Here is a 57,671-nt window from a genome sequence, read left to right as displayed (position 1 = left end):
GGCTTGAAAGCGGACGCAGTGCTAGTCGATCACACGACCACTTCTGCAGACCTAGCGGTTGAGCTGGCTGAAGCGTGTGTTAAGTACGGTAATCACTTTATTGATGCGCCAGTTTCTGGTGGTCAAGCGGGCGCAGAAAATGGTGTTCTAACCATCATGTGTGGTGGTGAACAAAGCATTTTTGACCGTGTGTCTCCGGCGATGGATGTGTACGCGAAGCAGATGACGCTACTGGGTGAAAACGGTCAGGGTCAACGCTGTAAGATGGTAAACCAAATCTGTATTGGAGGCGTTTTACAAGGTCTGAGTGAAGCTTTGTTGCTAGCACAAAAATCAGGCTTGGACATTGCTCAAGTTGTAGAAACACTTAAGCATGGCGCTGCAGGTTCTTGGCAGATGGAAAACCGCGCAAATACGATGGCTGAAGACAAGTTCGATTTTGGCTTCGCTATTGATTGGATGCGCAAAGACTTAGGTTTCTGTCTGCAAGAAGCTGAGCGAGTGGGTCTAGAACTTCCACTGACTAAGAAGGTGGATGAGCAATACGCAGACCTTCAACGTGATGGTTTAGGTCGCATGGATACATCAGTACTGATCAAAGCGGTAGCTAAAAATCAGTAGTTGATGAATCAGTAATAGATAAACAGTTCTTTGGTATCAAAGAGCTTAAAGAAATCTAAGTTAATCATAATGAATCACCTTGAGCATGTTTTGTGACTTGTGATTAAGGATTAGTGATTTGAAATCAGGAGGTGCTGTAGAGCACCTCCTTTTTTTCGTCTTTAAATCACACAGTGTAATGATTGCAGCGTTCGCTTACTTGTTTAAGCCTAGTGCAATTTCAAGACCTTTGCCGTACGCTTCGTCCGCTTGGTATGCGTGTTGAACGTGGCGCTGTTGGATGAACTCTGGCACACCGTCCATTGCGCGAGCTGTGTTGTCGAACAGAGTTTGACGTTGCTCTTCACTCATCAGACGGAATAGGTCACCCGCTTGGCTGAAGTAGTCTTCGTCTACACGGTGATCGTAGTGATCAGCGTTGCCGTTGATGCGTAGAGGTGGCTCAGAGTAATCTGGTTGCTCTGCCCATTCTTGTTTGTAGTTTGGCTCGTAACCTAGTGTTGAACCAAAGTTGCCATCAACGCGCATTGCGCCATCGCGGTGGTAGCTGTGAACAGGGCAACGAGGTGCGTTCACTGGTATTTGATGGTGGTTCACACCTAGACGGTAACGCTGAGCATCGCCGTAAGCGAACAGACGACCTTGTAGCATTTTATCTGGAGAGAAGCCGATACCAGGTACGACTGCTGCTGGGTTGAACGCTGATTGCTCAACTTCTGCGTAGAAGTTTTCTGGATTACGGTTCAGTTCGAACTCACCAACTGGGATCAGTGGGTAATCTTTTTGAGACCATACACGTGTTAGGTCGAATGGGTTGAAGTTGACTTCATCCGCTTCTAGCTCAGGCATGATCTGTACGTACATCTTCCATTTAGGGAAGTCTTGACGCTCAATCGCTTCGTAAAGGTCACGGTGATGGCTTTCGCGGTCTTTACCTACGATCGCTTCTGCTTCTTGGTCAGTTAGGTTTTTGATGCCTTGCTGAGTTTTGAAGTGGAATTTTACCCAGTAACGCTCGTTTTCTGCGTTGATGAAGCTGAATGTGTGGCTACCAAAACCATGCATATGACGGTAAGAAGCAGGGATACCACGGTCACTCATTACGATAGTCACTTGGTGGAATGCTTCAGGTAATGACGTCCAGAAATCCCAGTTGTTGGTAGAGCTACGCATGTTAGTGCGAGGGTCGCGTTTTACTGCGTGGTTTAGGTCTGGGAATTTTAGTGGGTCACGTAGGAAGAATACTGGTGTGTTGTTACCAACCAAGTCCCAGTTACCTTCTTCAGTGTAGAATTTTAGTGCGAAACCACGGATGTCACGTTCTGCGTCTGCTGCACCGCGCTCACCAGCTACAGTAGTGAAGCGAGCGAATAGTTCTGTTTTTTTTCCGATGTCAGAGAAGATTTTAGCGCGAGTGTATTTTGTGATGTCGTGCGTTACTGTGAACGTACCGTAAGCACCAGAACCTTTTGCGTGCATACGACGCTCAGGGATCACTTCGCGGTCAAAGTGTGCCAATTTTTCAAGGAACCAAACGTCTTGTAATAGTTGAGGGCCACGAGGACCTGCAGTCATAACGTTTTGGTTATGTGCGACAGGGCAACCTGCTGCTGTAGTCAATTTCTTGTTTGTCATTTTTCTTCCCCCTCCAGGGCTCAATACCTTAGAAACTGTAGAGGAGGTTATTACGGAAAAGCTGGAGGAGAAAACTGATATTGCTTATCAATTCAATAGATGGTGACTATGGTCGAAACTATATTAGAATCAGAAATTTACTACATTAGCTTGATTGACATAACAATCGACGTTCTCGAAAGCGATTGACTGGGGGGGGGAGCGCTATCCAGTTAGCGTGCCTGCGATGCTAGTAATATCGCCCCTTAAATGAAGTTTTACGTGTCATCAAAGGGGCGAAAGGGGGGAAGTAATTAAGAGTACTTCACTTCAAGTTGTTCAGCTTTTGCAAATGCTGGGTGTGTCGCGAGCTGTTTCCCATAACGTTCAATATTAGGGAAGTGATTAACTAAACCAAACTTTTGAACCAATTCGACAATGAAAGACATCATGATGTCTGCGCCAGTCAGCCGCTCTTCTACTAGGTAAGTTTTGCCTTCTAAGGATTGCTCGAAGTAGCCTAGTACATTCATTGCTTCCTTGTCGGCATAGCCTGATAAAAACTGAGTTTCATTTGGCTCTTTGCTTACGAAGATTTTTAGCAGCATAGGTAAAATTGCAGAGCTTTCTGCAAAGTGCATCCATTGCAAATATTCTGTGTGTGCTTTTGTACCACGCTCAGGAGCAAAGGCTCCGTCACTGTATTTCTCAATCAAATATTCGGTCATTGCACCTGACTCAATGATAATCTCGCCGTTATCTTCAAGAACAGGTGACTTTCCTAATGGGTGAACACTTTTTAGTTCTGGCGGTGCCATGAAGGTCACGGAATCACGGACATAGGGTACAATCTCGTAATTTACATCTAGCTCTTCAAGTAACCAAATGATGCGCTTTGAACGAGACTGATTGAGGTGGTGAAGTTTAATCATTTACATATCCCTTTTTATAATGGGTCGTTAATCTGTACTACAAGCTTGCCGAAATTCTTACCTTCCAACAGACCGATGAATGCTTCTGGCGCATTATCCAGTCCTTGTACTAGATGTTCGCGGTATTGGATCTTTCCTTCTGCCAACCATTGATTAATATCTTGCGCAAATTCACCGTAACGATGTCCGTAATCATCAAAAATGATGAAGCCTTGCACCTTGATTCGTTTGGTCAGGAGCTTACCCATTAGTAATGGAAGATGGTCGGTACCTTCAGGCAGCTCTGTCGCGTTGTACTGAGAAATCAAACCACAAAGTGGGATACGCGCATTTGTATTCAGAAGTGGCATTACAGCCTCGAATACTTTGCCACCTACGTTTTCGAAGTAAACATCGATACCTTTGTCACAGGCATTTTTCAGTTGTTCTGCAAAGTCTTCAGCTCTGTGATCAATACACTCATCGAAACCAAGCACCTCTTTAGCGTAACGGCATTTTTCTTCTCCGCCTGCTATACCAACAACTCGGCAACCTTTGATTTTACCAATTTGACCAACTGTTGCGCCTACAGGCCCCGTAGCAGCTGCTACCACGATGGTTTCCCCTGGTTTTGGCTGACCAATGTCGAGTAAACCCATGTACGCGGTAAATCCTGGCATACCTGCAACGCCTAACGCGTAAGAAGGGTTTTGCGGTTCTTTACCAAGTTTAATGACCATCTCACCAGTTGAGATAGCGTAGTCTTGCCAGCCAACAGTGTAGGCAAGAACCCATTCACCTGCTTCGTAATCTGGGTGGTTTGATGCTTCTACCTGACAAACTGTACCACCGACCATTACGTCATCAATTGCAACAGGGTCAGCGTATGATTCGGCATCACTCATGCGACCACGCATGTATGGATCTAGAGATAAATAAACCGTTCTCAATAGCATTTCACCCTCTTTCGGAGTCGGTTTCGTTACCTCTTCTAAACGAAAGTTTTCTTGTGTCGGTGCACCATGGGGACGTGACGCGAGTACTATTCTGCGATTTGTTGCGTTAGTCATATCTATCTCACTTGTTGATTAGACCGGTCGTCTAGTATTTATTTCAAAATATCCCGCTTATGTAAAGCGGGAAGGTTTACTGTGTTAACACTGACGCTTTTTCTGACAGTGAAACGTGTGTAGGGTGTTCATTCTGCTTCCACGCCGCCCGTTATGGGCAAGTGCGCGTATTCTGCAGTAAGTGTTGAGTATAGGTCAGACTTTGCGTCAATGCTGCCTGATCTTGATAAAGTTTGTTCAGCAAGCTAGCGCCATTCCAAAGGTAGTATATCTGCCTTGCTAATAACGCACTGTCACCATTGGGGATTGAGCCATCTTGAATGCCGATGTCAATGCAATCCGCTATCGCTTGAATGGTTTTGTCTGCTCCTTGGCGTAATGCCAAGCGCATTGACTCAGAGAGATCGGAGACTTCTGCACTTAACTTAACCAATAAACATTTGTTCGCATTACACACGTCGTCTTCTACTTTGACCATTTCTTCGAAATAGCTCATTAGGCGTTGGTAGCCACTCAGTTCAGTATTGGTAAAGCGTGCGTTTAAACGCTCAAAATACTTAGTAAAGTAGTCTTGAATCATCGCTTCACCAAATTGTTCTTTGGATTTGAAGTAATGATAAAACGAGCCTTTTGGCACTGCGGCCTTTTTTAATAGCTCTGAAAGACCAACACTCGTGAACCCTCGGTTTACGATCAACTCGTATCCGACGTCGAGAATATGTTGGCGTGTGTCATTCGTCTTTGCGTTCATGAAGTGTACTATAGAATGAATTAGACCAGTCGTCTAGTATTTGTTGTGGGTTATTTAATCAGCTCATACTCAATAACAAAGAGCGTGTCGGTATTTGGGTAGATTTCTCGAATTAACTGCTTGAGTTTTGGTAGTTCGATGGCTTCTTGTTCTGCATGAAACTCATTAATATCTTCAAAGTGAAGTGGTTCTACAGAACGTATCTTGATATCGCAGACTTTACGATCCGTTTCTAAGGTAAAAACTTCGACTTCTGTATTGGGTACGTAATGGCTTTCTGATTCATCTCGAATCGTTATCGTCTTTTTGCCTGACGTGATCAACGGGGTTAAGAATTCAAAAAAAGTAATCTTGGTTGGATGAGATGGCATGATGTACTCGTTAGTCTGGTTGTTTGGCGTAATTATATACCCAAATACCCCAGAGATTCCTGTCTTACTAGAACGATCGAGCGCGGATGAGGCGAATTAACTTGGCACTAAAGTAACCTGAGATAACGCCTATCCAGTTGGTGCTGAGATCATCAAAACTAAATGATCGATTTGGAATAAAAAGTTGGCTTATTTCTTCCATTGAAACGATAGCCAACAGCAGTAGCAAAAGACGAATCCCAAAAATGTCGGTTTTATTCGAGCTCACCAGAGAAGGGAACGTGAAAACCGATAAAAAGCCGATCAATAAACTGAAAGTAAAGTGAAGCGTACTCGATCCGCCTAAGTAGGTTTCCATTTGCAGGTAAGCGGTATGGTGTAGGTCAGAGCTTTTCCACAAAGAAAGTGAAGCGGTTAACATCAGGACTAAAACAAAACTCGTGCGTGCCAGTATTAAAGCCATAATTAACCTATTGGAAAGAAGCCTAAGTAACGTTTTACAAAGTACAGTGCAGCTAAATTCTGGATAGCCATGCCAATTGCCATTGCCCACGCTGCACCAATCACCCCAAACATTTGGCAAAGCGTAACAAGTAGGCAGATGGACACCGTACCGGAGGAAATTGTAATGTATTTCATGGTTCTCTCATGACCACTCATTAATAATAAAAAACCTACTGAACCAGTCGCAACATTGACTAACTGCCCCAGAGAAAGGACGACTAATAGTGGCGCCGCGGCGAGAAACTCCTCACCAAAAAACTGCATTACAAACTCGGGGAAGAGGGTGCAAATAATTACGGGTACAATCGCTAAACCAACATTGGCTCGGCACGCCAAGCGGCTCAGGTTCTGCAGTTTACGCATTTGACGCTCTTTGTAGAGAGAGGCAAACATCGGGGCGACCACAAAGTTAATGGTAATCAGCACGAAGCCAATCAGTAGTGATGTACGTTGGGCTGCGGCTAACAAACCGAGTTCCGCTGTTGAGATAAAAAAGCCCGTAATAACAAGGCTTCCCCATTGAAGAACATTCGTGAAGATACTGCCAACCCAGACTTGCTTGGCAGAAGAGACCATTTTTTTGTTTGGTACGAAAGCCGATGTTTGATATTGATCTGAGCCAAGCCAATTGGCACTAGATATGACCGCGACACCTATGCTCGCTAAAAGCAGTGCGGTCATTAGATTGTTGATATTTTGCTGACCGATATAGTCTAGGGCAAAGACAAAAATGACCATCAACATGCTTACCCCAAGCTGCAACGCAAACAGAGATGATACGACTTTTCTACATGCTTGAAGCACCCGACTGTTGGTTTGCGCAAGCACCAAGAAAGGTATGCAAAGCAAGCATAAAGTAATCGCATACATTGGTGATTGAGTCTGGTTTAGCTGTTCTGGAAACAGATTAAACCCTGCTAACAAAACGCCTATGGCGAGCAAGCAAAATGCCATACTTCGATAAAGTGCGGTTTTATAGTTTTGGCTTTGTTCAAGCTTCTCTTTGTTATTAAAAGCGATCGCATTGTAACGAACTAACGAGACATCAAAACCTAGCTGAGAAACGATAGCGAGTAGCGAGACTAGGTTGAATAAAAGAAAAATTGACCGGCCGTCGAAGCGTCACTGGTCTTCGATACAATCAGAGTCAGTAAAAAAGCAAATAGCGCACTCAACACACGCGTGATTGCGGTTTTTAATCCAGTAGATAACAAGCTTTTTTTACCGCTGGGCATCAACAGTAATTTTTGTTGAACAGTGTGAAACATAGGGGCATTTAACCGTAAAGTTTATTGAGTGCGAGGCGCTGTTTTTCTTCACTGAAGGCATCGTTTAATTCTGCTGTATATTGGCGAAAATCAATCTCTTCATAATGATTGACACAATGCGCGATCTGCTTGGCCATTTCTTCAGGTGTGAGCGCTAAAAACGGGTAGTTGAGATCTTTGGTTGCGCCGATGGTCCGAATAACCATAGGAAGATGTAACTTGGATGCTTCTAGAATGGTTAACGGCATCCCTTCCCATGCTGCAGTATGTAGATAAAGGTCTGAACCCTTGAGCTTTTCAACTACCTCATCGCGAGGCAGCATGCCCGTTACATCCACATTTTCAGTGCGTAATTTCTGTTCGAGTACGTGGTCACCGCCACCTATCCATGTGATCTCTATCGGGCGGTTAAGCGCATACCGATTAAGGAACTGCAATGTGCTGATAAGAAACTGAGGATCTTTTTGAGGCGCGACACGACCAAGTACAACGAGCTTCAGCGCTTCTTGCTTGTTTCGCTCTATACGATCTTCACTTTGATAAGACACGTAGTTGTTGAGCAGTTCGGCACGTTTCGCACCAATGCTAATGGCTAGGTCACATTCTCGTTGGCTACAGCCTGCAACCACATCAATTTTGCTCAGTTTTACTTTCTCTAGTGCTTTATAGATCTGGCGTGCAAGCTCTGAGATATCTTCACGTTCGAAGGCATAACAGTGCGGTGTGTAAACCAAGCGTGCCTTGCCAAGCTTTAGAAATCGGCCGAGAAATCCTGCTTTACTCGAGTGCAAATGAACGACGTCGGGACCAAGTGATGCAATCATGTGGTTTGCATCGCGAATAAATTGAAGCAAGCCGCCTTCTACCCACTTTGTCTGTACGAAAATGTGGTGGTTGTTCTCATTGGTCAAGTCGTTTTCTCGGGCTCTGGCTAGCAAGAAATGCTGATAAGGCTCGTCTCTGGATGAGTGAACATAACTATAGAGGGCGGTTTGAACGCCACCTCCAAATGCTTCTGTAACATGGAGCACTTTCTTCATGATGATTTTGTCCCTGGTGTTTGCATCCATTTGTGTTTAAAAGCATCACGCTCTTGCTCTGAATAAACGTGGCGATACAAGGGAAGATCGTACATATAGAACAGTTTTGAGAAGTCGTAGTGATTCTTAAAGTGTTGGTGGATATTGGAGTACCACTTGTTTTTCGCTTCGTTGCTGTTTTTCAGCACGAAGTCTTGCAACTCAAGAAACTCACCGATTTCTTTATCAAGAGAACTGAGCTGTTCGCATTTGATTAGCATGACGTTGGCCTGAGCGTTCTGGAATGTGAAGAAAGGTTGAGTGTTGTCCAGCTCTTGGCGCATCACATCGATATTGAAATTACGCTTTAACTCGTTGTCGAACCAGTCCGCAAAATAGTTGAGATTGATATAGTTATCAAAGCAATGCTCGAGGTGCTGATACGTGACTTCCATATCTCGGTGAATTGCATCGTTCTTTTTGCCTTCGATAAATTGCAAATGGAGATCTTGAAAGAAGCGAGAAAAGACAGTTGCGATTGGATCGCGGACCAGCGTAACGATTTTAATCTGCTCGCGTTTTTGTAAGATACGTTTTCGCTGCTTGAGCACTAAGCGATAGAGTGCGCGGTTTCGGAAGTCGAAGAATTTACTCACGTCTTTTTTATTGTGATACATGTGAAATTCTTCGTGATCATCAAAGGTGTGGATGTGATAGCTCGGGATATTTTTCTCCCCTAGCGTGTGCTCAATTGATGAGGAGCCAACTTTGCCCATTTGGTAAACTAAAACAAAATTATCAGCTTGGAGTTCTCGGTTCTTTTCAAATTGTCGAGAGATTGAATACTTCATCTATCCTATCCTTGATTATTCATATTCGTGGTGATGGTTTACCGGAAAAGTATGAGCAATGGCCCTTGAGTCGTTGCTCATGCTGATCATGACGGGTAATAAGAGTATTAAAATTATGGTGGTGTTTACCGCAACGAAAAACACCATGATGAGGGCGTATATCGCAAGTAATAGGCTTTTTCTGTTTTCATTAAGACTACGGAAGCAAAAGCGAATAAAAAGAAAATAACCACCAAACAGCAGACCGATACCAAGTAATCCGTATTCAATTGCGGTATCTAACACAAAGTTGTGGGTGTAGATCGCCAGCTCATCATAGTTAAAGTAACTGATCATAAAGTTGGGTAACATTTTCGCGCCGACACCTAACACTGGGTGTTGAAGTAAAATATCTAGCCCATTGGCAAGTAAAAGTTTTCTATGAAGATTCGATACCCAGCGGGCTTCACTTTGGTTGGCAAATAAGACGTCTTCTTGGGTTATTTCCAATGTGTCTGCTAGCGTTTCAAACCCAACGTAGAGTGTGGTTGTGACGGCAGTAAACACAATAAAGCTTAAGGCTAATAAAATCGTCCACGTGTACGTTTCGCTGAGCGATTTTCTCATTAAGTTTTTTACGAGCAGTTGGTCAAAGAAGAAAAGCAGACAAAAACCAAGTAGCGCTTTTCTTTCTTGTGACAACACCAGTAATACTAAAGCTACGAGCATCAAAAGGTGGAAAGCGCGAATTTTATCTCGATAAAGGTACAGTAGTGAGCACAGTACACCGAACCCGTATTTACTTACCCCGAGTAACTTAAACCCACTTTGATAGCCCTGAGCAAAGTGCCATAAGGCAACGAGCGTACAGATGAAAAACAACAGATACGTGAAATATACCATTACCCGTTCGTCATCAAACACGCCATAGGCGTACATTAGGCTCAGTAGGCACAAAATCGCTAACCATTGCACAGTTTCTATAACTAGCGGCATTAAAGGGACGCGATTTAGCAGACCATTTATGAACACATACCCAGTGAACAATACGAGGAACCCCATACAGGGATGCATGAGTTTTTCAGCTTTTCCTTCCAATACCACTAATGCAGTAAAACCAATAGACAAAAGGCTTGCGATGTCAGATGGGGCTAGCGCTATTCCTCCAGCACGAAACTTCATTGGAATAAAGAACAATACTAATAGGCATGCTGCAAGCAATGAGGCGCGATGGCTCGATGGCGCGGAACTATTTGTTGGCGCAAAGCTGCTGGTAGATTCCATAGTAACCTTCACGAAATTTATCGATGGTGTAGAGAGAGGCCCTATTGACTGAGTATTGACTTGCAGCGTCGTACCGCTCAACACTTTCACACAGCTGGAGGACTTTTTGGCTCAGTTCAGTGGCGTTACCAACTTGAAATAAATATTCGGCACGTCCGGTGACGTCATCCAAACCAGGTACGTCCGATGATAATACGGGTAAGCCTGCTGCCATGGCCTCAACCGCCGCCAAGCCAAAGCCTTCGACGTGCGACGATTGCACGTAAATATCCATGTCGTTCAAAAAGGCTGGAACGTCAGAAACTACGCCATGAAAGTGAACACGTTGCGCGACGTTGATTTTTGTTGCCAATTCTTGCAGTGACGATTTTTTTTCTCCATCTCCCGCAAGGTGGAGTTCGTATCGTCTTGGTAAATGGATAAGTGCTTGGATAAGCGTTTCATGATCCTTATGTTGGTGAAGTCGGCCCACCATTCCAATCTTGATAACTGGTTTGTCGATTAGGTGGCTGGCGCATCTTGGCGTCATAGAAAACCTTTTTAAATCAACGCCATTGTGCACCACGTGATATTTGTGTTGGTAGCGAGGCATGAACTTCACCAGTTCATCTTGTACTTTTTCACTAATACTGACTGTCAAGTCGTGGCCCCAATATAAGACGTATTCCATGAACTTAAACAGCGGATAGTCACGTCGACGGTTATAAGAACAGTGCTCAGTCTGGATTCGTTTTTTACCTACCGCCAATAGCGCTAGGTAAATGGAAGGGTAGAGGTGCCCGTGAACGACATCCGGCCAACGCAGCAAAGAGAATTTCTCACTCAATGGCAATGTGCGCCAGTTAAAACACTCTATGCCTTGGGCGGATAGCATTGGTAAGTAATCATTTTCATCACACAAGACCAAAATTTTGATTTCGTATTCAGGCTTATGTTCTAAAACAAGGTCGACTAAGAACTTCTGAGCACCGCCGTTCTGAGAAAGATCATTGATAATATGTAGAATCTTGGTTTTCATGATTAATTGGTCAGATATTGCTGTTTAAGGTCGGTGATTTCTGCATTTGAGAAAAAGTGCTTCGTCAATTTAGAATTCAGCATTTCTTCAACGTACTCGGGTGTAGGTTGAAATTGCGTTTTGAATTCTTTCATTAGTGGCGAGTACCATTTGTTGTCTGATTGATTTTCATAAACAACATCCACGGGGTAACCTAAAAAGTCTTCAACTGCGGAGTTAGCCTTTGTTAGCTTGTCACTTCGAATGACCAACAGCGAGAAGTTATTGTTATGGTATGTTTGATAGCCTACTTCGTGATTAAAAGACTCGTTAAACACATCAATCCCTGTTAGTTGTTTGATCTCGTTGTCAAACCACTGCAGCGCATATTGATGATTCATGTGCTTATCAAATGCTTCTTGGAGTAATTGCGGTCGTTCGGTACGTATTGCGCTGTCATCCTTTAGATATTTGTCCGCCATCCAAAAAGGAAGTGCTTGAAAGAACATTGAGACATTTCGTCCGATCGGTTCACGCACCAGCGAGATAATTCGAACTTTTTTCTTGCGCTTTAACATATGGCTCATCGTTATACGCTTTAGTCGTCGCTTTAACGCATTGATCTGAGGCTTATGCAATTGCGCTCTAACGGGGGATATTTGTTTTTGCGCATCGACGGTCATAAGGTCGTGCAAGTGAATCGAGTTAGGAATGGAATGCTCTAATGCACTCGAACCTACTTTGCCCATTTGATAGATCAATACCGGCTGTTCTTGGCTTTTCAACGTTTGGTACCAAGATAGGTTTACGTTAGTAGGCGTATTTCTGGACATAAAGCGTCTCTCCTTCCTTGGCCTTGGCTTGTGTGATTAAGACGCCAAGAGATGGAACTGAGTGTTGTATTTGTTTAGATAACGCAAGGTTAACCAGTGATGATTTTGTTGATTCTGAGCGAATGACGGTGATCAGACCATTGGCATACTGACCAAGAATAAGTGCGTCACTCACTGACAGTAGGGGTGGTGTATCGATAATGATCCGGTCATACTTATTTTGAAAATGTTCGAGCAACTTTTTAAAGCGATCAGAAGCCAGTAATTCCTGTGGGTTTGGCGGAATTAGGCCGGCCGGTAATACATCTAAGTTGGCTTCTTTTATATGTGTAACACAATCTTTGATTGGCGTATCCATCGTCAGGATATGCGTTAAGCCAGGGCTTGATTCAGCAATACCGAATCGCTTTGCGATGGAAGGTCGACGTAAATCGCAGTCGATGATCAACACCTTTTCCATTTTTGAAAACGACACCGCCATATTGATACTGGTCGATGTTTTTCCTTCTTCTGGAATAGCAGAGGTAAAGGGCAATATCTTTTGCTTCGTGTTGGTTAATCTGAGCAGAAGCGAGGTTCTGACGGAGCGGCAAGCTTCACTAAATAGCTTTTCTTCATCATCTAAATACGCGGTATAACTGACGCCGTTTTTACGCAAATTGCGTTTTTTGACCATAGGAATCACACCTAAACACGTAACACCAAGTTTTTCCTGCACATCGGTTGTGCTTCGGATAACTTCTCGCATCGTTTCTAAGATGATGACCAGAGCGCAAGCAATGGCAAAGCCAAAAAAGGTGGCAATCAGTACCAGTTTGATTCGTTGTGGTGCCACCGGGAATAGAGGAATGATGGCTTTATCAGTAAAGCGAGCCGTGACATTCTTGTAGTCGCTGGTGGCGTTGGTCTCTTTCTCACGATTTAAGAACGCTTCATAGAGTGCCTTATTGGATTCAACCTCGCGTTTTAACTGTTCGTAACGCGCTTTTTGTGACCCTAACGATTGGAAGTCTGACTTTTTGTTATCGAGTTCTGCTCGAAGCATGTCCTCTTGCGCTTTTGCAGCAAGAAGGTCTTGTTGCTTACTGAAGGAAATGTCCCGGATGAGTTGCTGGGTTCTTGATTGAATTTCAGCAAGCTGTGCTTTCGCCTGAATCATTCGATCATGCTTAGGTCCGTAGCGCTGTGCCAGTTCAGAGAGATTTTTGGCTGCCTGTGCTTCCGACAATTTTAGATCGCGGATTTGCGCTTGATTAGCGAATTCATCAATTGACAACAAGCTGTCTAAACTTTGCGAAGATTTACGTCGTAACAGTTGGATTAACGTCTGCGCTTCAATACGCTTATTAACAGCGATATTCAGCTTGCGAGTGAGTTCTTCTAGCTCATTTGCGTAAATTTCATCAATACCGTTTATATCGATCAACCCTTCTTTTAACAAGAATTCTTGCAGCGCTTGCTCCGAGTTACGTAATCGCTCCTCCAATTTTTGAGAGTTATTTGTCAACCAAGTAGCCGCATTTTGTGTAACGACCAATTTGGCTTCAAAATTTGCGTCAATGTAGGCTTGGCCGACCGCGTTGGCGATTGTCGTCGCAAGCTTAGGATCGATAGAACGAAAGCGAATTCTGACTAATTGGGTGTTACGTACTGGCTCAATATCGAGTTTACTTCTGAAAGCTTGAAGTGCCTGATAATAGGACTCTGAAAACTGGGCGGTTTCTTTTGGGCTTGGTGCCACATTCAGTAGGTCTTGAACAAAAGGAATCGACTTTATTTGGTCGATTTTTTTATTTAACCCCCCTGAGCTTGTGAATTCAGGTAATTGGGTAAGGTTCAGCTCTCTAATGACCTTATCTGCAATATGATTCGATTTTAAAATGGCGATTTGCGTTTGAAAGTACTCTTTTTTTGTCGTGTCGACGCCATATACTTCCTCGATTGAAAGGGCGCTTTTTTGCTCCTCTTGGATGAGTAGCGTAGCTGTAGCTTGGTATATCGATGCTTTGGAGTAGATATACCAAGTACAAGTTAATGAGAACAGAAGCGTGAATGCTGCGATGCTTAGCCAATTCTTTTTAATCGCTTTGAAGTGATGGCCAAAACGAATCAGTTCTACTTTGTTCATCTGGAGATTATTTGGATGAGTCCCGTTCATTTGATTCCCTGTCACTTAAAAGAAGCTCTGGTCAATAAATACAATGTCACCAGGTTCAACGTTGCGGTGCATACTGACCCCTTCCATCGTTTGACCTGTTTTATGCTTGGTGAGGTTAATGCCTTTGCGTGAGGCTCTGTCGGTCAAGCCACCTGCTAGAGCGATGGCCTTCTCTATGGTTAACCCTGGACGGTACTCAAATCCACCAGGTTTCCTGACTTCGCCATTAACGTAAAACAGACGAAAGTTATTGATGGTGACCATCACTTTTGGATTGATGAGATAATCGCCTTTTAAGCCCGTTTCTATTTCGTACTTGAGTTGTTTTGGTGTTTTTTTGATTGCTTTGATTCGGCCAAGGTAGGGGTAATCAAAATAGCCATCTGACGTTATTAGAATATTTTTAATCGTAAGATCTTCTTCACCATAGACCTGCACGGAAATGGTATCGCCAGTATCGAGTAAGTAATCTTCCTCGTTTGAGTCAGCGTTGACCAAAGTGCTAAATAGCAACAACGCTACACTCATGAATTTGATGAATGCCTTCATTAATAATCCTTTTTACAGAGAAAACTGTGCGCTTAAAGTCCAAATGTTTTGTTCGAAGCTATAACCCGATCGGCTAGAGTTTTTATCTTGGTATTGCCAATCGGCTTGCAGCTGTATCCAACGTTTGATCTGATAATCGATACCAAAAGATAGAGTGTACCGATCGTCGTTTCTGGAGATTCCCGTGTAATCATCTTGTTGATAAACAGCACCTAAGCGAGTTGCAAGGTAACTATTCCAATCGTGCTTGAGGTTCAGTCGGTAACGAGTTTGTAGGTTGTAATCGCCATCTTGATCGGGGTTAACCGCCGCTTGAGTGGTTTTCACGCTGACTAGAGTTTGTTCTTGAGGCAACCATTCAAAGCCGATATCCCAACTAAAGCCTTTAAATGTCTCTCGTTGAGCGCTGTCAAAATCTTTGATTTGATAACCGAGTCGAGCGATGCCTTTGGTTTTTCCTGTGACTTCCCATTCGGCACCGGTGTAATAGAAACTGGTGTTGTTATCTTTCGATGGCTGCGCAGAATTTCGGTGCTGATACTCGGTTACGATTTGGTTTGTTCCGACTAACCAATAGGTTCTTGGCGTCGCTCTTAAATAGAACTCCAAATGTGCATTGGGAGCTCGAAAATCGTTGTATTTAGTTTTAGCGTTTGGGCGACCAGGCAAGCCGTCACGATAGTTTTGATAGGTTTTATCACTATAGCCTAAACCGAATTCGAGTCTGCCTTTGGCACCGTTAGATCCAAAGACATAATTGGTTTTTACATCGTTACGGTTGAACTCTATTGGTGAGTCGATTGCGCTACCATTACCTTCGGTAATATCTTCTCCTCGAACTTCATGCTGGGCGCGAAAACGGTAATCAACCACTAAACGATGACGATGATTAAATTCGAAAAAGTTGGAAAACTGAAAAGTGTGGTCGTCGAAGTCGTTGCGATCGTCAGATGAAAAGCCAGCTTTTAACTTATATAAAATATCTGCGCGATAGCGATTCCGTTCTATACGTGCTAGTAAGCTTGGTTCTATACCCCAAATATTGACCGATTCTACATTGCCGGATTTTTCCGCTTTATTGATGTTGTCATCTCCCTCGTAGAAAGTTTTTACGAGGGGAATCAACTCTATACCAGACTCGGTTTGGTAAGCCATCGGTTCTGCGAGCAAGTCAGTAGAAAACAGACTTAATGCTATTGCCATTGTCAGTTTCTTCATAATCTTAACCTTAGTAAGCGTTAGCACCAGTGAAGCCTTTGAAAACGGTCATAAAGATGATTTTGATGTCCATCCAAACCGACCAATGGTGGATGTAATCCAAATCAAACTCGACCCTCTTTTCCATTTTTTCTAAGGTGTCGGTTTCGCCGCGATAACCATTAATCTGCGCCCAGCCAGTAATGCCTGGTTTTACTTTGTGACGTAGCATGTAGCGATCCACGATCTGACGGTATTCTTCATTGTGTGCCACGGCATGAGGGCGTGGGCCGACAATAGACATAGTCCCTTGCAGTACATTGATAAATTGAGGCAGTTCGTCCAAAGAGGTGCGACGCAGAAATCCGCCAAAAGGCGTAATACGAGGATCGTTCTTTGTCGCCTGTTTCACGTTGGAACCTTGATCCATGGTTGTCATTGAACGGAACTTCCAGACTTCAATCTTGCGTCCATCAAGACCGTACCGATGTTGTTTAAAGATGACAGGGCCTTTAGAAGTTGCCTTAATGCCGATCGCAATGACGAATAGAATAGGGGCGATTAAGACCAAAATAATGCTCGAAAACAAGATGTCTTCAAACCGTTTTACCCAAGAAGAAATTCCAGCAAAAGGTGTATCAAAGACACTTAGTGTTTGAACTTGGCCGATCTGCGCCCAACGAGAATGTAAAAGGTTATAAGTGAAGAAGTCGGGAATCAGATACGTATTTGCGGTGGTATCTGAGAATTGGTTAAGAAGTGACGCAATGCGTTCTTTTGCGTGCATTGGCATCGCGATATAGACGTAATCTACTTCCCCTTTTTTAGCTCGCTCAAGGGCGTGGTCAACAGCTCCTTTAATAGGATAATCAGAATTTGGCAATCTGTCGGAAGATCGTTCGTCGTAAAAGCCATCAAAAAGAACACCGTGTTCTGTGTGGTTTTGAATTTCGTTAGCTAGGGTAATGCCGTGAGGAGTTTGGCCGATGATGATCGCAGTGCGAGTGTTGAATCCTTTTTTTCTCAAATAGGCTAATCCGGTACGGAATGTTACTCGCCATGCTAAGAGCAGAGCGGGCGTAATCGCAAACCACAGCGCTAAAATTGTGTTATCAAATAAGGTATGGACTTCAGAAAAATACAGCACAATAAAGATAAGTGCAGAAGTCACCGCCCAAGAAACACAGACAATAAACATCTGCTCTTTAAACGAACTGGTTCGCCAAGAGCGATACAGATTGCCGCTTTCTGCCATAAATAGAAAGGAGATGCCTCCAACGAAAGCCAATATGACGTAATCTTTCCCCATCGCAGTATTCATGTCTTTGAACACTAAAAGCAGCATAAAAGAGACGATGACAGCAAGATCTGAGATGCGATATAAAAAAGCGAACTCCATCTCATGAGAGCGGATAAGTCCTTTTTGTTTCATGACTCAGTTTCCCTTCTGACACGCTACCGCCCTTGGGTGTCTTCCCCAATTGCCGTGTCGTGAACGTTATTAGTAGTTAGTGCACAGAGCATTCTGTGGAATGCTGCTGAGTTTTTTGTCACGTGTAATTTCGTTGATAAGTGTAAAAATTTGCTTTGTTGAGGTAAGTGGAAATAAGAATGATATTTAGCCCTTTGGCTAAGTTTGGCGGGTTAGGAAAAAGCTGGTACTTACTTATGAGGAATGAGGAAAAGTATTAAAAATGAAGTATCAGTACAAAGACAATGGTTTATGTGAGGGTAGAAGAAACGGGTGATTTGATTCGTTCACGATTAATGATTTAGTATCGAATTGCTGATATTTATTAAGATAAAAAAATCCCTCTCACTTGAGAGGGATTTTTTTTGAGTAAGGACGAATGAATTATTCGACTTCTACGCCGTTTTCTTTGTATAGGCGGCGGCATGCGCGACCATCACTGTGGAACAGGTGACAACGATGAGCTGGAATACCGATCTCGATTTTATCGCCAGTGTCGACTGCAAGCGTGTCAGGCTGACGGAAAATAACGTCGGCGTCCGCACCTTCTAGGTTTAGGTATACTTGAGTTTCGTTACCTAGCTTCTCAACAATCATCACTTCACCGTGAATACTTGCATCAGCTTCAGAAGCGGATAATAGGTGCTCAGGGCGAATGCCTAAAGACATTCGGTCGCCGCGGTTAACTGTTGTACCATCCACCGGAATCCAGAAAGATACGCCGTTAGATAGTTGAACTTTGACGCGCTCTGCTTCTACTTCATCAATGAATACGCTCATGAAGTTCATTTTCGGAGAACCGATAAAGCCAGCTACAAAGCGGTTTTGTGGGTAATGGTAAAGCTCAAGCGGCTTACCAACTTGCGATACATAACCGCCGTCTAGTACAACGATTTTATCTGCCATTGTCATCGCTTCTACCTGATCGTGCGTTACGTAGATCATGGTACAACCAAGTTGGCGTTGTAGCTTAGTAATTTGTGCTCGCATGTTTACACGCAGTGCCGCATCCAAGTTTGATAGTGGCTCGTCTAGAAGGAATACATTTGGCTGCGATACTAATGTTCGGCCAATCGCCACACGTTGACGCTGTCCACCAGAAAGTGCTTTTGGTTGGCGCTCAAGCAAGTGGCCTAGTTGTAGGATTTCTGCTGCTTGTTCAACACGCTTGTCGATTTCTGCTTTGTCTGCTTTTGCTAGTTTCAAGCCAAATGACATGTTGTCATATAAGTTAAGGTGCGGGTAAAGAGCGTAAGACTGGAATACCATACCAACACCACGTTTGGATGGTTCGACGTCATTCATGCGCTGGTCACCAATATACAAATCACCTGAAGTAATGTCTTCAAGACCGGCAATACAACGTAAAAGGGTAGATTTACCACAACCTGATGGACCTACGAAAACAACAAATTCACCTTCGTTGATTGTTAGGTCTACGTTCTTAGAAATCAGTACGTCGCCATACGCTTTACAAACATTTTTTAACGTGACACTCGCCATGTAGCTCGTCCTCGATCAATTTTTTATTATTCACCGCTCATCATTATATGAATTATCTAGCGAGCAGTAACAGTAGGAATCGGTAAGTTCTTGCGGTTGGTAAGAAAAGTAGGGTAGCACTTCAATAAAATGTCCTGAATAGAAGTGCTACCCATCATAGCCAAGTACGAGTTTCTCTCCCCCACATTATTCGTATTGTCTCCCCCGTGAAATAATTACCACAAACAACACTAATAATGACATTCCACTCGTCTGGCAATGCAAAACCAGCAAATCTTTTTCCTAATACGTAGGCACTGCTGGGAAAGGGTTCTTACCATCCACTCTTGGATGACTGCAGTTTCTAAGATTGTGCGTAGTGCGACATCCTCCTAATAGAAATAATTGTAGGGGGAGTAGAAAGGGAGGAGTAAAAAAGGAGGAGGAAGAAAGCAGTTGGTCGGAAATCACATTATTGCACCACCTAAAGTTGAAACCGATCACAGGAACTATCCATTTTGTGATTTGAGTCTCTTACCCTTGGCGATTTAGATCACGAAAATACGTCATAATTGTAAGGGCGTAGGGATTAGGAGGATGAGACATATTGGATTATTTCAGATGATATATGTCGAAATACGGCTGAACCTCAATGGACTAGCCCTACATCAAAAATATAAAAAGGATACGAACATGAAAAAGTTAAGCGCTGTAGCACTAGGTACTCTTGTTGCTTTGGGTTCTTTTGGTGCTAATGCTGCCATCGAAGAAGGACAACTTACTATCTGGATCAACGGTGATAAAGGCTACAACGGCCTTGCTGAAGTTGGTAAGAAATTTGAAGAAGACACAGGCATTAAAGTGACTGTGGCTCACCCAGATGGCCTTCAAGACAAATTCCCTCAAACTGCAGCGACTGGCGACGGTCCTGATATCGTATTCTGGGCTCACGACCGTTTCGGTGGTTACGCAGAAGCTGGCCTGCTAGCAGAAATTAAACCTTCTAAGAATATTCAAGAAGGTATCGTTGATTTCGCTTGGGATGCAGTACGTTACGATGGCAAATTGATCGGCTATCCAGTTGCGGTTGAGTCTCTATCTCTAATCTACAACAAAGACCTAGTTCCAAACCCACCAAAGTCTTGGGAAGAGGTTGCAGCATTAGATGCAAAACTTAAAAAAGACGGCAAGTCTGCAATCATGTGGAATCTAAAAGAACCGTACTTCACTTGGCCACTAATGGCGGCTGATGGCGGCTACGCGTTCAAATACACTTCTGAAGGTTACGATGTTAAAGACGCTGGTATCGCGAAAGAAGGCGTTAAAGACGCAATGAGCTTCGTAAAAGGCTTAGTTGATAAAGGCGTAATCTCTGCGGATATGGATTACTCAGTGTCTGAGTCTGCGTTCAACCAAGGCAAAACAGCGATGACGATCAACGGTCCATGGTCTTGGGGCAACATTGAGAAGTCTGGCGTTAACTACGGCGTGACTACGCTACCTAAGTTCCAAGGTCAATCTTCTAAGCCATTCGTTGGTGTTCTAACGGCTGGTATCAGCACTGCGTCTCCAAACAAAGACCTAGCAGTTGAGTTCATTGAGAACTACCTACTAACAAACGATGGCCTACGTATGGTTAACAACGATAAGCCTCTAGGTGCGGTAGCACTTAACTCGTTCCAACGTGAGCTAGATTCAGATACTCGTATCGCAGCAACAATGGACAATGCGATGAACGGCGAAATCATGCCAAATATCCCTCAAATGAACGCATTCTGGGGGGCGGCTAAGAACGCAATCATCAACGTAGTTGACGGTCGTCAAACTGTCGATGCAGCTCTTGCAGATGCAGAAAAACAAATGACTAAATAATTAAGTAAGACCTTTTTAAGGAGGGGGCAACTCCTCCTTACTTTTCTATATTTATTCTATATTCGCTAGCAGGTTCCCTATGCAGTCAGTTCAAGGTACAAATGCTATGACAGCACCAGAAGCCAGCCTTCCGAGCAGCAAAAAAGTGTTCATGAAATGGTCACTTTTAGGCACAGTCGGCATCATCAATGGCTACGCAACAATCCTTATGTATTCTCGCGGTGAGATTGCGTTTGCACTACTTACGCTCATTCTTACCGCTTTAGCGTTGTTCATCTTTGGTAGTAAAAAGACGTACGCACACCGTTACATCTACCCTGGTATAGCAGGGATGATCCTTTTCATTCTTTTTCCTTTGGCGTACACCATAGGTTTGGCGTTTACCAACTATAGCGCGAAGAACCAACTCTCTTTTGATCGCGCTCAGAACGTACTTTTGGACCGAACTTACCAAAGTGGTGATAGCTACCCGTTCACTTTGTATAAAACGGAGCAAGGCCATCAACTTGTGGTTGAAAAAGATGGTGAGCTACTTGCAAGCCCGACTTTTCAGCTTGATAACCTTTCAGCATCGGAGTTTGATCTTTCACCAATTGAAGAAGTAACGGGTGAAAAAGAATCAATCAAGGCGATTGTTAAGAACCGCAGTGCGTTGAGCAGTGTCGATTTACATTTGCCAAGTGGTGATGATATCCGCATGAGTGGGCTGCGCAAATTTGCTGCAGTTGTACCTTTGTACACATTACAAGAAGATGGTGAAACGCTTTACAACAACCGGACTGAAGAAGCGCTACGTCCAAATATGGAAGTAGGTTACTACCAGCCTGTCGATGAAAACGGTCAATTTGTTGGTAGCACAGTGTCACCAGGTTTCGTGGTGAACATTGGTACCCACAACTTTGAGCGTGTTTGGAAAGATGATGGTATCAAAGAGCCGTTTATCAGTATCTTTATCTGGACCATTGTTTTCTCTGCGCTAACCGTATTGTTTACGCTTGTTATTGGTCTGGTCCTTGCCAGTGTGGTTCAGTGGGAAGCACTTAAAGGTCGCTCAGTTTACCGTTTGTTGCTAATCCTGCCTTATGCAGTTCCGGCGTTTATTTCTATCTTGATCTTTAAAGGTTTGTTTAACCAAAGCTTTGGTGAGATCAACATGTTGTTGGAAGGCTTGTTCGGCATTAGCCCGGCTTGGTTCTCTGACCCGTTCATGGCGAAAACCATGATCTTAATTGTGAACACTTGGCTTGGTTTCCCTTACATGATGATTTTGTGTATGGGCTTACTAAAAGCGATTCCAGACGATTTATATGAAGCATCAGCAATTGATGGTGCGAACTTTGTCACGAACTTCACACGTATCACACTACCAATGATGTTGAAGCCGTTAACACCATTGTTGATCGCGAGTTTTGCATTTAACTTCAACAACTTCGTACTTATCCAGTTGTTGACTGGCGGTGGTCCAAACATGATTGGTACATCAGAGCCTGCGGGTTACACCGACCTGCTAGTAAGTTACACCTACCGAATCGCATTCGAAGGTGCTGGTGGTCAAGACTTCGGTCTAGCAAGTGCAGTAGCAACGCTTATCTTCCTATTGGTTGGCGCATTGGCACTTATCAACCTACGCGTAACTAAAGTAGCTCAGGACTAAGGAGAAATTACAATGGCAATGGTACAAGGTAAGTCATTAAAGTATCGTGTTTGGGCTACTCATATTGCAATGTGGGCATTCTTGGCACTGATTATTTTCCCTTTGCTGATGATCATCGCGATTTCATTCCGTGAAGGTAACTTTGCAACGGGTAGCCTGATCCCAGACAACCCAACACTTGATCACTGGAAATTGGCATTAGGTTTCTCGGTGACTAATCCAGACGGTACAGTTACACCGCCACCATTCCCAGTAATGACATGGCTGTGGAACTCGGTAAAAGTGGGTGGTATTTCTGCAATCCTAATCGTGGCGCTATCAACCACATCGGCTTACGCGTTTGCTCGTATGAAGTTCAAAGGTAAGAACACCATTCTTAAAGCGATGATGATCTTCCAGATGTTCCCTGCGGTGTTGGCACTGGTTGCTCTGTACGCGTTGTTCGACAAACTGGGTCAGTACATTCCTTTCCTTGGTCTGAACACGCATGGCGGTCTGATCTTCGCTTACTTAGGCGGTATCGCACTGCACGTTTGGACCATTAAAGGCTACTTCGAAAGTATTGACTCGTCTCTAGAAGAAGCAGCGGCTCTTGATGGTGCTACACCATGGCAAGCATTCCGTTTGGTATTGCTGCCACTGTCTGTGCCAATCCTAGCGGTAGTCTTCATATTGTCGTTCATCATGGTAATTGGTGAAGTTCCTGTAGCGTCACTACTGCTTTCTGATGTAGACTCGTACACACTTGCAGTGGGTATGCAGCAATACCTATATCCACAAAACTACTTGTGGGGTGACTTTGCCGCAGCTGCTGTACTTTCAGCAGTGCCAATCACTGCCGTATTCTTACTTGCGCAGCGCTGGTTGGTTGGTGGTCTAACCGCTGGTGGTGTGAAAGGATAATCTCTTGTGGTCTGAGATTGATAAGAATAACTAGAAAAGGGCGACCACATGGTCGCCCTTATACTTAGCACGGATATTACAATTTTGGTTTGGCCGCCGATCAGTAATATCTTGGCTTTTATTGGCGTTACGCATAGCTGGCTGTTAGCTTAGTTCCTTACGATTCAATCACTAACAGTTTTTGTAACCATAACCTGAGTTTAGACTCAGGTTTTTTTATGCCTGTTAAAGGCAATTGTGCAATAAGTAGATAGAGATTAGCGGCTTTGCAATGGATTACACAGGGCTTGAATAATGCCCTGCGTAGCACTTCACATAAATAACTAGAGCTTAGTAAAAAGCTAAATTGAGGTAGGGAAGGAAGAGATTAAAACTCTCGGCTGGAAGGTGCGCATCCAACGTATTGAAGCAGCGTGTACAAACTTTCTTGCTGCAGTGCGACGCGACGAAATAGATTAGCAAAGGTAACGTCACCGCCAAAGCAAGTTTGAATGTAATGATTAATTTCTGTTTCGTTATACCCCTCGACGTACATGGTTCTCACCCACTGGTACTCGACCGCTTTTAAATTGGTCAACGTCTCTTCACTTAAGGTCGTTTCTTTTAGTCTCAAGATCCAAACTCTATCCAACTCTAAAATAATGGATGGATTTAAGCAAAGCTAGGTGAAGGATTTATGACAGAGAAGGGCGAGCGTGAAACAAATGGCAAAACCATGATGTTGCTCCACACTCTGGGTCTAGGTAACGTTGAGGTACTTAATAGCGTTCTTAACGGATGCCAGTTACTTGAGGTATTTAACGTGTGCTTCCATTTCTTCCCCAATCTCTTTACGCATGTTCATAAGACGGATAGCGGATTGCTCTAAGGCTTTGTCTTCATCTGACTCTGGAATCCATTTCGGTACATCGGTTGGTTTTCCGTTTTCATCTACAGCAACCATGATAACGATACAGTGAGTGGTGAGTCTGTTTTTCATTTGCTTTGGATCACTAGCTTGCACGTCAATCGCAATGTGCATTGAGCTTCGTCCGGTATAAATGACTTTCGCGCTAACTTCGACTAAGTTGCCGACATGAATCGGAGCAACAAACCGAATGCCGCCAGCATATGCGGTAATGCAATATTTACCACTCCACGCTGCAGAACAGGCGTACGCTGCCAAGTCGATCCATTTCATTACGGCGCCGCCGTGCACTTTTCCGCCAAAATTTACGTCGCTGGGTTCTGCTAAAAAGCGAAGGGTAATGTCTCTTTGACCACTGCTCATCTGTCTTTCCTTGATGGGTTATTGTTTTCCCAATTTAGCAGCAAGATGAATTTTCGGGAATAGCGAATGAAACAAAATATTAACTTTTATTCGAACGCTGGAAGTGACAAGCCACAGCGTAGTTCTGTGGCTTGGGGTGCAGATGTTAATTGGCGGTAGAGGCAATCTCAGAATTGGACAATGGTTTTCTCTGTCTTACTTTTATTTGCGACAAGATAACGCCAGAGATGACTAACAACCCACCAATAATGTGGTAAGCGTAAATTTTCTCACCAATTAGTGTTGAAGCAAGTATGACGGAAACCACAGGCATTAGGTTCATGAACATAGCGCTTGAATCAGCACCAATTGAATCAATCGCTTTTACCCACATCAGCGGCGCGAAAATGGAAGCAGCAATACCAGCATAAGCGATTAACGGCAGCGCATCTTGGCTTGGTAACAATTGCTCACTAGAGAGCCAAAGTGGTGTGAGCATCAAAACAGAAAAGAAGCCCTGCATGTAAACCAGAGTCAAACTACTGAATGGCATTTTCCAGCGTTTTAGCAGAACACAATAAGCCGCGTATACCATGGCAGCAACGAGCATTAAGCTGTCACCTTGCGTTAAGTCTTGATGTAAAAAGTAAGTGATATCACCGTGACCAAGCATAAATGCTAAGCCGCCGAGCGAAATGACACCACCGACGATACTTAACATTGATATAGATTTACCGAGCAATGGGACACTTAAAAACACGCTGATCAAAGGAACTAAAGAGGTGATCAGGGCCATATTAGAGGCCGTTGTTGTTAAACCGGCATAGTATCCAAGTGACTGGTTGAGAACCATACCAAGTAACGCAAGAAACGCCAACTTAGCTAAGTAAGGTCGAATAATGTGTCGTTGTTTGATGATTGCAGGCAGGCAAAATGGCGTTAGGAGTACCATTGCGACAAACCAACGGTAGAAACTCATCGCACTTGGTTCAATGGCGCTCGCAGCCATCTTGTTCACAATTGAGTTACCACCCCAAATCATAACGGTGAAAAACGGAAGTAAATAAATCATGAGAACCCTATAGCACAATTATTGATGGCGCTAGTCTGGCAGGTCTTTATAATAAAAAGTATCTCTTAAAAGACATCGTAAGCGATAGGAAGACAATTTTGAAAAAGAGCGCCAGAAATCTTCACCCCTCCTTATCAATCGATCGTGCGCCATCAGATGTATTTATGAATTTCGAAGCGTTTCTCTCTAATACAGAAACACGAATTCATAGCCACCCTTGGGGGCAAGTGCAACTGATCAGCGGTGGGATTCTGGAGATGGATGCAGAAGACACAAGATTTCTAGCACCTCCACATCTTGCTATTTGGGTTCCCGCCGGAATTCGTCACACTAGCTACAACCGTAAGCCAATCGAATATTGTTCTTTGAACATTGCCCCTGAATTGACAGCGCATTTTCCTACCAAAACGAGCTTGATCAAAGTGACTCCAATCGTGTCATCTATTATTGAGGACTTTCGTCAGCGAGACATTAATGTGGCGCAAACTGATGAAGACAAGCGCTTGGTACAAGTGTTATTGGACCAGCTTGCAAAGCAAGAAGTCGAACATCACTTTTTACCGACTACCGACAATAAGTATCTTGAACCGATTTTAAAAGCAGTAGAAGAATCGCCGACGGATGAGATCAGTTTGGCGGAGTGGGCGGCAAAAGTGCATACCACAGAACGCACGTTAGCGAGACATTGCCAGAGTGAATTAGGAATGAGCTTTACTGAGTGGCGCTTACGTGTACGTTATTTGCATTCTATGGAGTTGCTGCGTAAAGGGCAGACCGTAAAAGAAGTCGCTCTGACGTTAGGTTATAACCAAGCCAGCCCTTTTATCGCGATGTTCAAGAAATACTCCGGCATGACACCGGAGCAATACAAGAATCGATTGTTGTAAAAGTGTAGAGTCTATTTTAAAAAAATTGACAATGCGCTGTATGATGACCGACTCGAAAAGCTGATGGTATTGGAAAGACCTACGTCTATCTTGTGTCAGATTGAGTCAGAATTATAACCTTGAGAATTCGCTTTATTATTATTGCTTTACAACATGCCTGTAAGATTCTTTAGATGATACAATGTGCTAAAGTGACAAAAAACTCAATTGACACCGCTTAGATTTAAGTATTGATTGTTATTAGTTTCTTCAGCCGCCAATTTGTCCCTACTTTTCAAGGAAGTAGAGTTGTACTGTGCAACTATAACTCTTCTACCCTCAATCGTGAGTTCCAATGTGGGTGACCATATATTCTGATCGCGATGCGTCACAATAATCACGGTCGAGTTCAATGTTTGAATATGTTGAGCAATACTTTTTTCGGTTGCTTCGTCTAATGCTGCCGTCGCTTCGTCGAAAATGAGGATTGGCGCCTTTTTAATGAGAGCTCGCGCAATTGCAACTCTCTGTCTTTCACCTCCTGACAACCCTGAGCCTCTTTGTCCTACTGTTTGATGTATTCCTTTAGGAGATGAGTCAATAAGTTTGTCCAATTGTGCGTGTCTTGCAAAGCTCTCAACTTCATAATCACTTGCATTGGGATTACCTAACCGAATGTTATCCGCCAATGTGCCAGTAAAAATGACCGGTTCCTGAGCAACATAGGCTATATGCTGGGTGAGCACGTCATAAGGGATATTCTTTAGATCTATCCCTCCGAGCGAAATAAGACCTTGGTCAGGATCATCAAACCTTAGAAACAGGCCCAGTAAAGTGCTTTTCCCACTGCCACTGACTCCATTGATGACGACGGTATCACCTTGTTTGATCTCCGTGCTAGCATCTTCAAAGAGATCTAAATGGCCCACAAGGTTCAGTTCGAACTTATGGTTTTTGGGGGAGGTTGCAAATTGAGGATTAGGCTCAGGCAGAACAGGGACATTCGTTAACTGAGCGTAATTTTTAATTGAGGATTTTACGTCGTTAATCGCAAAGCCTGCCAACGCGAGTTCACCCAAAGGTGCAGCTGCACGGGTAATCAATATCAATAAAGCCAAGGCTAATAAGGGTTGAGTAATCGGCTCTAAGACGAGATAGATGGCGATACCTGCAAGGGGTAAAATCGTTGCCAATCCTGATACTAAGGTTGCGATAGAAGCGTTACGATTAATAGTTGAATGAGCTTCTTCTTGTGCGTGCCAACTCTGTTCAATACGCTCGATTGAGCGCTCAGGCCCCGCTGTTGAGCGAAGTAACTCAAGGTGATCTATGAGCTCAAGTGTTGATTTAGTCGCTTGAAGCTCTGCGTCATGTCGGTCGCTATCTGAGCGACTTAGGTATCTTTGCGCCTTGTACTGAACGAGCAGTGCAACTAGTAACAATACGGCACTGAGTAGTGCAATTTCACCTCCTCCAACGACCCCAATACCGATAATTAAAAATATGGGTAACATTGGAGCGTGCAAAAATGTTTGTAGCTGATGAGCAGGAATGGCCATAAAGCCAGGTATTCCTCGTTCTGCTAGTTGAGTGAGCTGAGTTCTATGCTGATCATTAAACCAAGCTAACTTTGCTTTACTGAGCGAATGACCTACTGATGAATAAAGATCCCCAGCCAGTTTCGCACCAGAGAGAAATCCAGAACGAGTTACAATAACGGTAACTATCACAGTTAGAACAGCAGCTATTATGACGTTCAATGGTGAAGCTTGTTCGACAATAGATATTGCAAGAAATGTGTAAGCCGTTGCCTCAAATAATGCAACTAGTCCCCAACCTATAGCGACTCGATATAGACGGTGCTTTGCACTTTGTGGAATTGTCGAATTGGAATAGAGGGTATTGTGAGCCGTCATACTTCTTCATCCTGTCGTTGAGCCTTTCTGTTGAGCATCAATGTAGTGTCTGCAAGTTTCGCGAGTTCTGAGTCGTGAGTAATTATGATCAATATCTTGTCTTGTGTTTTCGCAAACTTCGCGAGATTTCTGATCACAGTGAAGGCCGTATTTTTATCGAGAGCACTGGTTGGTTCATCCAGTAATAGAACGTTGGCTTGAGTTAGAAATGTGTTAGCTATTGCGACACGTTGTTGCTCGCCTCCTGAAAGCACGCTTGCATCAGAATTGAGGTCAATCTTTAATTGAGCTTGTTGCAAAGCTTGGTTCAGCTCGTCGTCACTTGAACTTGGCGTTGATAGTTTCAAATTCTGCCTAATGGTAGTTTTGAGTACACCGATATCTTGGGGTACATAGCGTATGGCGGAGTATCGGGATATCTCAGAGAGTTTAGACAGTTGATTGCCTCCTAAGGTAACGAAGCCTGAAAGAGGTGTTTCTTGACCTGCTAATAGACGTAGTAACGTACTTTTGCCTGCTCCGCTAGGCCCCATGATGGCTGTAAATGAACCCCGTGGGAAGTAGTGGGAGAAGTTATCAATAATATTAACGGTTCCATTAGCCACTACGATATTTGATGCTTGTAGTGATAGCGGTTTTTCTCCCGCGCTCAAACTGCCACTTTCTATTTGTGGTTGCTGTAAAAAGTCGCTGATGTTCTTTGCAGCATTCTTTCCTGCGTTAACGTAGTCCAATCCATGGCCAAGCTTCAGTGCGGGTGATACGACGGCCAAACCAAAAAAGAATAGCGACGCCATTGCCACGGGACTTAATTCATAGCCAATGGTATAGGCCATTGCGAAAGTCGAAACCGCTTGAAGTAATGCGGTAGCAATTGCTGCTGGAAGGGCAACGCTACCAACCCATTTCACTATGCCGTGAGTAAAGCGTCTTGTGGCATCATTATAGCTGTCGAGTGCTCCTGCTTGCGTGCCGTAAATTCGATTTACTCGGATACCTCTTGTGTAGTCGTTTACTGCGGTAACGATATCACCCATTATTGTCATGCGCTCTTTGCCATGTTTAGCGGCGAACCTAGGTAAAAAGAGTAGGTAGTACAATGATGCAATTAGACCAGGGAGCAGAGTAAGCATCGCTACCGGACCTGTGAGATTCAACATGATAAAAATAGAAGTTGCGGGAACGACAATGAATGTCACGAGTTCTGAAGGCAAATGCGCAACCATGTGGTGAAGCGTGCTGATGTCTTCGGAAACTATGCGACGCAGTTGATTATCACCATATTGAGAGATGGTCTTGCTTGGCAAGCGCGTCAAGTGCTGAGCAACTTGGCGACGTAATCGAGTGGAAAACTGCGACTCGGCATCATGAACTAACCACGAGCCCACTGATGAGGCAAGTGCGCTAGCCGCCCAAAGTCCTATGGCACCGTAAATCCATTGGTTTGCAAATTTATCGATAAGGTTTATCAAGCATAGCAGTGCACCAACTTTTGCCACAGCGGCAAGTGCTTCACAAAACGTTCCCAAAGCAAGCTTCTTAATCGATGGCTTTAAGGCTGGCATTAAGCTAGGCGTAACGTAATGTTGGCTGATTTTACTTATCATATTGTCACCTTATCTAGCCTATCAAGCGAAAATAAGGAGAACGTGGTAGAGCATATTGAGCTCTTATCGTTTTTCATATAAAGCCTATGGAAGTGGACGTTGATGGATTATGTTTTGAATTAACTTTGGCCGTAGGTGTTGCGAGCTCTTTGTCTGCTTGAATGTTGAAGATGAGTACTTCCTTTGATTTGTTGTGAATTTTCATGAACAGCCAAATGGGAGTAAGTCCCCCTTAGAAGGCAGGCTAAAGGGGAGGTGGAGGGATTAGAAATCCGCAGTAGCTGACAGCATCACTGTACGTGGTGCGCCAAGAGCTAGGTCCGCATAGTGGGTGGTTGTCCAGTAATCTTCATCCAGTACATTGTTTACGCTAAGGCGCCAAACCACGCTTGTTTCAGCAATTTTTGAGTTGTAGCGTGCGCCAAGATCAAGAATAGTCTGTGCAGGTAATGCCTGAGTGTTTTGTGCATCAATGTACTGTTCAGACATATAGTTCGCTTGGCCGATAAGCGTGAGATCACGCATCGCAGGGAGGTTCCATTCTAATGCGAGTTTAGCTTGTAAATCGGGTAGCTTAGTTGCTTGTTTCCCCTCCTCTGTCACATCTGTTGCTTTTGTAATCTCTGCATCTGTATAGGCGATACCACCGATGAGCGTATAGTCCTTTGATAGTGTGCCGTAGAACCCCCATTCAATACCGCGATTGCGCTGTTCACCACCGAAAGAAAAAATGTTGGTATCCGGATCTTGGTACCCATTTGGCTTTTTAATCTCAAATAAACTGAACGTATGAGCAAAGCCGTCCAGGTCAAGCTTCACGCCTGCTTCAGTCTGTTTGGTTTTTTGGGGTTCAAAAGCCTCTCCTGCGTTTGCGGCGCTAGAGCCTGCTGTTTTCCCATTCGTTAAGCCTTCGGTGTAGTTACCATAAAGCGAAACTGAGCTCGAAACTTTGTATAATGCTGCAAGTGCGGGAGTGTAAGTACTTTCCTTAAACTTGGTGGTAGGAAGCGACATTCCGTTCATTATTATTCCAGATTCATAATCAATGCTCTGGTAACGCAAGCCGAGCGTGATTTGATATTTCCCATCAACAAAAGATAACGTATCGGCAATGCCATAGCTGACCTGAGTTGAATCGACAGGTAAACCATAGTAGTTGTCGTAAACTGAATTTTCTGGTCCCCAAACAGGATCATAAATATTCGAGTTCCAAGGGGCTGGATTATTATTACCTGTTGGAGAATCATTTTTATCTTCTCTAAAGTAAGTACTATTCAGTACAAGGTGGTGTTCTACTGGGCCAATGTCAAAGTTGCTACGAACACCTATCTCACCTGAAGTTCGTTTGTTCTCAAGCTTAACTGATCCGAGAGATACCTCTAGGTTACCCTCGTTATCGATGATTTTGATTCGTTGCGGTACATTTGAATGAAAATCTGTACGGCTACCACCCAATGCGCTGTATACAGTTACAGAGTCACTAACGTTTAGCTCCCCGCGAATCATCATCCCTTTATCTTCGCTATCATTGTAGGCCCAACTTGGCGTCAATAATGTGTCAGATGGAGGAGGTGATGGGATTTTGAGACCAGAAGCGATGCTTAACCCACGGTTTGCACCTTCAACTCGCTCTGTACTGTAGTAAAAATCTGCTTCAAGGAAAGCAATGTCATTACGCCAATCAAGGCTTAATGATGCAAGTTGAGTTTTTTTGCTTTGGTTGTTTATCGCGGTGTCTCCATCTTTAAATGCACCGTTGAAACGAATACCAAATTCTTCATTTGTACCAAAGCGACGTCCAATATCGATATGTCCTCCGAATTGAGTGTCCGATAAGTAGCTGCCGGTGAAAGATGTGATTGGTGTTTCTTGTGCTCTTTTTGTCACTAAGTTGATGGTGCCACCAACAGATCCATTCGGTGGCATACCGTTGAGCAAAGAAGCAGGACCTTTAAGTACATCAATACGTTGATACATTTCAGGAGAGGTTCGGTAATAAGGAGCGATACCATACAATCCATTAAACATAACGTCGCTAATGTCTGAGTTGAAACCTCTTACTTTGAAACTTTCTTTGTTTAAGCCGGTTTCACCGCTGGTGAAAACAGAGGGATCAGAAGCTGAGATTACATCTGAGATATCGCGTGCTTGTTGGTCTTGAATGTGTTTTTCTGTGTATCCAATCGTATTGAAAGGCGTTTCCATGAAGTTTTTGTCGCCAAGCATTCCCATATTACTCGCGTGAGAAACTTTGCCAGCGGCATAAACTCTGTTTGCTTCACCATAAACTGTCATTGATTCATCTACGACTTCTTCAGCTTGAGCGATACTAATTGGTACGACAAAAGTACTAAATTGAAGTGAAATAAAGAGGGCGATATGACACGGGCTTGGTTTGTTTTTCTGTGAAGAGTCCATCGCTATCTGATGATAGTCATGAGTCATTATAGATTCCTTTTCTTTGTTTGGGCTAGCTCACATCCGTTCTGACGTCGGTTGAGTGTTGAATTACTTAAGATCCAACTCATTGTTATTAGATTTAGCTTTGGTAACCTTTTAGGATGTCATCAATTATGATTTTCAGAGATGTGATGCTTGCTGAAGTGATGTACCAAGCATCGGCATCAACAAAAACGACGTTGTCGTTTTTCCATGCTTTGGTTTGACGGAGTAGCGGGTTTGCTAAGTGTTCCGCATCAATGACAGGCTTTCCTTCCATTACTGCTGTTCGATCAATGATGTAAAGAATGTCTGGATCAGCTTGGCTAATGAACTCGCTAGAAATTGGCTGACCATGCAAACCTGTCTCCACTTTTTCACTCGCTGCTTTTACCCCCAGAACATCGAAAACGAAGCCATAACGAGACTCAACGCCAAATGAGCTGAAAGCACCATTGTTATGCATGACAACCAAAGCTTTTTCTGAACGCTCTTTCGTAACAGCGCGCACTTCTGCGACTTTTGCATCGATTTCGGCAACTTTCTGTTGGGCTAGCTCCTGCTTTTCAAAGATCTCACCAAGCTCTACAAGGTGTTTCTTAATGGTATCGACGTGATGGTCACGACTATTACGGTAGCTGATGTCAAAATGTAAAGTCGGAGCGAGTTGAGAGAGTTCTTCATACTGATTAGCATGTAGCGGAGTCATCAATACGAGATCTGGTTTTAGGGCATAGATCTTTTCCATATTAGGCTGAACTATCGCGCCAAGATCCGCTATCTCAGGTGTGTCTTTGTATTTCGCTAGAAAGTGAGGAACAAAGTCTTTCACCATTCCTGAGATTGGAACATTTAGCTGATCTAAAAAGTCCACTTCGTTCATATCTAATGCTGCCACTCGTTGAGGGCGATGAGAAATAGTAGTTGCTCCGAGATTGTGTTCAATCACGATGAGCTTTTCTAATGGCTGAGTATCTTCAATTTTAGTTATTTCCGGCTCGCAACCTGATAAGGTTCCTAGAGCGCAGCAAGCAAGCGCGATACTCAAACGTAGGGGGCTCTTAAACATGGGGTATTTCCTTTTTGTCAGTGAGTTGTCTTTAAACAGGCGAGTAACAGTTTTCATATTTGGCTTCTTGCTCTTATCGTGATGGCTAGGAAATATCCCCCACAAAGGACATTCACCAAAATAGAGACGGTGGTTTTAAAGTTAAATAAGTGCTCTACCAGAAGTTGACCAGACAAGAACATGACAATTGCAATAGCACAAGCAACGAGCAATGTGTGTCTGTAGTTCGGTGCGCTAGTAACGGAATAAGCAATATTGGCAATAAAAATTCCCATAAAAGCCGTTGGGCCAATCAAGCTCGTCGAAATTGCTACCAAAATGGCGATTACAGCAAAGAACTTTGGTACATATTGCTTATCATTTAGTCCTAATGACATCGCTTGGTCTCGACCTAGACCTATCACATCTAGCTCGCGTGACCATCTGTTAGCAAAGAGTGCCAAAACACTTAACGCAATACTGGAAAAAAGTAACGTAGAAGGTTTCGCTCGCTCAAACGAGGTATAGCTGAGCCCTTGAAGGATAGAGAATTCTCCAGGGCTTATTCTGAGCTGGATAAATTGAGCAAGAGTTGTCAGCACCATTGTCAATACAAAGCCAATCAGCAGAACTTGGTGCATGTCATGTTTAAATCTATTGAGTACCCAAGATTGAATCGCTAAGGAATACAACAGAATGAGTATTGCAGAGACAGCGAAATTACCGACAACGCCTAATGTAGCAATGCCAGAAGTGCCCGCTAGTAATAAGAGTAGGGTTTGCCAAACCAGATAAACCGACTCATATCCCATAATGGATGGCGTAAGAATACGATTACCAGCTAAAGCTTGGAAAATAACAGCAGAGATGGCCACGCAGCTGCCCCCAATAACTATGGCACCAAGTTTAATCAGCCTCTTGGGGATGACGTAATCAAAATCCCACCCAGAGTTTGTAAAGATAAAGGCGATAGACAGTATGCAAACGAGTATAATGCTCACTAGCATGTTTGAGTAATGTGATCTCATACTCGTGCTCCTTTCAAAAGAAACACAAGAAACATGACTCCCCCGATAGCACTGGCTGTTAATCCCATTGGGACTTCAAAAGGAAAGGCAACAACTCTGCCTATGACATCGCAAAAAATAAGTAACGAAGCGCCGCCTAGTGCAACGATTGGTAGGGTGTTTTTAAGGTGATCGCCATATTTTAGTGCGACTAGGTTAGGTATGACTAAACCGATAAAATGAATGGCACCTACGGTCACCACTGTTATAGCAACTGTCACGGAAACTAGCATTAGACCCAAGGCGGCAGTGAACGCAATATTAATTCCTAAGTTGGACGCAACATCTTCGCCCATTCCCATCACAGTAAACTTATGTGCATATAAGTAAGTCAGTAGGGTGATGGGTAAAATCAAGAAAATTATTTCATAGTGTTCTTGGACCACTTTGGAGAAATCTCCCATTAACCAACCGGACATACTCTGTAAGATGTTGTTTTGATAAGCATAAAACTCCGCTATAGCACTTAGTACACTACCAAACATAAGCCCAATCACAGGTATTAACGCAGAGTTACTGAATTTAATTTTTCGTACGATGGCAATGTAGATAAGGCCAGCGGCGAAGCAAAATAGTACGGCGAAGAGCATACGTTCAAGCTTGTCTGAGGATGGAAGCATGACGATAGATACCAAAATACCGAGCTTTGCCGCATCGATACCGCCTGTGGTGCCCGGCTCAACAAAACGATTTCTAACAATATGTTGAAGAATAACACCACATATTGCGAGACCAGATCCGGTAAGAATTAGTGCGATTAGCCTTGGTAATCTGCTAGCAGTAATCGGTAGCCAAGCTTTGTCATCCATGGTCAGCAATAACGACCAATCTAGTTGGTTTGCGCCGACGAAAATTGAAGTTAAGCACAGTATAAAAAACAGGCTTACTACGTGAATACTCATACAGAATCTGCCCCAAAATAAAATGAGTTTCTCTAAACTTATGACTTGGGGATGGAATACGAATAATGAATATCTATTCGCATATAGGTTCTAAATTCCAACAAAACATAACCAAGTTATTTTTTATAAACATTAAGGTCACAATCCAGCCCTCAAAGTATCACTAGGCCATACCTAAAAATTCAACGTGCTGATTTGGCTTTAAAACTGGATTAACTAGCAAAAGAAAAGTGCCGCTTTCAATGCAAAGAGAAAGAGGTTCTCGATTTAAAATGCAAATGATAATTATTTTCATTATATCTTTGTTTTTTCGGTTAAGCAATGAGGTTCATATATGTTTCTCTAAAAAGATCAATCGCGTATAAAAAACAAGGCAATGGCTAATGCATGTGCTTTTGGGTAAGTGATTAAAAAATAAAGCCAAAGAGCATTAAGCTTTCTTATTGTTTAAGGATGTTTTTCGCTTCAGAAGCTCGTTGGTTGAGGTTTGATTTAAATGGTATGACGATAGTTTGTTCAGGAAGAGGAGTTAGTAGTGACGATGATGTCTAGATGTCGTTTGTATTTTAGGATTTATTAGATACCGCATTAAAATAGCGTCATAAAGTCGTGATGCTTCGCATCTTCAGTGTTAGCGATGTTAATGCGGTAATTTCTAATAAACTAGCGGATTAATGTCTCAACTTGCTTTTGGAGCAAAGTAAAGCTGATTCACAATTCAAAGACATCGTCAGTTGCTTTATTGTTAACCTGTGTTATTCGAGCTTACTTAGTACGTAATTCAAACCACCCACCACGGCTGCAACCTGTGCATCGTTACATTCTTCGTCGGTCACCGTTGGGCTGTCTGGGTACACTTCCGTTGTCGTGCCGTAAACGCAATTTGTTACGCCGCCACACAGGCCCAGTTTTACCATTGGGTAGTTGATAACGCCAAACTGTACGACGGGTGAACCGATGATTTCGCCGTTTTCATCTGCTGGTGCAATGTGAGTCACTTTTGCAACTGACTCAATGACCGCTTTTTGGAAGTCAGGCTGAGGGTTTTCACTATCTCCCACCGTGTAAAAGCCATCTGGGATCATACCTTCAATGTACTCAATACCATCACGAGCAGCTAAGGCTGGACGGAACTCAGTTTCGTCAGAATCTGTCGTTTCATGTAGATCAATGTGCATTAACACATCGCCTAAAGTTGCAACGAGCTTCATGAGGTTAGCGGACTCTTCGGCAGGGCTATCCTTATAGAAAGAGCGGTTTGGATCAATCGCGTTTGGATTCCAGCGGTTGATCACCTCGTAACCCCAAGGGCTTACGCAGGGTGCAACGACAATATTGAAATGCTCTGCATAGCGCTCTGCTTCTGTTTCTACAAACTTTAATGCGCCATGTACACCGCTGGTTTCGTAACCGTGCACGCCGCCTGTGACCAACACAGCAGGTTTAGTTGAATCCCAATTGCGTGTTTTGATACAAAACAGAGGGAAGCGTGCCTCGTTGTATGAGAGCGCACCATATTGTTCAACATCAAAACGCTCGCGTAGGGCATCGATTTTACTGACGACTTCATCTTGGTAGCTACGTTTTACTTCTTGCGTTGCTAACCAAGCTTTACGTTCTTCTTCGTTCCAAGGTTGGCCAGGAGTACCGATCGGGTAAATGTATCCACTTTTCATCTATACTTTTTCTTTTGACTGCTGAAAGGTATCACAAGACTAGACCTGTCTTATCTTTACGGCAATATAAAACACCATTTGGGGTGGTATTCTTTGCAAAATCATCACTTTGATGAGTGATTCATTGGTGTTACATTTTGTTACTTACTCAATTTCATATAAGAGACAAAAAATGGCTGGAGCAAGTTTACTCACACTGTTGGACGATATTGCCACGGTGCTTGATGATGTCGCCTTAATGTCAAAAATGGCGGCAAAGAAAACCGCAGGTGTATTGGGAGATGATCTAGCGTTAAACGCTCAACAAGTGTCTGGTGTTGCATCTGAGCGAGAGATTCCAGTGGTTTGGGCGGTTGCAAAAGGCTCATTCAAAAATAAATTGATTTTAGTTCCTTCAGCTTTACTTATTAGCGCGATTATTCCATGGCTTATTATGCCATTATTGCTAATTGGCGGCTTATTTCTCTGCTTTGAAGGGGCAGAGAAAGTACTTGAGAAAGTGTTTCCTCACTCGCATCCGCACGAAGAAAAAGAGGAGCTAGTTAATACTGGAGAGTCGATAGAAGAGTATGAAAAGCGTAAAGTTTCTGGTGCGATTCGAACAGACTTTATCCTTTCAGCAGAGATCATCGTGATTGCGTTAGGTACCGTGACAGGAGCCAGTCTTGTTACGCAAATTTTAGTTGTCAGTTTAATTGCAGTGATTATGACGGTTGGAGTTTATGGACTAGTCGCTGGGATTGTGAAGCTAGATGATTTAGGCCTTTACCTTGAAAGTCGCTCAAACGGTAAAGGTTGGGTAGCGAAAGTCGGAGGGGCCTTGGTCGCTTTTGCACCAAAGTTGATGAAGTTGTTAACCATTGTAGGAACTGCTGCGATGTTTTTGGTGGGTGGAGGAATTGTGGTGCACAACGTGCCAGCCATTCATCACTTTGTAGAGCCGATTATTATGAACTTTAGTGGTCATTCGGTTGCTACAGCCATTTTGCCTATTTTACTGAACGGTATTATCGGCTTTGTGGCGGGGTTGGTTGTGGTTGCGGTATGGACGATGGTTGAAAAGCTTCGTGGTCAATAATCACATCTAAAACATGAGACGATAATAACAAGGGTCATGACTTCTTTTTACAAAAAGCATGACCCTGTTTTATAGGTGAAATGTCAGTAAAGTACTTACTTCACTTTCCACTCGATCTGTTCATTTGCTCGAATAGGCACAACGATATCATTGCCAAATGGCATCGTTTCTGGCACATCCCAAGCGGATTTTTCTAACGTTACCGTATCTGTGTTACGTGCAATGCAGTAAAAATCAGGACCGTTGAAGCTTGCGAAAGCTTCCAAGTTTTCCAACTTGCCTTCTTTTTCGAAGACTTCTGCATAAAGCTCTAGCGCAGCGTGTGCAGTGTAAGAACCAGCACAACCGCAAGCCGATTCTTTTGCCCCTTTCGCATGTGGCGCTGAGTCTGTACCTAGGAAAAACTTCTTGCTACCACTAGTTGCTGCTTCGATCAGCGCTTGCTGGTGGGTTCCGCGCTTAAGAATTGGCAAACAGTAGAAATGAGGTTTAATACCACCCACAAGCATGTGGTTACGGTTGAAAAGAAGGTGGTGGGCAGTGATGGTAGCCGCTACGTTGTCTGAGGCATTGTTAACGAAGTTTGCTGCGTCGGCGGTGGTGATATGTTCTAGTACGATTTTAAGATTAGGGAAATCATTGACGATAGGAGCGAGGACGGTATCAAGGAATTCTTTTTCTCGGTCGAATATATCAACATCGTGATGTGTTACCTCCCCATGAACCAAAAGTAACATTCCTACTTCTTCCATTGCTTCTAAAACGTGATAAATGTTTTTCGCATTGGTCACACCGGAATCTGAGTTTGTTGTGGCGCCAGCAGGATAGAGCTTGGCAGCAACAATGTGTCCGGTTGCTTTAGCCTTACGTATTTCGTCTGGTGTCGTGTTATCTGTAAGGTAAAGCGCCATTAAAGGCTCAAACTGTTCGCCATGTTGCTCTTTGAGAATTCGGTCACGGTAGGCTAGGGCGAGCTCAGTTGTAGTAACAGGTGGGACGGTATTTGGCATAATCAGCGCACGGCCATTGTAGCGGCTGATGTCGCGAACGGTGTCTTTAAGAACTTCCCCATCGCGTAAGTGAACGTGCCAGTCGTCAGGACGAGTGATAGTCAGTGTTGTCATTAATTGCTCCCACCATTGAAAAGTTGTCTGATTGGAGCCTAAGCGCCGTATTTGCTTTTGAGCAAACGCTTGCGCTTAGGCGACAGGATGATAGAGGAATTGCCCTCATATTTCATCCCATTTTTCAATTTTATAAAGAGTGAGAGTGTAAGTGGTTACTTCATTGTTAACCAAAGCGCGTGGATCGTACCTGGTAGAAAGAAGAAACACGTCAATATTAGATTAATCAAAAAGTCTTTATTTAGACCTTTCTCCATAAACACCGCGACAGGCGGAAGAAAGATACATAACAAAATCAGAACCAGTTTTCTTGTATCCATAATTAAGCTCCAAATCGATAAATGGGAGTAGTGATAACTTGGGTGAATTATGTGTGTCGTATCACACTTTATCAAACGGTATTTGGTCAGAACGGTGTTAAAAAACGCGAATATTGAGTGTAGTAAATACTTGTCACTAAAACCAAATTTATAAGAATATGGTTTCGAGAAAGTTGAAATGGATGAAGAGGCAGTAGACTCTGCAACTTAATGTGATTTGAGTATACAATACCGCAACAAATAAAAAACACCCGTAGGAAGAAGGCTATGTCGCAACCCGTTTTATCCCAAATTAATGTTTTTCCGGTTAAGTCAGTTGGCGGATTATCGCTGTCGTCCGTATGGGTTGAGAAGCAAGGATTGAGCTTCGATCGTCGCTTTATGATTGCGAAAGCTGATGGCTCGATGATCACTGCGCGAAAGTATCCGCAAATGGTAACCATTAAGTCTGCCTTATTGTCCGATGGAGTGGTGTTTAGTAGTTTGGGTATGGAGCCACTTAAAATCCGTTACCAAGATTTCAAAATGCAGGAGACACCTGCAACAGTTTGGAAAGATACATTTACTGCCTATACCACGACAGATGATGCAGATGACTGGTTTAGTCGTGTGTTGGGGCAACGCGTTGAGTTGTTGTTTAGTGGTGAGCAATCGAATCGTGTCCGTGAAAAGCTAGGTCAAAACGTCAGTTTTGCTGATGGTTATCCGGTTTTAGTGATCAGCCAAGCTTCACTTGATGAGCTGAACCGAAGAAGTTCAGAGCTACACTCAATGGATCAGTTTCGTACTAACTTAGTTGTCTCTGATACTAAGCCATTTGAAGAAGATTCATGGAAGCGCATACGAATCGGTGAGGTAGAGTTTGAGTCTCTCAAACCTTGCGAGCGCTGTATCCTGACTACGGTGAATACCCAAAGAGGCACATTCCGTGAGAGCAAAGAGCCGCTCAAAACCTTGCAACAGTTCCGTGCAAACGATGTCGGTGGTGTGTTCTTTGGCCAGAATCTTGTCGCGCGAAATGAAGGCATTATTCGTCAAGGCGATAAAGTTGAAGTATTGGAGTACAAAGAGCCGGAGTTTTACGCAGATAACTCGCCAGTGCGCATGAAGCTTACATGTGTTGAGCGTGAAGAAATTGCCCAAGACTTTGTGACCTTATGGTTAGAGCCAAACAAAGGTTCGTTGCCTAATTACTTGCCAGGACAACACCTGCCAATAGAGGTGAATATTGATGGTAAGAAAGTGGGTCGACGCTATACCTTATCATCCAGTCCTTCTCGCCCGGGTCGTTATGCTATTTCTGTAAAGCGTATCGCGGGTGGAAGAGTCTCTAACTCACTCTTAGACAACTTACAAGTCGGTGATGTTTTAGAGGCAGAACAACCTGACGGTCAGTTCCACCTTAAAACGCATGAAGCGCAGCCTCTGCTGTTACTCTCTGCGGGTAGCGGAGTAACACCAATGTTATCAATGGTGCGTTACTTAGCGGATCACAATCAGTTGGATAATGTGGTTTTCTACCATCAATGTCGCACCGAGAATGATATTCCTTGTCGCTCAGAGTTGGAGCAGTTAAAGCGTGAGCACCCAGGGCTAGAAGTAAAAGTCTGTTTAACGCAACCTGCTGTTGATTGGTTTGGTTTGAAAGGGCGTTTAAGTTTGTCACACATTAAGCAAATCAAAGATGTTGAACAGCGGCAGGTGTTTGTGTGTGGCCCGGATGGCTTTATGGATAAAGCAAAAAGTCTTCTACTAAGAAAAGGGCTGCCAGAGGAAAACTACCATCAAGAAGCGTTTGGAGTTTCTTCTCTTACGTCAAAGCCAGAGAAAAGTCTCGCTATTGACTTTAATGGAACTAAATTCGTAGGCAACAACCAAAAAACGTTGTTAGATCAGCTCGAAGATGCAGGGAAGGTTGTTAGTAATAGCTGTCGTGCTGGCTTATGCGGCGCGTGTAAGGTTCAGCTTACGTCGGGTCAAGTACATCATCCGGACGTGCCCGCGTTGACTGATGAGGAACGTGCAATGGGAATCGTATTGGCGTGTTGTGCTGTGCCAGAGACGGATGTAACAGTAACCAACTAGGCGAGAGCCCTTTTGTCCTTCGACAAAAACTGTTCCTAGACAAAAAACGCTGCTATTTTTAGCAGCGTTTTGAGTTTTAAAGAGAGCTGAAAATATCGCTTAGTCGTAAATCGTCGGGATTGGCTGGCGTTTGTGCTGCGTTGCTTTGTAAATCGCTACCAGACGGTCACTCACTTGCTGTGGAACAGGTTTGCCCTCTAAGAAGTCGTCGATTTGCTCGTAAGTTAGGCTTAGGGCATCTTCGTCTGCTTTCTGTGGAGCAAGCTCTTCTAAGTCTGCTGTTGGCACTTTCTTCACTAGTTGCTCAGGTGCACCCAATGTAGCAGCCACTTCACGAACTTGGCGTTTACTTAATCCGAACAATGGTGCCATGTCACAAGCGCCATCACCAAATTTAGTGTAGAAACCAGTGATGTTTTCTGCTGAGTGATCAGTACCAAGAACAAGGCCGCCTACGTAGCCCGCGATCTCGTATTGAGCAACCATGCGAGCACGCGCTTTTACATTGCCTTTTACGAAGTCGACTTTTGCTGCATCAGTTGGTAAAAGACCTGTACCTTCTAATGCAACGTGAGAAGCCGAATGAAGCCCATCAACACCTGGTTTGATGTTTACCGATACAGAATGGGTTGGCTGGATAAAAGACAGAGCGAGCTGAGCCTCATCTTCATCTTTTTGCTCCCCATAAGGCAGGCGAACTGCGATAAATTGGTAGCTGTTGTTGCCCGCTTCTTCGTTCAGTTGGTCTACAGCCAACTGAGCTAAACGACCGCATGTCGTTGAGTCAACGCCACCGCTGATGCCAAGAACAAGAGACTTACAGCCCGCTTCTTGCAATTTACGCTTAATAAAAGCGACACGGCGTTCAATTTCAAAATGCGGATCAATTGAAGGGAGTACGCGCATTTCGTCACGGATGGATTGTTCCATTTAGGGTTCCTTTTCCTGCAAATATTTCAGACTCTAAAGCACATTTGCTCAAATGGTGATAAACCATACAGTTGAGGCTCATTAAACGCGACTTTAGGGTCAAAAGCTGTAAAGATTAGTAGTATCATACCGAATTCATCAGATTAGAAAACTCTCTTCAACCAGGTAATCACCGGATATGAAAAAAATCGCCATTTTTGGTAGTGCATTTAACCCACCTAGTTTAGGGCATAAAAGTGTTATTGAGTCATTGAGCCACTTTGATCTTGTGCTACTTGAGCCAAGCATTGCACACGCTTGGGGCAAGAACATGCTTGATTACCCAACTCGGTGCAAAATGGTTGATGCGTTCATCAAGGATATGGGGCTTTCTAATGTTCAGCGTTCTGATGCAGAGCAAGCTTTATACCAACCTGGACAAAGTGTGACGACCTATGCGTTGTTAGAAAAAATTCAAGAAATTTACCCAACTGCCGATATAACTTTTGTCATTGGTCCTGATAATTTCTTCAAATTTGCTAAATTTAGTAGAGCTGAAGAGATTACGGAACGTTGGACTGTTATGGCATGTCCTGAAAAAGTAAAAGTCAGAAGCACAGATATTCGCAAAGCATTGGCCGAGGGTGAAGAGATCGGCGCCTATACAACACCTTCCGTACGTGATTTATTACTTAGTAAAGGCTTATACAGAGAAACATTGTCTGGGAACTGAGAGGTCAGATTTTCATGGTCAGAGTAGTTTTATTTAGTGCATGTGCGCTGCTTGTGGTGACACAAGCTCATTCCGCGTGTAACTATTTTTCTGATCGTTCCGTGGTGTTTGAAGATAACACGCTTCCAATCTGTGAAGAAATTTTAGATTCCATCGGCGTGTTAAGTACTGAAGCATTGATTTGGTATGCAGCGGAAGCGAAGCTTGAAGGACCAACAGAAAACTATTGGGAGGAGTGGGCGATTAAGCCGGAAGACACCCCACTTCTAACTCAAAACTTAGAAAAGAATTACTTTGGTCTTGGTTTTTGGATGCCGGAAGAGCTTCGAGACGAAGAGAGTAAAATGGATACAGAAGAGTGGCTTCGTAGTCACGGGTTGATGTTCAGCGTTGGTTTTGGTGATAAATCCGACGGACAGCCAAGAATGCGGTTTGATTATCGTTGGCACGAATATTATGACGCTGACTGGATGATGCAGATAGAAGTACCTTTCTAGGCATCTCAAGCAAATGAAAAAAGGGCGTACATTATCAATGTACGCCCTTTTTGTTTTAATCTACTTTCTGTATCCGTAACTCTACGTAATGCTGAAAACGTAGCTTGTTAAAGAGCAAGTTATAGCGCTTCTCCAAAGACTAAAAAGCAAAGCTGTTCATATTCTTCGGTGTTACCAGCAAAAAGAGAGTCAACAATTTGCTCTTCCTTCTTCCCCGACAGTTTCATTTTTCTTGCTTCACGTAGTGTTAGTACCAAGCAAAGCTCTTTAGAAATATTCATGTCACAGCCAGGAGTCCATTGATTGATGGTTCTCGTTAACGTTGAGTGCGCTAGTTTAGGAGACAGCGTCAATACTTCATGTCTTACTACTGTCAGTAGATCGGTTTGCAGATCCGAGCGTTCGGCAGTTGTTGCTAGCTTCTCGACGAGCGCTTTTAGTAGCGGTGAAGGCTTCACAAAGCCCGCCTGTTGTGAGAAGTCGTCATTTAAACGCACAGAAAAATCACAACGATATACACGAGAATTAGGTAAAAAGGTGAGGGAGCTCAAACATCCTTGAGGAATCCAAAAATATTGGCCTGGTTCAATGGCATACTCCTGCTTACCCAATTTAATGACGGCTAACCCTTCGATGACAGACAATAGACTGTGCTTCAGTGCTTTTTTACGCGCAGCTACATCAAGAAAGGGGTATTTAGCGTCGTGAAATTCAATTGCGTAGTTCATTATGAGTACCAGTGTTTTTTGGCGCTAAGGGTAACGTTAAACCCATACGATTCCAACCTGCTGAGAGAATTTTTTAGCATGATAAATGGTGGCTTAACTGGTATGACCATGTTAAAAGTATGGGTTGAAATGCTGCTTGTCAGCAAAACTATGCGTAAAATGTGCCAGCTTTTTTTGATATGTAATGAACAATGACAGCCAATACCGATCCTTATATTGAAATTCGTCCTTACAACGACGAAGAAATTCCAGCAGCGCTGGATCGTCTAATCCAAGATGATGAATTTATCACTGCTATCCTAGAACATCGCTTTGCTAATAAAGCAGCGTGGTTCAAAACGCTAATGAGCCCGATCCTGCGCATCTACCTGAAAGCCAAGTGGAGCAAGCTTGATTCTGTCGAAGCAATTCAGATTGAAGTGAAGAAATATCTGAAAGATACATTGAATAAGACAACGGATGGCGTCACTTTTTCTGGTTTGGATAAGCTGGATAAAAACACGTCATACCTATTCGTTTCTAACCACCGTGATATTGCGATGGACCCTGCGCTCGTAAATTATGGCTTGTACCAAAGTGGGCACCGTACAGTTCGTATAGCGATTGGCGATAACCTGCTGAAGAAGCCATGTGCGACAGAATTGATGCGACTCAATAAGAGCTTCATCGTTAAGCGCTCTGCTAAAGCGCCTAGAGAAATGATGAAAGCATTGGGACAACTGTCAAGCTATATCAAACATTCGCTTGATACTGGCAATTCAATTTGGATTGCCCAAAAGGAAGGCCGTGCTAAAGATGGAAACGACTTTACTGATCCTGCGATTTTAAAAATGTTCCATGTTGAAGGTCGTAAACAAAAGATCAGCTTTGGTGAGTACACGCGTTCTCTGAAAATCGTTCCTGTCTCGATTGCCTATGAAAATGATCCATGTGACATTGCCAAAGCAAAAGAGCTGTACGAAAAAGCAGAAAATGGCCGCTATGAAAAAGGCGAATTTGAAGATATCGAAAGCATCATTCAAGGTATCGTTGGCTATAAAGGCCGTGTACATGTTGCGTTTGGTGATGTGATTGAGCAAGAGTTTGAAACGCCGGAAGCTCTTGCTGGTGAAATCGACCGCCAAATTCACAACAACTACAAGTTGTACCCAATCAACTTGTTAGCTGCTGGGCATGAAGATTCGAGCATCATTACGGAAGCAGTTAAGCGTCATCTCGCGGATAAGTTGGATCAGCTACCTGAAGGCGCAAGACCTTATTTGGTGGCGAGCTATGCCAATCCTGTGAATAACCAAGAGTAACTTTCGTCACTGAACTCTGTTGATTCAGAATGCCTTAAAGCCTCGGTCTGCCGGGGCTTTTGTTTATCTGCTCTTTAAGGTGCGACGGCGCCACCAAGGGTTAAATTGCTAGGCCATTTGGTGATCCTGTTACCACCTAAATAGATATTCCCTTTCACCGTCATTGTGTCTGGAAATACTTTCAGCGCTGATCCTCCAATATAAAGATTACCATCAACCACCAATCCTTCAGGAAGTTCAGAAATGGGAGTGCGAATGACACTTAGATCACCTTTTACTCGAAGTTTAGCTGGAAGCGCTTTTAACGGTGTATCTGTCAGATTTAGGTAACCGCCTAGTTTGATGCCTTTAGGCCAGTTTTCGATCTTACTACCTAGTAGGTTTGCATAGCCTTTTATCTTTGTTCCTGAGCGAATAACTTTGAGTGCGCTGTTAGTTGCTTCCAGACTGCCTTCAACATCAAGCCCTTTAGGCAAGGTTTTGATAGGGGTTTGTGAGATGTTTAAGTTGCCCTTTACCACTAGGCCAGAGGGTAGTTGGGTGTAAGGCTTGTTTCTAAGATCAAGATTGCCGTAATTATCGATGTGACCAAACTTAGAATAGTAATCTAGCTCATATGCCAAAGGAGACGAGCAGAGTAGGATTGAAGTAAGGCATAGGGAAACAAAACGCATAGTCAAAGAGTTAGTTAAATACCGAGATCAACAGGTGCTTATCTTATACTTAAATAAACCTATTATGCATTTTTTGCTCACAGTTTTTGATTCATAACTTAAATATTCAAATTAGAGATACACGTTAAAAGTGTGCGCTTCTTTACTGAGCTAAGTAACTTCAAGCTTACTAAAATGAGATAAATTAAATGATTGAATGTGAAGCAGACCCAAGTGTAGAGGTGAGAAAAATATCAGTAGATATTTGAATAATATGAGATTCTTCCAAGAACTTCACAAGGATCCTTGTTAGTATTATTGAGGTTTGAGGAGATTTTCATGAAGTTAAAAAGTGTATCTATTTTTACCGCTGGTGTTTTTGCAGTACTGCTGTCGGGTTCCGTTTTTGCTAAATCATACAGTACACCAGAAAACAAAGCGCTAATAGTTGCTGACGGTAAGGTAGGTCAGCGTATCTGTTACTACGATGATAAAGCCTACACCACAGGGGCCGTGATTAATGTTGAAGGCGTATTACTGATGTGTACCGCTGAGAACGATTTTGAAACCAATGGCTCGTTAAAGTGGGTCGTGTTCAAAAAAGATAAATAAACGCGCCGAAGTTGTCTGTTTCATTTAGAGCGGTTTAAGATTAAGAGATTGGAAAAATAAAAAGCGAGCATCATGCTCGCTTTTTTCATTAACGCGCGAGTGAGCGAGTTTTTAATTCAAAGATAAGTTTTTCAGCACTTACTTCAAATTTGAATCGAGCCGTCGCTTGGTTCGATTCTTCGGTTATTTCTGAAACATTGTATTCAACATCAGCACATACTGATTTAGCGAGCTCGATGTATTTTTGTAGTTCAGACTCTAGCTCTGTTTTTGTCTGTGCGAAAACCGTTACGTCGGCAACTTCGTCACCTTCTTTGATGATAAAGCCAATCTCGCCAGCACAGCCGCAGGCCTCACATACTTGGTTTTTTCTAATTCGACACTCATAACGAATCCTCTTGTAAATACTAAGGGTATTCTATCAGGTATTTGATCTGTATCTACAAAAATGACGACTTTTGCGTAAAAAAGGAACAGAATAGGCACTTGTTAAGTAAGGGTTAAAGATTGGATTACTAAATCATCAAGAACGTTAATGTGATATATATCAACATTTAAAATCAATTAACGAACATAGTGACGAGATTTTGCTCAGTCCAGTTGAACTAATGGTTAATTTATAAGACTATTTCTTGATTGATTATTTTTAATAATTATCATTCTTGGTCTTTGAATAGTTTCGATGAATAATTGGCGCAAGGTTTTGATGAGACTAACTTTTCGCCTTATTTTGAGTAGCATGTATTGACAAAAACATAACTGAAAATTACACATTACGCAGTGTAAAGACGTTATGGTTTGGAACTCGACATGATATTAAATAGTCGCAATACATATACCCAAAGCGCTTTCAAGTGCAGCGCTTAGCAACCTGATTTCTAGGTTTTCGCTAATCGAACCGCATCGGCGAGCCGGGTATAATGCTAAGAATGATTTCATTCTGGCCTCATTTAATAGTGAGTTAGATGGATTTACAAAGAGAAGAGCTTAAAATATGCCAAAGCGTAGTAAAGAAGATACCGAAATCACTATCCAAAAGATCATGGATGCCGTTATTGATCAGCTACTCAGATTAGGTTACGACAAAATGTCGTACACGACGCTAAGCCAGCAGACAGGTATATCGCGTACCGGTATTAGCCATCACTTCCCTAAGAAAACGGACTTCACCGCCGCACTGGATGGCCGTATCTTTAAAATGTTTATTGAACACTTAGAGTTTGATAAAGGATTAAATGCATTTTCACAAAGTTGGATTAAAGCGCTGGAAGATGCTGAGTTTCTCGCGATTTTACGACTGCTATTCCATCACATTGTCACCGCTGAAAATGCGCAAGAATTTGCTGCTAATGGTATTGACCGCTTATACAAAATGGTTGAAAGCCAGTTTGGTGCGGGTGGTGACAAAGAGCTTGAGTGGTTGATTGGTCGATCATTGATCCAAATGAGCAAGTAATAGCCTTTAAAGCACCAAATTCTGCCACTATCAAAGCAAAGGCCCGCAATTCTCATATTGCGGGCCTTTGTCGTATCAAAGTGTTTTAGAGACGGCTTAGAGGAGATACGCTTTATGCTGCGGCATGCACTTGAGGGAAGTCTAGCGTCGGATGTTTTGTCACAATAGATCGATAGCCATAAACTTGCTCAATGCGCTCTGACGTTAGTGCATTCCATGGCGTGTCATCACAAACTAGTTTCCCGTTATGCAAGAGTACAAGGCGGTCTGCGTACTGAGAGGCTAGATTCAAGTCATGTAACACCACAACCACCGCTGCGTTTTGTGCTTTTGCCGTTTCACGAGCAATCTTTAACGTGTTGTGTTGGTGGGCGAGATCCAACGCTGAGGTAGGTTCATCAAGCATTAAGATTCGTTTTTCGCCAGATTGATGTAGTTGTGTCATCACTCGTGCTAGATGCAGTCGTTGCTTTTCTCCACCAGATAAAGACGGGTACAGGCTTTCTGCTAAATGCAATACGTCGGTTTGTTCCATGTAATGTAAAGCCAGTTTAGTGGTTTCTTTATTGGACAGTGATAGCGGTATTGCCCCCAACTCTACGACTTCTCTGGCTAGAAATGGGAAGGTTAAGGTGCTGTGCTGCGGGAGCATTGCAATATGTTTGGCGCTTTTTTCAGGCTCCCAATCATGCTTTTGTTTACCGAAGTAGGTGATGTGATGATTCGAAGAGATCTCACCGCATAGAAGCTTGAGCAAAGTACTTTTACCTGCGCCATTGGGGCCGAGTAGGGCGGTCACTTCACCAGCTCGGATATCAATGTTGATGTCATCGAGCACCACACGGTTGCCATACGTCATCGAAATGTTTTTCCCCGATAAAACGATCTGGTTCATTACAAAATCTTCCCTTTTTGCTGGAACAATAAGTAGATGAAAAAGGGCGCGCCAATCAATGCGGTCACGATTCCAACTGGTAATTCAGCTGGTGCCACAGCAACACGAGCAAACATATCTGCGGCAGTAAGAAGCAGTGCTCCCATTAAGGCAGATATTGGTAATAGCGTTCGATGGTCAGGCCCAGCGAGCATGCGCCCTAAGTGAGGAATCACGAGCCCAATAAAGCCAATTGCACCACTGATGCTCACCGTAATACCAACACCCAGTGCAGAAAGTAAAATAAGCTGACGTTTGAGTTTTTGAACCGGAACTCCTAAGTGTCTTGCTTCTGATTCCCCTAACAACAGAGCATTCAGCGCCATCGACTTCTTCTGAAACCAGAGCAATAGGATGACGAGTGTTACAGCAGATAGAGCAATCCCTGACCAATTTGCACCAGCTAATGAGCCCATCGACCAAAGCGTCAAGTCTCGCAGCATCTGATCATCTGCGATAAAGTTCATGTAGCCAATCGCAGCACCCGAGAGCGCGCTGATGGCAACGCCGGCTAACAACATAATTGTAACTGAGGTACCAAACTTACTTGTGCCGAGTTTATAAACGAGAATAGTCGTTAGTGCACCGCCAAGGAAAGCAAAAAGAGGCAAAGCCGCTAAGTTCATTAGTTGCGGATAGTTTTGGCTAAATTCAGCAAATACAACAATAGCGAATGCACCACCAAGAGCAGCGCCAGCAGACACACCAATGATACCAGGCTCGGCTAATGGGTTACGGAACAAGCCCTGCATAACCACACCACAAATTGCCAAAATGGCGCCGATGAACATACACAAAATGGTGCGAGGCAATCGGATTTCGTTAATGACCAACTGAATGTGAGGAGCGAGATCAGAACTGCCTCCCGTTAGGCTACGCAAACTGTCAGCAAAGCTAATGTTCATTGGGCCAACGGTAATAGAGGCGATAGCAATAAATGCTAAAAATCCACTAAGCACTGATAACGTCGTTGAAAGGGGGATGCGTCTTAACAACATGTCATGTCTCTATGGGTAAAGCAGTGCATTCAAGCGTTTAGCTTCTGCAAGGCTTTTAAGGCCCAAACCACCTACCAGAGCATGGCCATCAATCGTTATGATGTCTTTGTTCTTTCCAGCGGGTGTTGCAGCAAGAAGCGGCATTGCTTTTAAAATTGCATCGGCACCACCCAACGTTTCATAGCTGCGACCACTAACAAGAATCACGTCAGGCTGCATCTCTACCATCGCTTCTGTGGATAGAGGCTTGTAAGACGAGAGTTGTGTAGCGGCTGGGTTTTGTCCGCCGGCGAGTTGAATAATTGCATCGGGTGTCGTTTGTGAGCCCGCAACATTTGCAGGTCGCCCTTCATGGATCAGCAGAAAGAGCACTTTCTTTTTCTTCGCTTGATCAGGTTGGTTTGCATTGAGTGCTTGTACTTGCGCCTGGACATCTTGCTTTAAGCTTTCAGCTTGAGCTTTGCGATCCATAAGGTTCGCAATTTGATCAATACGTTGATAAAGGCCCTCGACATTTGCATCAGTATTAACGATTTCTACATCTACGCCAGCCGATTTCAATTGGCTCAATGTTGTTTTCGGCCCCATCTCATCAGAACCAATGACTTTTGTCGGACGTAAGGCGAGCAACCCCTCCGCTGAAAGACGACGATGGTAGCCCACTTTAGGCAGTTCCATTCCTTTTGGTAATTGACTGGTGACGTCGATAGCAACCAAGCTATCTTTAGCGTCGAGTTCAAGCAAGAGTTCAGTGACGGCGCTGCCTGCGCTAACAACGCGCTCTGAGGATGGCGTTTCATTGGCAAAAAGTTGACTACTCGCAAGTAGGGAAATGGCTGCCGTGACAACAGCATGAATAGTGATGCGTGTGTTCTTCATTTTGAAAGGATCTCTATCTTACTTATTTTTATGATGGCTCTTCAGTGAGTAACTGAGTTGCTTGAATTCCGTTTTCTTGTAAAAAGCCGAGAAGTTGTACTAGCGACTGAATATTCGCGGTTTTTTCTGCTCCAATTACAATCGGTTTATCGCTTGACTTACTCTCTTCTAACAGCGCGAGGGTAAAGTTGTCCCAATCGATATATGTCTTGCCGTTAATAGCCCAGTAAGGCTCGTCTTTAAGAATATTTACCGTGATGGATTGCTTATCGACATCTGCAACAGCCTGAGATTCTGTGCTCGGTAAATTGACGTCTAATGAATCGAGTTTGACCGCTGCGGTTAACATCAGGAAAACCATGACGATAAAAATAATGTCTAACAGCGGTGTTAAATCGGGGGTTAAACCGTTACGACTATTTTCTTGTGGTGTTTTAATCATTGACTTGCGGCCTCAATCTTCCCAGAAGAGCGCAGTGTTACTTTTGAGTGGTCTGGCGAGACATGCTGTAACGAGATGCCTTCAAGCCATAAGTTGACGTAGTTTAAAGTGTGCTCAAGCTTGGCGATTACACGATCCGCCCACAAACCAATGATCTGCGCTCCTGAAATGGCAGGAAGTGCGATAATGAGACCCGCGGCAGTGGTGCGCATAGCAAGACCTAGGCCGTCAGCCAAATCATTCGGAGTGATATTCCCCGTTGAAACCGCGATGCCTTTAAACATGTCAATTAAGCCAAGTACCGTACCAAGCAAGCCAATTAAAGGGCTGATGACGCCAATCAGCGTCAGCAAACGAAGGCCGGAATGCAACTGATGGCGTTTTTCTTGCAGCCAAATACCTGCGGCATCTTCTCTTAAAGATTTCGAAAACGAATGATGAGCAAGCAACATCGCAACACCACGGTACAGAAGCGGCCGCTTATTCGACAACTCTTCAGCAAGTGCTTCAAGTTCGCTCCCATTTGTTGGGTCTAATCCTGTGAGCTTTTGGCGAATGGCTCGCTTTCCTACACCAAGGCTAATTAACACATGGAATAATCGCTCGGCGATGATCATCACGGTTAGAGCTGAGCAAATGATCAAAGGCCATGTCATCAGCCCAAATTGAGTTTGTAATTCTTGTAGTTGTTCCATTATCCATCCAACTTAAAACGAACAGGTACTTGTACTCGGTGAGCGACTTTTAGCCCACCTGAAATATGTGGTGTAAATTGCCACTGTTTGATCGCACGAAGTGCTGAGGCATCTAGCGACTCTGTGCCGGAAGACTCAATCAAAACCTGTTTAATCTGGTTACCATTCTCATCTAGCCATATCTCATACAAGGCTACACCTTCAATACCGCGTCTTTGTGCAGACCTTGGGTAACGGGGTTGTGTTGGTTGACTCACAAACGTTGGTTTGTCGACCAAGACAGGCTGAGACGTTGCCCCTTTGGATTGGCTCGCAGGTGCGGATTGTTGAGCTACCGTCTCTTTCTTCACCGGTTCCGTTTTTTTCTTTGGTTTCGCTTCGGGCTGAACCTTTTGCTTTGTTACGGTTTTGGTGGGCTCGACCGTTTTAGGTTTAGATTGTTTAACCGGTTCTGGTTTTTTCTCTACTACCTTCTTCTTAACAGCGTCTTTCTTGACGACCTGTTTTTTTACAATCTTCTTTTCTGGTTCAGGTTGGTCTTGAGGCTGCTCTTTTGGTGGCGCTACATTTTCTGGTGTAGATTTTTCGACAGCGGGAGGAGCAGACACAAGATTTAGACTTACCGAACTTGCTGGGTTTCCAGCCGGCATCGCGAACACCTTTGTCTCTTGAGAAACAAAAAGAAGTGCGGCATGGATGGCAAGGGAAGCACCTCCTGCAATGACATATCTTTGTACGTTCACGGAATATCTCGGGAAACTATGAAAACTTGGGCAGATTATTACTTACAATGGAAATAAGATCAATTATCAATTGCATTATCATTACGCTCAAATTATGATTCTTGCAGAATTTTCAAGATCAGCTTCCATCCCTTACATGATGGGAGTTAAGCGAGTATATATGAGCGTCGATATCGATAAGCTTGATGAATCAGTGTTGGGCAGTGATAGTCCTGATCCATTGCGATTTGCTTTTGTTAAGAAGCATTCTGCACATGCCGGGGGAGCGAGCGTACCTGTGCCCTCGTCTCAACAACAGGCGATTTTTTCGAGTATTACGGCTAACTCAATTAAAGCGACCAATAAACGCTGTCTTTATATTCATGTTCCGTTTTGTCGCGTTCGTTGCACTTTTTGTAACTTCTTTCAAAATGCTGCAAGTCGCACACTGGTTGATGAGTACTTTGAAGCATTAATGCAGGAGCTTAGAGAGAAAGCGGCATTACCTTGGACACAAAATGGTATTTTTCACGCCGTATATATCGGGGGCGGAACGCCAACGGATTTATCTCCAGTACAGGTTCGTGTGTTAGGCCAGGCTATCCGAGACCACTTTCCTTTGGCTGCAGACTGCGAAATCACCTTAGAAGGTCGCATCAATCGTTTTTCTGATGAGTTGTATCAAGGCGCTTTAGAGGGTGGGTTTAATCGTTTCTCTTTTGGTGTGCAAAGTTTTAATACACAAGTGCGCCGCAGCGCAAAACGTTTAGATGATAGGGAAGATGTCCTCAAACGAGTGAGCGAGATCGCCAAAGAAGACAAAATTCCGGTCATTATCGATTTACTCTATGGCTTACCTTATCAAACCAAAGAAGTGTTAGAGCAAGATTTAAATGATTTCCTCTCGACTGGCGCACACGGACTGGATTTGTATCAGTTAGTGGTTGGTGGGTCAGCTCCCATGCTCAACCTCGTAGAAAAGGGAAAAATCCCGCCACCTGCGACCACACCAGAAAAAGCGGGAATGTATGAGCTCGGTGTGAACTTTATGGCCAAACACCATATGAAGCAACTGAGTGTGAACCATTGGGCAATCGATAACCGCGAGCGTAGTTTATACAATAGTTTAGCCAAGACTTATGCAGAGGTATTGCCAATTGGCTGTGGTGCTGGAGGTAATATCGGTGGCTACGGGATGATGCAACACCGCACACTAGAGACCTATATTAAAGCGGTCAAAGAAGGTCAAAGCGCCATCGCGATGATGATGAAGCAAAGCCCTCTAGAACCACTTTTTTCTGCACTCAAATCTGCGTTTGACCGTGGCATTGTTCAAGCAAATCAACTTCCATCATTTATGGGAGAGGACGCGTTCGGGTTTTTATTGCCTCTATTTAAAGTGTGGCAAGCGAAAGGCTTAGTACAACTACATGAACGTAGCGCAGTCCTTACTCTTGCAGGCAGCTTCTGGGCTGTGTCATTGGCTCAAAGTTGTATTCAGGTACTCACGTCAGAGATGAACGAAACCGTACCGAAAGCATCCAATAATTAATGAAAACAAATTGAACAGAAACGGAAGACACAATGGAATCAATCAAGCAACAAGTTGAAGTATTACTAGAGCAAGAACCACAATTATTGCCAGCTGCGATGGCAGAGCGTCTTGGCATTTCCGAGTTTGAGGTTGTTGCGGCTCTACCTCAGGAAATGGTGGCTATTGCACCAGGAGAGCAAGCGCAAAGCATCTTAGAAAGTTTGGTTGGTTTTGGCCCGGTGACGACCATCGTCCACTCTTTTGGTTCTATCTTTGAAGTTAAAGCGCCGTTTCCAAAAGGAAAAGTGGCGCGTGGCTATTACAATTTAATGGGTAGAGAAGGTGAACTGCACGGCCACCTTAAATTAGATAACGTTAAAAATGTCGCATTAGTCAGTAAACCGTTTATGGGTAGAGAGAGTCACTATTTTGGTTTTTTCTCAGAGTGCGGAAGCAATATTTTCAAGATTTATTTAGGCCGTAACGAAAAGCGCGAGTTGATTGAAGAGCAAGTCACCGCATTTCGCGCTCTACAAGCCGAATTAAAAAAGTAATCACAAGCATAATCGAGGCTTAACTCGAATACTAATTAGTAAAGTCAGGTATCAATATGGATCAACAAGTTAAACAAGAGCGTTTGCAAGGTCGTTTAGGGCCAGAGATCAAAGAGTTCCGTCAGGAGCGTCGTACACTTCAGCTTGCAACTGTCGATGCAGAAGGTCGCCCGAATGTAAGCTACGCGCCTTATGTCCAAAACCAGGAAGGTTATTTCGTTCTCATTTCTAAAATCGCTCGTCATGCCCGTAACCTTTTAGAAAATCCAAATGTTTCATTGATGATGATCGAAGATGAAGAGTCTTCAAAGCAGCTGTTTGCTCGTAAGCGCTTAACTTTTGATGCGGTAGCAAATGTAGTTGAGCGAGACACAGAGATGTGGCAACAAGTTGTTGGACAAATGAAAGAGCGTTTTGGTGAGATTATTGATGGTCTAAGCCAGCTAGAGGATTTCGTTTTGTTCAACTTAAAGCCAGAATCGGGGCTATTTGTTAAAGGTTTTGGTCAGGCGTATCAAGTGTCTGGTGATGATTTAGTCGATTTTGTTCACCTTCAAGAAGGTCACAAGAAAGTCGAAAGTGCCTGATTGTAAACCGATCATATGAATGTCGATTATTTGGCATAATGAACGTTTAAAGGGAGTTAGGTTATACTGACTCCCTTTTTTATATTGGAACAAAAGCATGAAACCTGTAAGTAAGGAATTGAGCGAGATTTGCTATCCGTTTATTTACGAGGACAGTCCGGTTTGTGACTTTGAAATTACAGCAGATGAACTTTGTAGTCGTATTGGCCTTGTTCTCGCTATGGAGTTGGACGAGTTTAGCCGTGATATACTGACAAGAATGCAGCCTAATGTTTATCATCTAAATGGTTCGGTTCGCGGAAAATTAGCGATTACAGAGACGGAAGTTGAAGAGTTAAAGGCCGATTATGCTTTGCTCAAGCAACGCATTGATGGTGGCTTCAAAGGCTTTGTTCTACCCGGAGGACACCCGGCAGCCAGTCAATTGCATTTGTGCCGTTGCCAAGCTAAAAAAACGGTACGAGCATTAGTTGCCGTTGAACATACAGGTAAGAAGCAGCCCGCACCTATTTTGTTTCGTTACGCGAACTTATTAGCGAATGTACTTTACAGCCTAGCTTCTTATATTAATCATGCTCACCAAGTCAAAGAGACGGAATTCGTTTCTCGTAGTTACGCGATGCCAAAGAAGTGAGCTGAGAAATTAGCGGATGTGAGCATCAGGGATAGGACAAGTACTGCATTATATTCTCAAATCAACTCGTCCAATAAGAGTTAAGAAGTCATAGCTTTGGCTTCTAGCTCTTTTGCTCCGCGAAGCATCGCTTCGATTAGTTCTCCTGCATTGAATTTCTCAAGTGCCTCATGCGCGCCAACTTGGTGAGCTCTGTCTACACAGATTTCGCTCGATAACGATGTATGTAAAATGCGGTATGAATGGTTCAGAGAGGAATTATTCTGAACTTCAAATGCTAATTCATAACCGTCTAATCCGGGCATTTCAATATCGCTGACCAGAATATCAATTGGGCGATGAGCCGCAGCGTCACTTTTCATCAGTTCCAATGCATCTAAACCATTTTTACAGATTTGATACCCAATATTGATGCTATCGAGTGCGTCACACAGCTGTTTACGAGCGATGGAAGAGTCATCCACCAATAGAATACTGAGTGCTTTTAGGCGTTCTCGCTCAATATCTGTCAGCATTGGGATCTTTGAATTCTCGTACTGCGGATAAATTTTGGAAAGTAGCAGCTCCACATCCAGCATTTGAACAGTTTTGTCCTCGTAGCGAGTAATTCCAGTCACGAAAATATTTTTTCCAGCGCTCGGAGGTGGCGTTTCAATAGCTTTCCAATCGCACTCAATGATCTTCTCTATACTACGAACCATAAACGCAACCACGGTTCGCAAGCAATCTGTCACGATCAAGTAGCAGCTTTTATATTCTTCTTCACTAATAGGACGAAAGCCAACAGCCGCTGACATATCGATCACTGGTACTGTTAAGTTACGTATCGTAACGGTTCCAATGACGTGATGATGCGAGTAAGGGATCTTTGTCGTTGGCATGTACGGGACGATTTCACGGACTTTTAGCGTACCGATAGCGAAACTCTGTTGCAGGGTGAGCTTAAACATCAACATGCCCTGAGATTGATTCGCTTTGCTAACGACTTTTGCCAT

General features: G+C 43.5%; 55 protein-coding genes and 1 pseudogene (1 of these 56 running past the window's edge). 16 read left to right on the top strand and 40 right to left on the bottom strand.

The window, feature by feature from the left end:
* Positions 1 to 621: the 3' portion of an NAD(P)-dependent oxidoreductase gene (locus tag N646_RS15585; protein ID WP_017821261.1), read on the top strand. Its footprint begins 258 nt before the window's first position; only the last 621 of its 879 coding nucleotides appear in the window; its start codon lies off the left edge, out of view; it ends in the stop codon at positions 619 to 621.
* Between the two features lie 195 nt (positions 622 to 816).
* Here N646_RS15585 and N646_RS15580 read toward each other — a convergent pair whose 3' ends face one another.
* The 17 genes and pseudogenes from N646_RS15580 to malK form a co-directional block, all read right to left on the bottom strand.
* Positions 817 to 2,256 carry a catalase gene (locus tag N646_RS15580; protein ID WP_017821260.1) on the bottom strand — a complete coding sequence of 480 codons (1,440 nt, stop codon included), beginning with the start codon at positions 2,254 to 2,256 and terminating at the stop codon, positions 817 to 819.
* A 293-nt stretch (positions 2,257 to 2,549) separates the two neighbouring features.
* Positions 2,550 to 3,167: a glutathione S-transferase family protein gene (locus N646_RS15575; RefSeq protein WP_005375238.1), complete on the bottom strand. Its 618-nt coding sequence runs from the start codon at positions 3,165 to 3,167 to the stop codon at positions 2,550 to 2,552.
* Positions 3,168 to 3,181: 14 nt separating this feature from the next.
* Positions 3,182 to 4,216: an NADP-dependent oxidoreductase gene (locus tag N646_RS15570; protein WP_017821259.1), complete on the bottom strand. Its 1,035-nt coding sequence runs from the start codon at positions 4,214 to 4,216 to the stop codon at positions 3,182 to 3,184.
* A 151-nt stretch (positions 4,217 to 4,367) separates the two neighbouring features.
* Positions 4,368 to 4,967, bottom strand: coding sequence for a TetR/AcrR family transcriptional regulator (locus N646_RS15565; protein ID WP_005385858.1), 600 nt, complete (start codon positions 4,965 to 4,967; stop codon positions 4,368 to 4,370).
* Between the two features lie 50 nt (positions 4,968 to 5,017).
* Positions 5,018 to 5,338 carry a N(4)-acetylcytidine aminohydrolase gene (gene yqfB / locus N646_RS15560; RefSeq protein WP_005385855.1) on the bottom strand — a complete coding sequence of 107 codons (321 nt, stop codon included), beginning with the start codon at positions 5,336 to 5,338 and terminating at the stop codon, positions 5,018 to 5,020.
* 67 nt (positions 5,339 to 5,405) lie between these two features.
* Positions 5,406 to 5,801, bottom strand: coding sequence for a VanZ family protein (locus tag N646_RS15555; RefSeq protein ID WP_017821258.1), 396 nt, complete (start codon positions 5,799 to 5,801; stop codon positions 5,406 to 5,408).
* Between the two features lie 2 nt (positions 5,802 to 5,803).
* Positions 5,804 to 7,110 (bottom strand): annotated as a pseudogene (locus N646_RS15550) (oligosaccharide flippase family protein).
* Between the two features lie 8 nt (positions 7,111 to 7,118).
* Positions 7,119 to 8,150, bottom strand: coding sequence for a glycosyltransferase family 4 protein (locus tag N646_RS15545; protein ID WP_017821257.1), 1,032 nt, complete (start codon positions 8,148 to 8,150; stop codon positions 7,119 to 7,121).
* Positions 8,147 to 8,980, bottom strand: a complete 834-nt coding sequence (locus tag N646_RS15540; RefSeq protein ID WP_017821256.1) for a putative capsular polysaccharide synthesis family protein — start codon at positions 8,978 to 8,980, stop codon at positions 8,147 to 8,149. The genes N646_RS15545 and N646_RS15540 overlap by 4 nt, the downstream gene beginning before the upstream one ends.
* Positions 8,981 to 8,995: 15 nt before the next feature.
* A complete protein-coding gene (locus N646_RS15535; protein ID WP_017821255.1) occupies positions 8,996 to 10,243 on the bottom strand; it encodes an O-antigen ligase family protein in 1,248 nt (415 codons plus the stop codon).
* Positions 10,209 to 11,261 (bottom strand): glycosyltransferase, encoded by a 1,053-nt coding sequence (locus N646_RS15530; RefSeq protein ID WP_017821254.1) that lies wholly within the window; start codon positions 11,259 to 11,261, stop codon positions 10,209 to 10,211. The genes N646_RS15535 and N646_RS15530 overlap by 35 nt, the downstream gene beginning before the upstream one ends.
* Positions 11,262 to 11,263: 2 nt before the next feature.
* Positions 11,264 to 12,073 carry a putative capsular polysaccharide synthesis family protein gene (locus N646_RS15525; RefSeq protein ID WP_005375261.1) on the bottom strand — a complete coding sequence of 270 codons (810 nt, stop codon included), beginning with the start codon at positions 12,071 to 12,073 and terminating at the stop codon, positions 11,264 to 11,266.
* The gene (locus tag N646_RS15520) at positions 12,051 to 14,231 is read right to left on the bottom strand and encodes a GumC family protein (RefSeq protein ID WP_017821253.1); all 2,181 of its coding nucleotides are present in this window, start codon (positions 14,229 to 14,231) and stop codon (positions 12,051 to 12,053) included. The genes N646_RS15525 and N646_RS15520 overlap by 23 nt, the downstream gene beginning before the upstream one ends.
* Positions 14,232 to 14,246: 15 nt before the next feature.
* Positions 14,247 to 14,780 carry a polysaccharide biosynthesis/export family protein gene (locus N646_RS15515; RefSeq protein ID WP_005375265.1) on the bottom strand — a complete coding sequence of 178 codons (534 nt, stop codon included), beginning with the start codon at positions 14,778 to 14,780 and terminating at the stop codon, positions 14,247 to 14,249.
* Positions 14,781 to 14,792: 12 nt separating this feature from the next.
* Positions 14,793 to 15,998, bottom strand: coding sequence for an outer membrane beta-barrel protein (locus tag N646_RS15510; protein WP_017821252.1), 1,206 nt, complete (start codon positions 15,996 to 15,998; stop codon positions 14,793 to 14,795).
* Between the two features lie 10 nt (positions 15,999 to 16,008).
* Positions 16,009 to 17,409 carry an undecaprenyl-phosphate glucose phosphotransferase gene (locus tag N646_RS15505; RefSeq protein ID WP_017821251.1) on the bottom strand — a complete coding sequence of 467 codons (1,401 nt, stop codon included), beginning with the start codon at positions 17,407 to 17,409 and terminating at the stop codon, positions 16,009 to 16,011.
* Positions 17,410 to 17,832: 423 nt separating this feature from the next.
* Positions 17,833 to 18,951 carry a maltose/maltodextrin ABC transporter ATP-binding protein MalK gene (gene malK / locus N646_RS15500; RefSeq protein WP_005375271.1) on the bottom strand — a complete coding sequence of 373 codons (1,119 nt, stop codon included), beginning with the start codon at positions 18,949 to 18,951 and terminating at the stop codon, positions 17,833 to 17,835.
* Positions 18,952 to 19,623: 672 nt separating this feature from the next.
* On the opposite strand from malK, the gene malE reads away from it, so the two are divergent.
* The 3 genes from malE to malG all read left to right on the top strand — a co-directional run bounded on the left by malE (position 19,624) and on the right by malG (position 23,359).
* Entirely contained in the window at positions 19,624 to 20,802 is a 1,179-nt protein-coding gene (gene malE / locus N646_RS15495) for a maltose/maltodextrin ABC transporter substrate-binding protein MalE (RefSeq protein WP_005375272.1), read from the top strand.
* A 79-nt stretch (positions 20,803 to 20,881) separates the two neighbouring features.
* Positions 20,882 to 22,456, top strand: coding sequence for a maltose ABC transporter permease MalF (malF, locus tag N646_RS15490; protein ID WP_017821250.1), 1,575 nt, complete (start codon positions 20,882 to 20,884; stop codon positions 22,454 to 22,456).
* Between the two features lie 12 nt (positions 22,457 to 22,468).
* The gene (gene malG, locus N646_RS15485; RefSeq protein ID WP_005375275.1) at positions 22,469 to 23,359 is read left to right on the top strand and encodes a maltose ABC transporter permease MalG; all 891 of its coding nucleotides are present in this window, start codon (positions 22,469 to 22,471) and stop codon (positions 23,357 to 23,359) included.
* A 367-nt stretch (positions 23,360 to 23,726) separates the two neighbouring features.
* On the opposite strand, the gene N646_RS15480 is transcribed toward malG, so the two are convergent.
* From N646_RS15480 to N646_RS15470, 3 genes are all read right to left on the bottom strand, one after another.
* Positions 23,727 to 23,972 carry a hypothetical protein gene (locus N646_RS15480; RefSeq protein WP_005375277.1) on the bottom strand — a complete coding sequence of 82 codons (246 nt, stop codon included), beginning with the start codon at positions 23,970 to 23,972 and terminating at the stop codon, positions 23,727 to 23,729.
* A 171-nt stretch (positions 23,973 to 24,143) separates the two neighbouring features.
* Positions 24,144 to 24,629 carry an acyl-CoA thioesterase gene (locus N646_RS15475; RefSeq protein ID WP_005375279.1) on the bottom strand — a complete coding sequence of 162 codons (486 nt, stop codon included), beginning with the start codon at positions 24,627 to 24,629 and terminating at the stop codon, positions 24,144 to 24,146.
* A gap of 145 nt (positions 24,630 to 24,774) precedes the next feature.
* A complete protein-coding gene (locus N646_RS15470; protein WP_017821248.1) occupies positions 24,775 to 25,680 on the bottom strand; it encodes a DMT family transporter in 906 nt (301 codons plus the stop codon).
* 98 nt (positions 25,681 to 25,778) lie between these two features.
* Between N646_RS15470 and N646_RS15465 the strand changes: the two genes are divergently transcribed.
* Complete coding sequence (locus N646_RS15465; protein ID WP_005385013.1) at positions 25,779 to 26,567, top strand: AraC family transcriptional regulator; 789 nt, start codon at positions 25,779 to 25,781, stop codon at positions 26,565 to 26,567.
* 203 nt (positions 26,568 to 26,770) lie between these two features.
* Here N646_RS15465 and N646_RS15460 read toward each other — a convergent pair whose 3' ends face one another.
* From N646_RS15460 to N646_RS15430, 7 genes are all read right to left on the bottom strand, one after another.
* Positions 26,771 to 28,462 carry an ATP-binding cassette domain-containing protein gene (locus tag N646_RS15460; RefSeq protein ID WP_017821247.1) on the bottom strand — a complete coding sequence of 564 codons (1,692 nt, stop codon included), beginning with the start codon at positions 28,460 to 28,462 and terminating at the stop codon, positions 26,771 to 26,773.
* Positions 28,459 to 30,069, bottom strand: a complete 1,611-nt coding sequence (locus N646_RS15455; protein WP_005375287.1) for an ATP-binding cassette domain-containing protein — start codon at positions 30,067 to 30,069, stop codon at positions 28,459 to 28,461. Before N646_RS15455 ends, N646_RS15460 begins: the two co-directional genes overlap by 4 nt.
* Before the next feature lie 264 nt (positions 30,070 to 30,333).
* Positions 30,334 to 32,514, bottom strand: coding sequence for a TonB-dependent receptor (locus N646_RS15450; protein WP_005375288.1), 2,181 nt, complete (start codon positions 32,512 to 32,514; stop codon positions 30,334 to 30,336).
* 94 nt (positions 32,515 to 32,608) lie between these two features.
* Positions 32,609 to 33,577 (bottom strand): siderophore ABC transporter substrate-binding protein, encoded by a 969-nt coding sequence (locus N646_RS15445; protein WP_017821246.1) that lies wholly within the window; start codon positions 33,575 to 33,577, stop codon positions 32,609 to 32,611.
* Positions 33,578 to 33,630: 53 nt separating this feature from the next.
* Positions 33,631 to 34,584, bottom strand: a complete 954-nt coding sequence (locus N646_RS15440) for an iron chelate uptake ABC transporter family permease subunit (protein WP_017821245.1) — start codon at positions 34,582 to 34,584, stop codon at positions 33,631 to 33,633.
* Entirely contained in the window at positions 34,581 to 35,525 is a 945-nt protein-coding gene (locus N646_RS15435) for an ABC transporter permease (protein ID WP_017821244.1), read from the bottom strand. Before N646_RS15435 ends, N646_RS15440 begins: the two co-directional genes overlap by 4 nt.
* Before the next feature lie 755 nt (positions 35,526 to 36,280).
* On the bottom strand, positions 36,281 to 37,201 hold the full coding sequence (locus N646_RS15430) for a M14 family metallopeptidase (RefSeq protein WP_017821243.1): 921 nt from the start codon (positions 37,199 to 37,201) through the stop codon (positions 36,281 to 36,283).
* A gap of 172 nt (positions 37,202 to 37,373) precedes the next feature.
* On the opposite strand from N646_RS15430, the gene N646_RS15425 reads away from it, so the two are divergent.
* Positions 37,374 to 38,279 carry a DUF808 domain-containing protein gene (locus N646_RS15425; protein WP_017821242.1) on the top strand — a complete coding sequence of 302 codons (906 nt, stop codon included), beginning with the start codon at positions 37,374 to 37,376 and terminating at the stop codon, positions 38,277 to 38,279.
* A gap of 95 nt (positions 38,280 to 38,374) precedes the next feature.
* Here N646_RS15425 and pyrC read toward each other — a convergent pair whose 3' ends face one another.
* Together pyrC and N646_RS23855 are read right to left on the bottom strand one after the other, a co-directional pair.
* A complete protein-coding gene (pyrC, locus tag N646_RS15420) occupies positions 38,375 to 39,403 on the bottom strand; it encodes a dihydroorotase (protein WP_017821241.1) in 1,029 nt (342 codons plus the stop codon).
* A gap of 155 nt (positions 39,404 to 39,558) precedes the next feature.
* Entirely contained in the window at positions 39,559 to 39,723 is a 165-nt protein-coding gene (locus N646_RS23855) for a YqaE/Pmp3 family membrane protein (RefSeq protein ID WP_005375297.1), read from the bottom strand.
* Between the two features lie 267 nt (positions 39,724 to 39,990).
* Between N646_RS23855 and N646_RS15410 the strand changes: the two genes are divergently transcribed.
* Positions 39,991 to 41,808 carry a hybrid-cluster NAD(P)-dependent oxidoreductase gene (locus tag N646_RS15410; RefSeq protein ID WP_017821240.1) on the top strand — a complete coding sequence of 606 codons (1,818 nt, stop codon included), beginning with the start codon at positions 39,991 to 39,993 and terminating at the stop codon, positions 41,806 to 41,808.
* Between the two features lie 99 nt (positions 41,809 to 41,907).
* Here N646_RS15410 and nadE read toward each other — a convergent pair whose 3' ends face one another.
* Positions 41,908 to 42,738 carry an ammonia-dependent NAD(+) synthetase gene (gene nadE, locus N646_RS15405; RefSeq protein WP_017821239.1) on the bottom strand — a complete coding sequence of 277 codons (831 nt, stop codon included), beginning with the start codon at positions 42,736 to 42,738 and terminating at the stop codon, positions 41,908 to 41,910.
* 178 nt (positions 42,739 to 42,916) lie between these two features.
* Between nadE and N646_RS15400 the strand changes: the two genes are divergently transcribed.
* Both N646_RS15400 and N646_RS15395 read left to right on the top strand, forming a co-directional pair.
* The gene (locus N646_RS15400) at positions 42,917 to 43,450 is read left to right on the top strand and encodes a nicotinate-nicotinamide nucleotide adenylyltransferase (RefSeq protein ID WP_005375300.1); all 534 of its coding nucleotides are present in this window, start codon (positions 42,917 to 42,919) and stop codon (positions 43,448 to 43,450) included.
* Positions 43,451 to 43,464: 14 nt separating this feature from the next.
* A complete protein-coding gene (locus N646_RS15395; protein WP_017635276.1) occupies positions 43,465 to 43,947 on the top strand; it encodes a hypothetical protein in 483 nt (160 codons plus the stop codon).
* 119 nt (positions 43,948 to 44,066) lie between these two features.
* Here the strand turns inward: N646_RS15395 and N646_RS15390 are convergent, their stop codons facing one another.
* Positions 44,067 to 44,675: a cupin domain-containing protein gene (locus N646_RS15390; RefSeq protein WP_005375302.1), complete on the bottom strand. Its 609-nt coding sequence runs from the start codon at positions 44,673 to 44,675 to the stop codon at positions 44,067 to 44,069.
* Between the two features lie 191 nt (positions 44,676 to 44,866).
* On the opposite strand from N646_RS15390, the gene N646_RS15385 reads away from it, so the two are divergent.
* The gene (locus N646_RS15385) at positions 44,867 to 45,976 is read left to right on the top strand and encodes a 1-acyl-sn-glycerol-3-phosphate acyltransferase (protein ID WP_017821238.1); all 1,110 of its coding nucleotides are present in this window, start codon (positions 44,867 to 44,869) and stop codon (positions 45,974 to 45,976) included.
* A gap of 74 nt (positions 45,977 to 46,050) precedes the next feature.
* On the opposite strand, the gene N646_RS15380 is transcribed toward N646_RS15385, so the two are convergent.
* Positions 46,051 to 46,650 carry a hypothetical protein gene (locus N646_RS15380; protein WP_017821237.1) on the bottom strand — a complete coding sequence of 200 codons (600 nt, stop codon included), beginning with the start codon at positions 46,648 to 46,650 and terminating at the stop codon, positions 46,051 to 46,053.
* 318 nt (positions 46,651 to 46,968) lie between these two features.
* Here N646_RS15380 and N646_RS15375 point away from each other — a divergent pair, with 318 nt between their 5' ends.
* Positions 46,969 to 47,241: a YnjH family protein gene (locus N646_RS15375; protein WP_005375306.1), complete on the top strand. Its 273-nt coding sequence runs from the start codon at positions 46,969 to 46,971 to the stop codon at positions 47,239 to 47,241.
* An 88-nt stretch (positions 47,242 to 47,329) separates the two neighbouring features.
* On the opposite strand, the gene N646_RS23850 is transcribed toward N646_RS15375, so the two are convergent.
* Positions 47,330 to 47,617 carry a YfcZ/YiiS family protein gene (locus N646_RS23850; RefSeq protein ID WP_080666460.1) on the bottom strand — a complete coding sequence of 96 codons (288 nt, stop codon included), beginning with the start codon at positions 47,615 to 47,617 and terminating at the stop codon, positions 47,330 to 47,332.
* A 618-nt stretch (positions 47,618 to 48,235) separates the two neighbouring features.
* Between N646_RS23850 and N646_RS15370 the strand changes: the two genes are divergently transcribed.
* Positions 48,236 to 48,697 carry a TetR/AcrR family transcriptional regulator gene (locus N646_RS15370; protein ID WP_005385033.1) on the top strand — a complete coding sequence of 154 codons (462 nt, stop codon included), beginning with the start codon at positions 48,236 to 48,238 and terminating at the stop codon, positions 48,695 to 48,697.
* Between the two features lie 112 nt (positions 48,698 to 48,809).
* On the opposite strand, the gene N646_RS15365 is transcribed toward N646_RS15370, so the two are convergent.
* Genes N646_RS15365 through N646_RS15340 form a run of 6 tightly spaced genes read right to left on the bottom strand, consistent with a single transcriptional unit; the run spans position 48,810 to position 53,388 of the window.
* Complete coding sequence (locus N646_RS15365) at positions 48,810 to 49,592, bottom strand: heme ABC transporter ATP-binding protein (RefSeq protein WP_005385036.1); 783 nt, start codon at positions 49,590 to 49,592, stop codon at positions 48,810 to 48,812.
* Positions 49,592 to 50,629 (bottom strand): FecCD family ABC transporter permease, encoded by a 1,038-nt coding sequence (locus tag N646_RS15360; RefSeq protein ID WP_005375318.1) that lies wholly within the window; start codon positions 50,627 to 50,629, stop codon positions 49,592 to 49,594. Before N646_RS15360 ends, N646_RS15365 begins: the two co-directional genes overlap by 1 nt.
* A gap of 9 nt (positions 50,630 to 50,638) precedes the next feature.
* Entirely contained in the window at positions 50,639 to 51,508 is an 870-nt protein-coding gene (locus N646_RS15355) for a heme/hemin ABC transporter substrate-binding protein (protein WP_005375320.1), read from the bottom strand.
* Between the two features lie 28 nt (positions 51,509 to 51,536).
* Complete coding sequence (locus tag N646_RS15350; RefSeq protein ID WP_005375322.1) at positions 51,537 to 51,950, bottom strand: ExbD/TolR family protein; 414 nt, start codon at positions 51,948 to 51,950, stop codon at positions 51,537 to 51,539.
* Positions 51,947 to 52,645 (bottom strand): MotA/TolQ/ExbB proton channel family protein, encoded by a 699-nt coding sequence (locus N646_RS15345; protein ID WP_017821236.1) that lies wholly within the window; start codon positions 52,643 to 52,645, stop codon positions 51,947 to 51,949. Before N646_RS15345 ends, N646_RS15350 begins: the two co-directional genes overlap by 4 nt.
* Positions 52,645 to 53,388, bottom strand: coding sequence for an energy transducer TonB (locus tag N646_RS15340; protein WP_021707650.1), 744 nt, complete (start codon positions 53,386 to 53,388; stop codon positions 52,645 to 52,647). The genes N646_RS15345 and N646_RS15340 overlap by 1 nt, the downstream gene beginning before the upstream one ends.
* Positions 53,389 to 53,548: 160 nt before the next feature.
* Here N646_RS15340 and hutW point away from each other — a divergent pair, with 160 nt between their 5' ends.
* The 4 genes from hutW to N646_RS15320 all read left to right on the top strand — a co-directional run bounded on the left by hutW (position 53,549) and on the right by N646_RS15320 (position 56,676).
* Positions 53,549 to 54,919 (top strand): heme anaerobic degradation radical SAM methyltransferase ChuW/HutW, encoded by a 1,371-nt coding sequence (hutW, locus tag N646_RS15335; protein ID WP_017821234.1) that lies wholly within the window; start codon positions 53,549 to 53,551, stop codon positions 54,917 to 54,919.
* 32 nt (positions 54,920 to 54,951) lie between these two features.
* Positions 54,952 to 55,455 (top strand): heme utilization cystosolic carrier protein HutX, encoded by a 504-nt coding sequence (gene hutX / locus N646_RS15330; RefSeq protein WP_005375329.1) that lies wholly within the window; start codon positions 54,952 to 54,954, stop codon positions 55,453 to 55,455.
* Positions 55,456 to 55,511: 56 nt separating this feature from the next.
* A complete protein-coding gene (gene hutZ, locus N646_RS15325; RefSeq protein WP_005375331.1) occupies positions 55,512 to 56,042 on the top strand; it encodes a heme utilization protein HutZ in 531 nt (176 codons plus the stop codon).
* 97 nt (positions 56,043 to 56,139) lie between these two features.
* Positions 56,140 to 56,676 carry an ATP:cob(I)alamin adenosyltransferase gene (locus tag N646_RS15320; RefSeq protein ID WP_005375333.1) on the top strand — a complete coding sequence of 179 codons (537 nt, stop codon included), beginning with the start codon at positions 56,140 to 56,142 and terminating at the stop codon, positions 56,674 to 56,676.
* Positions 56,677 to 56,756: 80 nt separating this feature from the next.
* On the opposite strand, the gene N646_RS15315 is transcribed toward N646_RS15320, so the two are convergent.
* Entirely contained in the window at positions 56,757 to 57,671 is a 915-nt protein-coding gene (locus N646_RS15315; protein ID WP_005385059.1) for a chemotaxis protein, read from the bottom strand.

Source organism: Vibrio alginolyticus NBRC 15630 = ATCC 17749, assembly GCF_000354175.2.
Taxonomy (GTDB): Bacteria; Pseudomonadota; Gammaproteobacteria; order Enterobacterales; family Vibrionaceae; genus Vibrio; species Vibrio alginolyticus.
The sequence above is the reverse complement of the archived record's forward strand: the minus strand, read 5'-3'. Positions and strand labels throughout refer to the sequence as shown.

Bases quoted from the DNA above. Each gene is read 5' to 3' on its own strand.
- N646_RS15580 (WP_017821260.1), bottom strand. From the start codon at position 2,256: ATGACAAACAAGAAATTGACTACAGCAGCAGGTTGCCCTGTCGCACAT.
- N646_RS15575 (WP_005375238.1), bottom strand. From the start codon at position 3,167: ATGATTAAACTTCACCACCTCAATCAGTCTCGTTCAAAGCGCATCATT.
- N646_RS15570 (WP_017821259.1), bottom strand. From the start codon at position 4,216: ATGACTAACGCAACAAATCGCAGAATAGTACTCGCGTCACGTCCCCAT.
- N646_RS15565 (WP_005385858.1), bottom strand. From the start codon at position 4,967: ATGAACGCAAAGACGAATGACACACGCCAACATATTCTCGACGTCGGA.
- yqfB (WP_005385855.1), bottom strand. From the start codon at position 5,338: ATGCCATCTCATCCAACCAAGATTACTTTTTTTGAATTCTTAACCCCG.
- N646_RS15555 (WP_017821258.1), bottom strand. From the start codon at position 5,801: ATGGCTTTAATACTGGCACGCACGAGTTTTGTTTTAGTCCTGATGTTA.
- N646_RS15545 (WP_017821257.1), bottom strand. From the start codon at position 8,150: ATGAAGAAAGTGCTCCATGTTACAGAAGCATTTGGAGGTGGCGTTCAA.
- N646_RS15540 (WP_017821256.1), bottom strand. From the start codon at position 8,980: ATGAAGTATTCAATCTCTCGACAATTTGAAAAGAACCGAGAACTCCAA.
- N646_RS15535 (WP_017821255.1), bottom strand. From the start codon at position 10,243: ATGGAATCTACCAGCAGCTTTGCGCCAACAAATAGTTCCGCGCCATCG.
- N646_RS15530 (WP_017821254.1), bottom strand. From the start codon at position 11,261: ATGAAAACCAAGATTCTACATATTATCAATGATCTTTCTCAGAACGGC.
- N646_RS15525 (WP_005375261.1), bottom strand. From the start codon at position 12,073: ATGTCCAGAAATACGCCTACTAACGTAAACCTATCTTGGTACCAAACG.
- N646_RS15520 (WP_017821253.1), bottom strand. From the start codon at position 14,231: ATGAACGGGACTCATCCAAATAATCTCCAGATGAACAAAGTAGAACTG.
- N646_RS15515 (WP_005375265.1), bottom strand. From the start codon at position 14,780: ATGAAGGCATTCATCAAATTCATGAGTGTAGCGTTGTTGCTATTTAGC.
- N646_RS15510 (WP_017821252.1), bottom strand. From the start codon at position 15,998: ATGAAGAAACTGACAATGGCAATAGCATTAAGTCTGTTTTCTACTGAC.
- N646_RS15505 (WP_017821251.1), bottom strand. From the start codon at position 17,409: ATGAAACAAAAAGGACTTATCCGCTCTCATGAGATGGAGTTCGCTTTT.
- malK (WP_005375271.1), bottom strand. From the start codon at position 18,951: ATGGCGAGTGTCACGTTAAAAAATGTTTGTAAAGCGTATGGCGACGTA.
- malE (WP_005375272.1), top strand. From the start codon at position 19,624: ATGAAAAAGTTAAGCGCTGTAGCACTAGGTACTCTTGTTGCTTTGGGT.
- malF (WP_017821250.1), top strand. From the start codon at position 20,882: ATGCAGTCAGTTCAAGGTACAAATGCTATGACAGCACCAGAAGCCAGC.
- malG (WP_005375275.1), top strand. From the start codon at position 22,469: ATGGCAATGGTACAAGGTAAGTCATTAAAGTATCGTGTTTGGGCTACT.
- N646_RS15475 (WP_005375279.1), bottom strand. From the start codon at position 24,629: ATGAGCAGTGGTCAAAGAGACATTACCCTTCGCTTTTTAGCAGAACCC.
- N646_RS15470 (WP_017821248.1), bottom strand. From the start codon at position 25,680: ATGATTTATTTACTTCCGTTTTTCACCGTTATGATTTGGGGTGGTAAC.
- N646_RS15460 (WP_017821247.1), bottom strand. From the start codon at position 28,462: ATGACGGCTCACAATACCCTCTATTCCAATTCGACAATTCCACAAAGT.
- N646_RS15455 (WP_005375287.1), bottom strand. From the start codon at position 30,069: ATGATAAGTAAAATCAGCCAACATTACGTTACGCCTAGCTTAATGCCA.
- N646_RS15450 (WP_005375288.1), bottom strand. From the start codon at position 32,514: ATGACTCATGACTATCATCAGATAGCGATGGACTCTTCACAGAAAAAC.
- N646_RS15445 (WP_017821246.1), bottom strand. From the start codon at position 33,577: ATGTTTAAGAGCCCCCTACGTTTGAGTATCGCGCTTGCTTGCTGCGCT.
- N646_RS15440 (WP_017821245.1), bottom strand. From the start codon at position 34,584: ATGAGATCACATTACTCAAACATGCTAGTGAGCATTATACTCGTTTGC.
- N646_RS15435 (WP_017821244.1), bottom strand. From the start codon at position 35,525: ATGAGTATTCACGTAGTAAGCCTGTTTTTTATACTGTGCTTAACTTCA.
- N646_RS15430 (WP_017821243.1), bottom strand. From the start codon at position 37,201: ATGAAAAGTGGATACATTTACCCGATCGGTACTCCTGGCCAACCTTGG.
- N646_RS15425 (WP_017821242.1), top strand. From the start codon at position 37,374: ATGGCTGGAGCAAGTTTACTCACACTGTTGGACGATATTGCCACGGTG.
- pyrC (WP_017821241.1), bottom strand. From the start codon at position 39,403: ATGACAACACTGACTATCACTCGTCCTGACGACTGGCACGTTCACTTA.
- N646_RS23855 (WP_005375297.1), bottom strand. From the start codon at position 39,723: ATGGATACAAGAAAACTGGTTCTGATTTTGTTATGTATCTTTCTTCCG.
- N646_RS15410 (WP_017821240.1), top strand. From the start codon at position 39,991: ATGTCGCAACCCGTTTTATCCCAAATTAATGTTTTTCCGGTTAAGTCA.
- nadE (WP_017821239.1), bottom strand. From the start codon at position 42,738: ATGGAACAATCCATCCGTGACGAAATGCGCGTACTCCCTTCAATTGAT.
- N646_RS15400 (WP_005375300.1), top strand. From the start codon at position 42,917: ATGAAAAAAATCGCCATTTTTGGTAGTGCATTTAACCCACCTAGTTTA.
- N646_RS15395 (WP_017635276.1), top strand. From the start codon at position 43,465: ATGGTCAGAGTAGTTTTATTTAGTGCATGTGCGCTGCTTGTGGTGACA.
- N646_RS15390 (WP_005375302.1), bottom strand. From the start codon at position 44,675: ATGAACTACGCAATTGAATTTCACGACGCTAAATACCCCTTTCTTGAT.
- N646_RS15385 (WP_017821238.1), top strand. From the start codon at position 44,867: ATGACAGCCAATACCGATCCTTATATTGAAATTCGTCCTTACAACGAC.
- N646_RS15380 (WP_017821237.1), bottom strand. From the start codon at position 46,650: ATGCGTTTTGTTTCCCTATGCCTTACTTCAATCCTACTCTGCTCGTCT.
- N646_RS15375 (WP_005375306.1), top strand. From the start codon at position 46,969: ATGAAGTTAAAAAGTGTATCTATTTTTACCGCTGGTGTTTTTGCAGTA.
- N646_RS15370 (WP_005385033.1), top strand. From the start codon at position 48,236: ATGCCAAAGCGTAGTAAAGAAGATACCGAAATCACTATCCAAAAGATC.
- N646_RS15365 (WP_005385036.1), bottom strand. From the start codon at position 49,592: ATGAACCAGATCGTTTTATCGGGGAAAAACATTTCGATGACGTATGGC.
- N646_RS15360 (WP_005375318.1), bottom strand. From the start codon at position 50,629: ATGTTGTTAAGACGCATCCCCCTTTCAACGACGTTATCAGTGCTTAGT.
- N646_RS15355 (WP_005375320.1), bottom strand. From the start codon at position 51,508: ATGAAGAACACACGCATCACTATTCATGCTGTTGTCACGGCAGCCATT.
- N646_RS15350 (WP_005375322.1), bottom strand. From the start codon at position 51,950: ATGATTAAAACACCACAAGAAAATAGTCGTAACGGTTTAACCCCCGAT.
- N646_RS15345 (WP_017821236.1), bottom strand. From the start codon at position 52,645: ATGGAACAACTACAAGAATTACAAACTCAATTTGGGCTGATGACATGG.
- hutW (WP_017821234.1), top strand. From the start codon at position 53,549: ATGAGCGTCGATATCGATAAGCTTGATGAATCAGTGTTGGGCAGTGAT.
- hutX (WP_005375329.1), top strand. From the start codon at position 54,952: ATGGAATCAATCAAGCAACAAGTTGAAGTATTACTAGAGCAAGAACCA.
- hutZ (WP_005375331.1), top strand. From the start codon at position 55,512: ATGGATCAACAAGTTAAACAAGAGCGTTTGCAAGGTCGTTTAGGGCCA.
- N646_RS15320 (WP_005375333.1), top strand. From the start codon at position 56,140: ATGAAACCTGTAAGTAAGGAATTGAGCGAGATTTGCTATCCGTTTATT.
- N646_RS15315 (WP_005385059.1), bottom strand. From the start codon at position 57,671: ATGGCAAAAGTCGTTAGCAAAGCGAATCAATCTCAGGGCATGTTGATG.